General features: G+C 63.9%; 39 protein-coding genes, 1 tRNA gene and 2 rRNA genes (2 of these 42 only partly in view). 15 read left to right on the forward strand and 27 right to left on the reverse strand.

Going from position 1 to position 57,671, the window contains the following annotated elements; translation table 11 throughout:
* From NUH88_RS13635 to NUH88_RS13670, 8 genes are all read left to right on the forward strand, one after another.
* A 23S ribosomal RNA gene (locus NUH88_RS13635) occupies positions 1–2,029 on the forward strand (it extends 714 nt beyond the left edge of the window).
* Between the two features lie 96 nt (positions 2,030–2,125).
* Positions 2,126–2,240, forward strand: a 5S ribosomal RNA gene (rrf, locus tag NUH88_RS13640).
* Positions 2,241–2,293: 53 nt separating this feature from the next.
* Positions 2,294–2,370: transfer RNA gene (locus tag NUH88_RS13645), tRNA-Met, on the forward strand.
* Between the two features lie 182 nt (positions 2,371–2,552).
* Entirely contained in the window at positions 2,553–3,740 is a 1,188-nt protein-coding gene (locus NUH88_RS13650) for an ABC transporter substrate-binding protein (RefSeq protein WP_257766958.1), read from the forward strand.
* Positions 3,741–3,813: 73 nt separating this feature from the next.
* Positions 3,814–4,596 (forward strand): ABC transporter ATP-binding protein, encoded by a 783-nt coding sequence (locus tag NUH88_RS13655; RefSeq protein WP_257766959.1) that lies wholly within the window; start codon positions 3,814–3,816, stop codon positions 4,594–4,596.
* Positions 4,593–5,297, forward strand: coding sequence for an ABC transporter ATP-binding protein (locus NUH88_RS13660; RefSeq protein ID WP_257766960.1), 705 nt, complete (start codon positions 4,593–4,595; stop codon positions 5,295–5,297). The genes NUH88_RS13655 and NUH88_RS13660 overlap by 4 nt, the downstream gene beginning before the upstream one ends.
* A gap of 3 nt (positions 5,298–5,300) precedes the next feature.
* Positions 5,301–6,311: a branched-chain amino acid ABC transporter permease gene (locus NUH88_RS13665; RefSeq protein WP_257766961.1), complete on the forward strand. Its 1,011-nt coding sequence runs from the start codon at positions 5,301–5,303 to the stop codon at positions 6,309–6,311.
* On the forward strand, positions 6,308–7,606 hold the full coding sequence (locus NUH88_RS13670) for a branched-chain amino acid ABC transporter permease (protein WP_257766962.1): 1,299 nt from the start codon (positions 6,308–6,310) through the stop codon (positions 7,604–7,606). The genes NUH88_RS13665 and NUH88_RS13670 overlap by 4 nt, the downstream gene beginning before the upstream one ends.
* A gap of 70 nt (positions 7,607–7,676) precedes the next feature.
* Here NUH88_RS13670 and NUH88_RS13675 read toward each other — a convergent pair whose 3' ends face one another.
* From NUH88_RS13675 to NUH88_RS13725, 11 genes are all read right to left on the reverse strand, one after another.
* Entirely contained in the window at positions 7,677–8,219 is a 543-nt protein-coding gene (locus tag NUH88_RS13675; RefSeq protein ID WP_257766963.1) for a hypothetical protein, read from the reverse strand.
* A gap of 167 nt (positions 8,220–8,386) precedes the next feature.
* Complete coding sequence (locus NUH88_RS13680; RefSeq protein ID WP_257766964.1) at positions 8,387–9,637, reverse strand: prohibitin family protein; 1,251 nt, start codon at positions 9,635–9,637, stop codon at positions 8,387–8,389.
* On the reverse strand, positions 9,630–11,348 hold the full coding sequence (locus tag NUH88_RS13685; RefSeq protein ID WP_257766965.1) for a cyclic peptide export ABC transporter: 1,719 nt from the start codon (positions 11,346–11,348) through the stop codon (positions 9,630–9,632). The genes NUH88_RS13680 and NUH88_RS13685 overlap by 8 nt, the downstream gene beginning before the upstream one ends.
* A 24-nt stretch (positions 11,349–11,372) precedes the next feature.
* Positions 11,373–11,567, reverse strand: a complete 195-nt coding sequence (locus NUH88_RS13690) for a hypothetical protein (RefSeq protein WP_257766966.1) — start codon at positions 11,565–11,567, stop codon at positions 11,373–11,375.
* 97 nt (positions 11,568–11,664) lie between these two features.
* Positions 11,665–12,150: a YcjF family protein gene (locus NUH88_RS13695; protein ID WP_257766967.1), complete on the reverse strand. Its 486-nt coding sequence runs from the start codon at positions 12,148–12,150 to the stop codon at positions 11,665–11,667.
* Between the two features lie 144 nt (positions 12,151–12,294).
* A complete protein-coding gene (locus NUH88_RS13700; protein WP_257766968.1) occupies positions 12,295–14,316 on the reverse strand; it encodes an autotransporter domain-containing protein in 2,022 nt (673 codons plus the stop codon).
* A gap of 17 nt (positions 14,317–14,333) precedes the next feature.
* Positions 14,334–15,611, reverse strand: a complete 1,278-nt coding sequence (locus NUH88_RS13705) for an outer membrane beta-barrel protein (protein WP_257766969.1) — start codon at positions 15,609–15,611, stop codon at positions 14,334–14,336.
* 67 nt (positions 15,612–15,678) lie between these two features.
* Entirely contained in the window at positions 15,679–16,407 is a 729-nt protein-coding gene (locus tag NUH88_RS13710) for a hypothetical protein (protein ID WP_257766970.1), read from the reverse strand.
* On the reverse strand, positions 16,404–17,234 hold the full coding sequence (locus tag NUH88_RS13715) for a thioesterase II family protein (protein WP_257766971.1): 831 nt from the start codon (positions 17,232–17,234) through the stop codon (positions 16,404–16,406). The genes NUH88_RS13710 and NUH88_RS13715 overlap by 4 nt, the downstream gene beginning before the upstream one ends.
* On the reverse strand, positions 17,198–17,404 hold the full coding sequence (locus tag NUH88_RS13720) for an MbtH family protein (protein WP_257766972.1): 207 nt from the start codon (positions 17,402–17,404) through the stop codon (positions 17,198–17,200). Before NUH88_RS13720 ends, NUH88_RS13715 begins: the two co-directional genes overlap by 37 nt.
* A gap of 5 nt (positions 17,405–17,409) precedes the next feature.
* A complete protein-coding gene (locus tag NUH88_RS13725; RefSeq protein ID WP_257766973.1) occupies positions 17,410–17,652 on the reverse strand; it encodes a hypothetical protein in 243 nt (80 codons plus the stop codon).
* A gap of 276 nt (positions 17,653–17,928) precedes the next feature.
* Here NUH88_RS13725 and NUH88_RS13730 point away from each other — a divergent pair, with 276 nt between their 5' ends.
* Genes NUH88_RS13730 through NUH88_RS13745 form a run of 4 tightly spaced genes read left to right on the forward strand, consistent with a single transcriptional unit; the run spans position 17,929 to position 40,668 of the window.
* Positions 17,929–30,669 carry a non-ribosomal peptide synthetase gene (locus NUH88_RS13730; RefSeq protein ID WP_257766974.1) on the forward strand — a complete coding sequence of 4,247 codons (12,741 nt, stop codon included), beginning with the start codon at positions 17,929–17,931 and terminating at the stop codon, positions 30,667–30,669.
* Entirely contained in the window at positions 30,666–37,673 is a 7,008-nt protein-coding gene (locus NUH88_RS13735; RefSeq protein ID WP_257766975.1) for a non-ribosomal peptide synthetase, read from the forward strand. The genes NUH88_RS13730 and NUH88_RS13735 overlap by 4 nt, the downstream gene beginning before the upstream one ends.
* 2 nt (positions 37,674–37,675) lie before the next feature.
* Complete coding sequence (locus tag NUH88_RS13740; RefSeq protein WP_257766976.1) at positions 37,676–38,671, forward strand: TauD/TfdA family dioxygenase; 996 nt, start codon at positions 37,676–37,678, stop codon at positions 38,669–38,671.
* A gap of 29 nt (positions 38,672–38,700) precedes the next feature.
* On the forward strand, positions 38,701–40,668 hold the full coding sequence (locus NUH88_RS13745) for a RiPP maturation radical SAM C-methyltransferase (protein WP_257766977.1): 1,968 nt from the start codon (positions 38,701–38,703) through the stop codon (positions 40,666–40,668).
* 72 nt (positions 40,669–40,740) lie between these two features.
* On the opposite strand, the gene NUH88_RS13750 is transcribed toward NUH88_RS13745, so the two are convergent.
* On the reverse strand, positions 40,741–41,223 hold the full coding sequence (locus tag NUH88_RS13750) for a YcjF family protein (RefSeq protein WP_257766978.1): 483 nt from the start codon (positions 41,221–41,223) through the stop codon (positions 40,741–40,743).
* A gap of 287 nt (positions 41,224–41,510) precedes the next feature.
* Complete coding sequence (locus tag NUH88_RS13755) at positions 41,511–42,179, reverse strand: AAA family ATPase (protein ID WP_257766979.1); 669 nt, start codon at positions 42,177–42,179, stop codon at positions 41,511–41,513.
* A gap of 133 nt (positions 42,180–42,312) precedes the next feature.
* Between NUH88_RS13755 and NUH88_RS13760 the strand changes: the two genes are divergently transcribed.
* The gene (locus NUH88_RS13760) at positions 42,313–43,011 is read left to right on the forward strand and encodes a 4'-phosphopantetheinyl transferase family protein (protein WP_257766980.1); all 699 of its coding nucleotides are present in this window, start codon (positions 42,313–42,315) and stop codon (positions 43,009–43,011) included.
* An 11-nt stretch (positions 43,012–43,022) separates the two neighbouring features.
* On the opposite strand, the gene NUH88_RS13765 is transcribed toward NUH88_RS13760, so the two are convergent.
* The 8 genes from NUH88_RS13765 to NUH88_RS13800 form a co-directional block, all read right to left on the reverse strand.
* Entirely contained in the window at positions 43,023–44,417 is a 1,395-nt protein-coding gene (locus NUH88_RS13765) for a TRAP transporter large permease (RefSeq protein ID WP_257766981.1), read from the reverse strand.
* Positions 44,410–44,904 (reverse strand): TRAP transporter small permease, encoded by a 495-nt coding sequence (locus tag NUH88_RS13770; protein ID WP_257766982.1) that lies wholly within the window; start codon positions 44,902–44,904, stop codon positions 44,410–44,412. Before NUH88_RS13770 ends, NUH88_RS13765 begins: the two co-directional genes overlap by 8 nt.
* Positions 44,905–44,969: 65 nt before the next feature.
* On the reverse strand, positions 44,970–46,001 hold the full coding sequence (locus tag NUH88_RS13775) for a TRAP transporter substrate-binding protein (RefSeq protein ID WP_257766983.1): 1,032 nt from the start codon (positions 45,999–46,001) through the stop codon (positions 44,970–44,972).
* 237 nt (positions 46,002–46,238) lie between these two features.
* Positions 46,239–47,123, reverse strand: coding sequence for an NAD(P)-dependent oxidoreductase (locus tag NUH88_RS13780; RefSeq protein ID WP_257766984.1), 885 nt, complete (start codon positions 47,121–47,123; stop codon positions 46,239–46,241).
* A 34-nt stretch (positions 47,124–47,157) separates the two neighbouring features.
* Positions 47,158–48,213: a 4-oxalomesaconate tautomerase gene (locus NUH88_RS13785; protein WP_257766985.1), complete on the reverse strand. Its 1,056-nt coding sequence runs from the start codon at positions 48,211–48,213 to the stop codon at positions 47,158–47,160.
* Positions 48,206–48,877, reverse strand: coding sequence for a 4-carboxy-4-hydroxy-2-oxoadipate aldolase/oxaloacetate decarboxylase (locus tag NUH88_RS13790; RefSeq protein ID WP_257766986.1), 672 nt, complete (start codon positions 48,875–48,877; stop codon positions 48,206–48,208). The genes NUH88_RS13785 and NUH88_RS13790 overlap by 8 nt, the downstream gene beginning before the upstream one ends.
* The gene (locus NUH88_RS13795) at positions 48,877–49,839 is read right to left on the reverse strand and encodes a catechol 2,3-dioxygenase (protein ID WP_257766987.1); all 963 of its coding nucleotides are present in this window, start codon (positions 49,837–49,839) and stop codon (positions 48,877–48,879) included. The genes NUH88_RS13790 and NUH88_RS13795 overlap by 1 nt, the downstream gene beginning before the upstream one ends.
* A gap of 3 nt (positions 49,840–49,842) precedes the next feature.
* Positions 49,843–50,577, reverse strand: coding sequence for a PIG-L deacetylase family protein (locus NUH88_RS13800; RefSeq protein WP_257766988.1), 735 nt, complete (start codon positions 50,575–50,577; stop codon positions 49,843–49,845).
* Between the two features lie 128 nt (positions 50,578–50,705).
* Here NUH88_RS13800 and NUH88_RS13805 point away from each other — a divergent pair, with 128 nt between their 5' ends.
* Positions 50,706–51,932, forward strand: a complete 1,227-nt coding sequence (locus NUH88_RS13805; protein WP_257766989.1) for a LysR family transcriptional regulator — start codon at positions 50,706–50,708, stop codon at positions 51,930–51,932.
* Between the two features lie 13 nt (positions 51,933–51,945).
* Here NUH88_RS13805 and NUH88_RS13810 read toward each other — a convergent pair whose 3' ends face one another.
* From NUH88_RS13810 to NUH88_RS13820, 3 genes are all read right to left on the reverse strand, one after another.
* A complete protein-coding gene (locus NUH88_RS13810) occupies positions 51,946–52,833 on the reverse strand; it encodes a dienelactone hydrolase family protein (protein ID WP_257766990.1) in 888 nt (295 codons plus the stop codon).
* A 116-nt stretch (positions 52,834–52,949) separates the two neighbouring features.
* Positions 52,950–54,221 carry a three-Cys-motif partner protein TcmP gene (locus NUH88_RS13815; RefSeq protein ID WP_257766991.1) on the reverse strand — a complete coding sequence of 424 codons (1,272 nt, stop codon included), beginning with the start codon at positions 54,219–54,221 and terminating at the stop codon, positions 52,950–52,952.
* Positions 54,222–54,257: 36 nt separating this feature from the next.
* Positions 54,258–55,019 (reverse strand): DUF5131 family protein, encoded by a 762-nt coding sequence (locus tag NUH88_RS13820; RefSeq protein ID WP_257766992.1) that lies wholly within the window; start codon positions 55,017–55,019, stop codon positions 54,258–54,260.
* Between the two features lie 141 nt (positions 55,020–55,160).
* Here NUH88_RS13820 and NUH88_RS13825 point away from each other — a divergent pair, with 141 nt between their 5' ends.
* Positions 55,161–55,598: a type II 3-dehydroquinate dehydratase gene (locus tag NUH88_RS13825; protein WP_257766993.1), complete on the forward strand. Its 438-nt coding sequence runs from the start codon at positions 55,161–55,163 to the stop codon at positions 55,596–55,598.
* A 58-nt stretch (positions 55,599–55,656) separates the two neighbouring features.
* On the opposite strand, the gene NUH88_RS13830 is transcribed toward NUH88_RS13825, so the two are convergent.
* The 3 genes from NUH88_RS13830 to NUH88_RS13840 form a co-directional block, all read right to left on the reverse strand.
* Positions 55,657–56,814: a transporter gene (locus tag NUH88_RS13830; RefSeq protein ID WP_257766994.1), complete on the reverse strand. Its 1,158-nt coding sequence runs from the start codon at positions 56,812–56,814 to the stop codon at positions 55,657–55,659.
* Positions 56,815–56,942: 128 nt separating this feature from the next.
* Entirely contained in the window at positions 56,943–57,365 is a 423-nt protein-coding gene (locus tag NUH88_RS13835) for a DUF2946 family protein (RefSeq protein ID WP_257766995.1), read from the reverse strand.
* A 98-nt stretch (positions 57,366–57,463) separates the two neighbouring features.
* Positions 57,464–57,671, reverse strand: the end of a protein-coding gene (locus tag NUH88_RS13840) for a cation-translocating P-type ATPase (protein ID WP_257766996.1). It continues 2,423 nt past the right edge of the window; 208 of the gene's 2,631 nt are visible here — the last part of the coding sequence; the start codon falls outside the window, past its right edge; its stop codon occupies positions 57,464–57,466.

Consider the following 57,671-nt stretch of genomic DNA (forward strand, 5'->3'; position numbering starts at 1 on the left):
GCCGAACCCACGTCTGTTGAAAAAGACGGGGATGATCTGTGGTTAGGGGTGAAAGGCCAATCAAACTCGGATATAGCTGGTTCTCCGCGAAAACTATTTAGGTAGTGCGTCGTGTGATTACCGCCGGGGGTAGAGCACTGGATGGGCTAGGGGGGCGCGAGCCTTACCAAACCTAACCAAACTCCGAATACCGGTGAGTACAGCACGGCAGACAGACCATGGGTGCTAAGGTCCGTGGTCGAGAGGGAAACAGCCCAGACCTCCAGCTAAGGTCCCCAAGTTGCGGCTAAGTGGGAAAGGATGTGAGGAGGCCAAGACAGCCAGGAGGTTGGCTTAGAAGCAGCCATCCTTTAAAGAAAGCGTAATAGCTCACTGGTCTAGTTAAGCCACCTTGCGCCGAAGATGTACCGGGGCTCAAGCCGTACACCGAAGCTGAGGGCGTGGATTTATCCACGCGGTAGCGGAGCGTTCCGTAGGCCTGCGAAGGGAGACTGTGAGGTCTCCTGGAGGTATCGGAAGTGCGAATGCTGACATGAGTAGCGACAAAGAGTGTGAGAAACACTCTCGCCGAAAGCCCAAGGGTTCCTGCGCAAGGCTAATCCGCGCAGGGTGAGTCGGCCCCTAAGACGAGGGCGAAAGCCGTAGTCGATGGGAATCAGGTTAATATTCCTGAACCTGGCAGGATGTGACGAATATCGGAAGTCGTGCGCGCTTACTGGATTGTGCGTGCGGCCTGGATGTTCCGGGAAATAGCCCTGCCATATAGACCGTACCCCAAACCGACACAGGTGGGCTGGTAGAGCATACCAAGGCGCTTGAGAGAACAACGTTGAAGGAACTCGGCAAAATGCCCCCGTAACTTCGGGAGAAGGGGGACCTCTCATTGGGCAACCAGTGGGGGGTGGCACAGAGTAGGGGGTGGCGACTGTTTACTAAAAACACAGGGCTCTGCGAAGCCGCAAGGCGCGGTATAGGGTCTGACGCCTGCCCGGTGCCGGAAGGTTAAGAGGAGAGGTGAGAGCTTTGAATCGAAGCCCCGGTAAACGGCGGCCGTAACTATAACGGTCCTAAGGTAGCGAAATTCCTTGTCGGGTAAGTTCCGACCTGCACGAATGGCGTAACGACTTCCCCGCTGTCTCCAACGTTGGCTCAGCGAAATTGAATTCTCCGTGAAGATGCGGAGTACCCGCGGTCAGACGGAAAGACCCCGTGCACCTTTACTACAGCTTTGCAGTGGTATCAGGAAATGAATGTGTAGGATAGGCGGGAGGCTTTGAAGCACTGGCGCCAGCCAGGGTGGAGCTACCCTTGAAATACCGCCCTTTTGTTTTTTGATATCTAACCGCGGCCCGTGATCCGGGTCCGGGACCCTGCATGGCGGGTAGTTTGACTGGGGCGGTCGCCTCCCAAAGAGTAACGGAGGCGCGCGAAGGTAGGCTCAAGCTGGACGGAAATCAGCTGACGAGTGCAATGGCATAAGCCTGCCTGACTGCGAGGCCGACAGGCCGAGCAGAGACGAAAGTCGGTCATAGTGATCCGGTGGTCCCGCGTGGAAGGGCCATCGCTCAACGGATAAAAGGTACGCCGGGGATAACAGGCTGATACTCCCCAAGAGTCCACATCGACGGGAGTGTTTGGCACCTCGATGTCGGCTCATCACATCCTGGGGCTGGAGCAGGTCCCAAGGGTTCGGCTGTTCGCCGATTAAAGTGGTACGTGAGCTGGGTTTAGAACGTCGTGAGACAGTTCGGTCCCTATCTGCCGTGGGTGTTCGAGACTTGAGAGGAGCTGTCCCTAGTACGAGAGGACCGGGATGGACGCACCTCTGGTGGACCTGTTGTCGCGCCAGCGGCACAGCAGGGTAGCTAAGTGCGGAAAGGATAACCGCTGAAGGCATCTAAGCGGGAAGCCCCCCTCGAAACCAGGTCTCGCCGAGAACCGTGGAAGACCACCACGTCGATAGGCCGGGTGTGGAAGCGTGGCAACATGTGAAGCTAACCGGTACTAATCGTTCGATCGGCTTGATACATAACTCATACAGAACCAAATACCGGACCGAAGGGCACTGCCCTTCGCCGAAAGCAGACATCCAACACGAACCCCGTTCCATTCTTCGCATCGATGACCTGGTGGTCATGGCGAGGGGCCCGCACCCGATCCCATTCCGAACTCGGCCGTGAAAACCCTCCGCGCCAATGGTACTTCGGCTTAAGCCGCGGGAGAGTAGGTCGCCGCCAGGTCATCTATGCGAAAAATAAAAAAGCTTAACCTCTCACAATCAACACACCCATAACGCGGGGTGGAGCAGCCCGGTAGCTCGTCAGGCTCATAACCTGAAGGTCGCAGGTTCAAATCCTGCCCCCGCAACCAAGAATATCAAGGCCTTAGCGCACAAACCGCTAGGGCCTTTTGCATGTCTGGAAAACGTTCTCAAAAATAGATGCCGGCAAATCTGAGAAACGATCGTTCAGACATCTGAACCCATTGATGACAACCGGCGTCTCTGTATAGTGTGCGGAATCATAAAACCTAAACAAACAGGGGAAGCGACGATGAAACGCTTGCTACCGTTGCTGTGCGCCGCGGTTCTGACCACAACCGCCGCCCAGGCTCAGGATACCGTCAAGATCGGCATGTTGCAGGGCTTCACCGGTCCGACCGAATCTCTCGTCAAGCCAATGGCGCTCGGCGGCGAACTGGCCATCCAGGAAGTCTCCGACAGCGGCCTGTTCCTTGGCGGCAAAAAGGTCGTTTCCGTGCGCGGCGACAGCACCTGCGTCGATGCCGCCGCGGCCACCGCCGCTGCCGACCGTCTGATCACGTCCGAGGGGGTCAACGGCATCGTCGGCGCGACCTGTTCCGGCGCGACCACTGCGGTCCTCAACAATGTGGCCCGGCCGAACGGCATGCTCATGATTTCTCCGTCGGCCACCTCGCCGGCGCTGAGCACGATCGAGGATGACGGCCTGTTCTTCCGCACCGCGCCGTCCGATGCGCGCCAGGGACAGATCATTGGCGATATCCTCGTTGCCAAGGGCATCAAGACCGCCGCGCTGACCTATACCAATAACGACTACGGCAAGGGCCTCGCGGACTCGATCCAGTCCGCCTTCGAAGGCAAGGGCGGCAAGATCACCGCCGTCGCCGCGCATGAAGACGGCAAGGCCGACTACTCCGCCGAAGTCGCGACTCTTGCGGCGGCTGGTGGCGATATCCTGATCGTCGCCGGCTATCTCGACCAGGGCGGCAAGGGCATGATTCAGGCCGCGCTCGATACCGGAGCGTTCGAGAAGTTCGTCCTGCCGGACGGCATGGTCGGTGAGGCGCTGACGGATAATTTCGGCGCCGATCTGGACGGTTCCATCGGCACCAACCCCGGCACCGACAGCCCGGGCGCGGCGATGCTCGCCAAGCTGGCCGAAGGCAAGGGCTTCAAGGGCGACGATCCGTATGTCCCGGAAGCCTACGACGCTTCCGCGATCCTGCTGCTCGCCATGCAGGCCGCGAACAGCACCGACCCGGCCAAGTACAAGGGCATGGTCGAGAAGGTCGCCAATGCCCCTGGCGAGAAGATTTTCCCGGGCGAACTCGCCAAGGCGCTCAAGATTCTTGCCGATGGCGGCGACATCGATTATGTCGGCGGCACCGCGCTCGAGCTGATCGCGCCGGGCGAGTCCGCGGGCAGCTTCCGCGAGACCACCGTCGAAGGCGGTAAGTGGAAGACCGTTGCTTACCACTGATCGGTCGAGCTGAGACATTTACAGGGAAACGGTCGGGCGCGAGCCTGACCGTTTTGCCTATATGGGCTAGTTGATGATCAAAGTAGAAAACGTCACCAAGCGCTTTGGTGGCATCCACGCCGTCAACGGCGTGTCGCTGGAAATCCAGCAAGGCTCCATCACCGGGCTGATCGGCCCGAACGGAGCGGGGAAGACAACGCTCTTTAACATCATCGCCGGCGCCTTTCCGCCGACGTCGGGGAAGATCTATCTCGACGGCGATGACGTGACCGAACTTGAGCCGCATCAGCTCTTTCACAAGGGACTGCTGCGCACTTTCCAGATCGCGCACGAATTTTCCTCCCTGACGGTTCTCGAGAACCTGATGACGGTCCCGGGCGGGCAGCCGGGCGAGGATTTGCGGCATGCCTGGTTCAATTTCGCCGCAGTGCGCGCGCACGAGGAAAAGGTCCGCGAACGCGCCCGCGACGTCATCGAATTCCTGGAAATCCCGCATCTCGAGAACGAACTCGCGGGCAATCTCTCCGGCGGTCAGAAGAAGCTGCTCGAACTCGGCCGGACCATGATGGTGGATGCCAAGATCGTCTTCCTCGACGAGGTCGGGGCCGGGGTCAACCGCACCCTGCTGCAGACCATCGCGACCTCGATCCAGCGTCTGAACAAGGAGCGCGGCTACACCTTCTGCCTGATCGAGCACGACATGGATTTCATCGCCCGGCTCTGCGACCCGGTGATCGTCATGGCCGAGGGCAAGCTGCTGACAGAGGGCACCGTCGACGAGGTGATGAACAACGAGGAGGTCATCGAGGCCTATCTCGGGACCGGCCGCAAACACAAGCGGGTGTCGGAGCAATGAGCTTTCTTTCCGCGACCGGCATGACCGGCGGCTATGGCGGGGCCGATATCCTGACCGACTGCAATCTCAGTGTGGAGCGCGGCGAAGTCGCCGTCGTCGTCGGCCCGAACGGGGCCGGCAAGTCGACGGCGATGAAAGCCGTCTTCGGACTGCTGAACCTGCGCGAGGGCAGCGTTGTTTTCGATGGCGACGACATCACGCGCATGGCCCCGCAGGAGCGGGTGCGCCACGGCATGGGCTTCGTGCCGCAGACCCGCAACGTCTTCGTCTCGCTCACCGTCGAGGAAAATCTCGAGATGGGCGCCTTCATCCGCGACGACGACATCACGGAGTCGAAAGAGCAGGTCTTCTCGCTCTTCCCGATCCTGGCCGAGAAGCGCAACCAGCCGGCGGGCGAGCTCTCCGGCGGCCAGCGCCAGCAGGTCGCGGTCGGGCGGGCGCTGATGACGAAGCCCAAACTGCTGATGCTGGACGAGCCGACGGCCGGGGTCTCGCCGATCGTGATGGACGAGCTGTTCGACAAGATCGTCGAGGTCGCGCGCACCGGCATCGCCATCCTGATGGTCGAGCAGAATGCGCGGCAGGCGCTGGAGATCGCCGATCACGGTTTCGTCCTCGTCCAGGGCTCCAACCGCTTCACCGATACCGGCGAGGCCCTTCTGGCGAACGAGGAAGTTCGCCGTTCCTTCCTCGGGGGCTGAGCCATGGATATCGCCAACGCATTCGCGCTCCTCAGCAATTTCGTCATCGTCCCGGCCATCGCCTACGGCGCGCAGCTCGCGCTCGGCGCACTCGGAGTCACGATCATTTTCGGCATCCTGCGCTTCGCCAATTTCGCGCATGGAGAGCTGATGTCCTTCGGCGCCATGGCGGCGATCCTCGCCACCTGGTTTCTGCAGGCGAGCGGCGTCAGCATCGATCCGCTGCCGACGGCGCTGCTGGCCCTGCCGGTCGGCATTCTCGCCGCCATTGCCATGGCGCTGCTGACAGACCGTTTCGTCTTCCGCTTCTATCGCCGTAAACGGTCCAACCCGATCGTGTTCGCCATCGTTTCGGTCGGCGTGATGTTCCTGCTGGCAGGCCTGATACGGATTATCATCGGTCCGGACGACCAGAGTTTCTCCGACGGCGCGCGCTTCCTTTTCACCGTGCGCGACTTCAAGAAGGCGACCGGCCTCGAGCAGGGGATCGGCGTGAAGCAGACCCAGCTGATCACCGTCGTGGTCGCGCTCGTCGTCGTCGCGGCATTGTTCTGGTTCCTGCAGAAGACGCGCTGGGGCAAGGCGATGCGGGCCTATTCCGACGATGAGGACCTGGCGCTGCTCTCCGGCATCAATCCGGAGAAGATCGTGACGATCGCCTGGGTGATCTCGGCCGCGCTCGCCGCCATCGCGGGCACGCTCTACGGCCTCGACAAGACCTACAAGCCGTTCATCTTCCTGCAGATCCTGCTGCCGATCTTCGCCGCGACGATCCTCGGTGGCATCGGGCAGCCGGTCGGCGCCGTGCTGGGCGGCTTCATCGTCGCCTTCTCGGAGGTGACGGTAACCTACGCCTTCAAGCGCTTCCTCGCCTATCTCGGCCCGCAGGACTGGGCTCCGGAAGGGCTCGTCCAGCTGCTCTCCACCGATTACAAGTTCGCGGTGTCCTTCGTCATCCTGGTCGCGGTGCTGCTGGTGCGGCCGACGGGCATCATTCGAGGTAAGGTCATATGACGAAGAAGGTCCCCCTCTATTACGGGGCGATGGGGCTGATCCTCATCGCCGTCGGCATTTTCCAGAGCTGGACCGTGGCGTTCGGCATTCTCAATCTCTGCCTGATCTCCGCCATCATGGCGCTCGGCGTGAACATGCAATGGGGCTATGCCGGCCTCTTCAATGTCGGGATCATGGGCTTTACCGCGCTCGGCGGGCTTGCCGCCGTGCTGGTTTCCATGGCGCCGGTGCAGGAGGCCTGGTCGGCCGCCGGCGGCGACCTGTTTCTCTCCCTGCTCTGTCTTGCCGGGACGATAGCGGCGATCCTTTATGCCCGCCGTACGGTATCGCCCGCCCTCAAGCGGTATGTGACACTCGCGTTGCTGGTCGCCGGCTATTTCCTGATCTCGCATTTCTTTATTCCGGCGACCGAGCGGATCGAGGCGATCGACCCGGCGCTCAGCGGTTATCTCGGCGGTCTCGGCCTGCCGGTGATTCTGGCCTGGCCGATCGGCGGCCTCGTCGCCGCGGGCGCGGGCTGGCTCATCGGCAAGATCTCCCTCGGGCTGCGCGCCGACTATCTGGCCATCGCCACGCTCGGCATCTCCGAGATCATCATCGCGGTGATTAAATACGAGGAATGGCTTTCCCGCGGGGTGAAGAACGTGACGGGGATTCCACGCCCGGTGCCCTACGAGGTCGATCTCGTGGAAACGGACTGGTTCCTCTCCGCGGTCTCCTCGTTGGGTCTTTCAGACCCGTCCGCTGCGGCGGGCGTGTTCGTGAAGATCTGCTACGCGCTGCTCTTCATCGCGGTCCTGGCGGTTATCATGTGGCTGGCCGAACGGGCCCTGCAGTCGCCGTGGGGACGCATGATGCGGGCGATCCGGGACAACCGGGATGCGGCGGCCGCCATGGGCAAGGACGTGAAGGCGCGCCATCTCCAGGTCTTCGTGCTCGGCTGTGCGGTCTGCGGTGTCGCGGGTGCGATGCTTGCGACACTCGACGGTCAGCTCACCCCGACCAGCTACATCCCGCTGCGCTACACCTTCCTGATATGGGTGATGGTGATCCTCGGCGGGTCCGGCAACAACTGGGGCGCCGTGCTCGGCGGTTTTGTGATCTGGTTTCTCTGGATCCAGGCGGAGCCGCTCGGCGCATGGTTCATGACGGTGATCACGATGCCGCTGCCGGAAGAGTCCGGCCTCGCGCAGCACCTGATGGCCGGATCGGTCTATATGCGCTATCTGCTGATGGGCGCGATCCTGCTACTGGTCATGCGCTTCGCACCGAAGGGGCTGATCCCGGAGCGCTGAACGTAGCGGAAACTGAACGTACGGGAACCGACCCGCGCCTTCGGCCGGGCCGGTGTTCAAAGCTGAAATCTCAGACCCTCTGATTCCGGAGCAGATCGACGATTGCATCGGTCAGGCGGATGACGGCTTTTTGAGCCATGTCGCTCTCGCCGCCTTCGGACGGTTCGATCAATGGCGCGACCGCCATGGCCGATGCGCTCCAGATCGAGACCGGAAGAGACCCGATCCGCTCGAGGGCGGCTTTCTGGCCGTCGGTCAGGCGGGTGAACATCTCTGCGGGAATCCGGGTCTGGAAGGAAAGCGACACATAGATCGCGCAGTGGCTCTTCCTGATCGCGAAGGCTTCGTTGCTGATCAGAAGGACGGCAACGAGGCCGGACTCCTCGCTGTCGTTGATCCCGAGGGAAATCAGTGCAGCATCCAAGTGGTCCTGGAAGTCCTTGAGGCTCTTCTCAAGGTTGCAGGTTTTCTTCGTTTTCGAGTCGAAGACGATTTTCGACTCTTTATAGGCCACCAGTTCCTTCGCAACAGCCTCGACGGCTTCCGCCTTGCCGGAGATTGCGGCAAGCGCCGCCAGCAGAATGCCAGCCAGTATCAGGGTATGCTTCCTCATCGGAGCCACTCCTTGCAGCAGTGATGAAACGTTGCGGAAAACGGCCGCATTTAGCCGTGAACGATCCCTTCCGCTAAACCAATGCTAGCAGAGCGCTATCCGGTTTTGGAAGCGCAGAGACAGCGACAAGTCGTCATACCGGCAGGGTAACGCCGGATCGAATTGGCTTAATTGGATTGAGGCGGAGGCGAGCTTGCCGGAGCGGGCGTTCCGCTTCCGGTCAGTTTGCCGAGCCATTCGCGAAGCGTGTTCTGCGCATTCGGGTCCGCGACCGGGATGCCGCCCACCGTCGGCACCGTCCCGGCATCGGTTCCGCTCGGGCCATGCTCCTCTTGGGGGATGTCGGGCGGTGCCGCCGAGTTTTGGCGCAGTGGCGCCCCCGAAGCCGTAAGAGGCGGCGGACCGGCGAGGGACGGCATCTTGAGCAGATCGCTGCGGGGGCCGAATTGTGTCGGATCGGAGTATCCGGAGGTTTCGCCCCCTGGCGGCCTCTGAGCAGCCCGTTTTTTCTGATCCTCGCCGATCGTCTCCAGGCCGCTTTCGGTATTGAGGATGATCGGGAGGCCGTTTTCGCCGCCGATGATGACGACCTTCGCATTGTTCGACTGCGCGAGCTGCAGGGTCGCCTCGATACCGCGCCAGCGCAGATAGCTCGGCGTGATGCCGGGCGCCACGATTTCCTGGAAACTGCGGATGCCCTCGGCTTCGATACGCTTGCGCTGGCGTTCCTTCTCCTCGAGGCGGAGACGGAAATCGTAGGCTTCGCTCATATGCCGCACGCGCTCTTTCTGTTCGATGGCACTGCGCACGAAGCTCGGCAGGGTGATTTCCTCGATCAGCACGTCTTCCAGGTCGACATAGGCCTCCTCGAACGGCACGTTCGAGGAGATGTTGGCGAGCTTGCTCTGGAAGCGGGTCTGCACGATGGTCTGTACCCGTTCGCGCCGCGTCGAATAGAGGTCCGATGCCTCATTTTCCGAAATGTAGGTCAGGATCAGCGTCCGGAGCTGAGGACGCATCAGGGTCTCTTTGTATTGGGGGCCGAGGCTCTTGTGCAGATAGCCCGCATATTGCCGATTGATCACGAACCGGCTGGATACGTCCACCGTGATCTCCAGCCCGTCGACGCTGAGGCCCTTGACGCTTTCGTTGATGCGCTGGAGACGCGCATCGTACATGTAGATCTTGTCCCACGGGAAGATGAAGTGGATGCCTTCGCGAAGCTCCGTATTGGGCTTCGTCACGGTCCCGCCGAAGAAGCGGTACCACATCACCCCGACCGATCCCGGCGGCACGGTGTAGACGATCAGCGGCCAGAGCACGAGGAGCAGCAGAAGGAAGACCGCACCGGCGGCGAAAAACTCGACCCAGTGCCGGTGCGTCCAGTTAGACAGCCAGCTGAAGAAGCGCCTAATCATGGAAGAACTCCGGATCGTAGGCCGCCATCATTCCGTCTTCCATGTGCATCTGCCTGTCGGCCGCGTCGAAGAACCGGTTGTCGTGGGTGACGGCGATTATAGTGGTACCGCCTGAGCGGAGCATACCCAAAATCTCCCGGTAGAACTTGCGGCGGAACATCGGATCCTGGTCGGCCGCCCATTCGTCGAGCACCAGGATCGGACGTTTCTCCAGCGCCGCGGCCAGCAGGGCGAGGCGCTTGCGCTGTCCGGTCGAGAGATCGACGGTCGAGAATTTCCGGCCGTCGAACTTCACCTTGCCGAGAATTTCCAGCGTGTGGATCCAGTCATGGACTTCCTCCCGCGCTTCGTCGGGAATTCCGTAAAGTTCCGAGAACAGATGGAAGTCGCCGAACACCGCCGAGAAGATCTCGCGGTAATCCTGCAGGTTGGCTTCGGGCAGTTGCTTGCCGTCGATCAGAAGCTGGCCCTCGTGCAGCGGATAGAGCCCGGTGAGTACCCGCAGCAGGGTGGATTTTCCCGATCCGTTGCCGCCGGTGATGAAGAGCACCTCGCCGCGGGTGATCGAGAGGTCGATCGGGCCGATGGAGAAGCTGTCGGTCGGGTCGCCGTTGGGAGGATCGTAGCGGAATACGGCTTTGCGCAGTTCGATGGTCTTGAAGCCGGCGTAGCGTGAGCTGAACCGCTCGCCGGTTTCGGTTATCGGCCGGCCTTCCTCGTCTGTCTCGATCTCGATGCCCGAGAGCTTCTTCAGATGCTTTTCCAGATCCATGATCGCCTCGGCCGCGGCGGAGGCGTTTTCGAAGATCGGGATCGAGCCGATCAGCCCCGAGATCGGGCCGATGATGAAGAGTACGGCCGTCGTCGATTTCTGCACCACGTCGGAATAACCGGATGTCAGGATCGGCACGACGAAGACCATTGTGCCAAGCAGCAGATAGAACGCGGTCTGCGAGAAGACGAAATTCTTCGCCAGAAGGATCTGTGTGTTGCCGCGCATCTCGGAGGCGCGCTCACTGATCTCCTCGATCCGCTGAATGATGGCGCGGGCCTTCGAACGGCTGAGCTTGGCCTCCTTGAATCCGTCGAGCAGGTCGTCGATCGTCGTATAGACGTCGTTGTCCATCTCGAGGGTGCCCCGGAGGTCGGTGCGGACGGAGTAGGATTTCTTCCAATAGACCGTGAGCGCCACGGCCATGAAGGCGACCAGTGCGATGAAGGAGGTCAGCGAGATCCACGCGATGTAGAGCGTGGTGAAAAGTATCAGGATCGCCATCTGCACGGCGATGGTTACCGTCGAGGCCGATTGCGACAGGGTCTGCATATGGCGGGCGATGCCGCTATATATGACGGCCCGGCCGAGTTGCTCGACATCCAGCAGTTCACAATACTGGAGCTGGCTGACGATCCGCATCCGGACCCGGTGGATCATCGCCTCCACCTGTTCGGCTGCCTGGGTCAGGATCCAGCGCTGAGCGACGACATAGAGCAGCATCGCCGCGGCGAAAAAAACCGCATACAGGGGGCGTGACTCGGACTGTTCCGCATGTTCGGCGGCGGTATTGATGATCGCGAGGATCATCGCGTTGCTCAGGCCGGCAACGGCCGCGACCGTCAACGCCCGTCGCGGCGACAGCGTCGCTTCCCGGCGCAGGAACTTGATCAGGCCGTTGGACGCGACCAGATCGGCGGCGGCGGAACCGGTGTCCATTGCGGAACTCCTTCCCGAAGCGGCTTAGCTGTCCGCCGAGGAACCGGAAGACGCCTTCTTCGGGAAAGGTCTGACCAGCGCGAGAATGAGCCCGACAAGCAGCGGCGTGAAGATTACGCAGCACAGGAAGATTCCGAACGCCCCAATCCGGCTTTTCCGTCCGGCATAAGCCAGGATCAGGCAGAGCAGCAGATAGATGCCGATAGGGAGTAATTGCATGAGACCTGTCCGTCAGGGCGTCGGTTCAGCGCAGCATCCGGCCGGACGGATACACCGTCCGGCCGGGCCGGCTGTTCTGTCAGGCGCAGAGCTTGCCTTACGCAGCCGCTTTCGCGTTGCTCTTGCCGGTGGATTTCTTGACGCCTTCCTCGAACTCGGCCTTGAAGTGATCGCGCATCGCGTCGGGATCGAAATCCAGCACGGTCCCGCCGGCTTCGAAATGCTGCACGAAGACCTTGCCGATCGCGTAGGTCGAGGCGCTGGTGAAGACCGGTGCGGTCAGGACGCCAAGCCAGGTGCCGATGCCGGGGACGGCCTTCAGCAGGCTGGAGGCGCCGCGCGCGAGACCGGCTGGTACCAGGCTGCCGAGCAGGCCGGCAATGATTGTCTTCACGACATTTCGGGAGAACGGAACCTGATAAAGGCTGGCGAGGTCGCCCACCATTTTGATCTGAATGACGGTGACCGCGGCCAGATCGACCCACGGGACCGGGATGAAGCTCGCACCGGCGGTCCAGCCCATATAAGTGCTCACAATGCTTGAGGCCTCGGCGCGGCGAGCCGCCAAAACATCTTCAGTCATGATTTCTCTCCAGACGTGATGAAGTCCTGTTTCGCACTAAAATAGTCGGCTGAGCGACCGTTCCGCTTTGGAGTGCGCTCAGTCCATCGCAGGCCTTTTTCAATCATTTCAACCATATCCGACAGGCCCTGCGAGTACAACAGCTCAGAAGGTTTTAGCAATTTTGAGTTGCGGTAGGATGAAACTTTCCTCGCCTCCTGCACCTATGGATGCGGAAAGATTGATTTCGGCCCGAAGACCGTCATCCGCAAGGAAGCGCAGACCGCCGAAGAGATTGAAGACGCTCTTGGCGGCGGCGCGTGAATCCGCCTCGATGGTCTGCCCTGAGGAGAGACGTCCGTCGAGTTCCCGCTTGTCGTCCAGCAGATCGTGCTCGTAGCCGATACCGAGATAGGGCTGCAGGAGCCCGTTTTCGGTCGAAATGTCCGTCCAGGCCGTGATGTCCACACCTGCCTTGAGCTCAGCGACGTCGCTGTCGTCGACCGTGAGATTGAGAAATTCAGCGCCGCTCTCGGTGAAGCCGTCTACAGACGACCAGCCCGCGCCGAGCCGGCCCGCAGCTGCGTAGCCGAAGCGGTGGCCGGAGAAATCGGTATGGCGATCCCAGCGCGCCTCGACTTCGGCCGACGCGCCCCAGCCTTCGGTGTCGCTTCGGGCCGTCGGCATGACCGAGAAGCCGGTGTCCCGTTTCACGTCGTCGAGCGTGTGATAGGAGAGATTGGCCTGTACGCCGACGCTGAACGGACCGTCTCGCCAGTCGCCGAAACCGCCGAGCGTCACGGCATCGTTCTCGAAGGACCCACCGCCTTTGATATCGGAATCGAGATTGGCATAGCCGATATGGGCGCCGAAGACGAAATCTTCCGCCCATTCCGGCGGACGGTACGCAATGCCGACGATGGCCATCCGGTTGTCATAGTCGTAGCCGGAGAAGTCGCCGTCCGAGCCGCGGGTACCGGTCCCGTTCTCGGCGATCAGGAAGACAGTGCTGTTGCCGATCTCTTGGGTCATCGGCTTCGCCGCCTTGTCGGAAAAACCGGGCGTGTCGCGCCAGTCGTTGAACTGGCCGCGCAGGGCCGCGAGGATAGAGCGCTGCTGGACAAGTCCGGAATCCGCGAGACCCACAAGCCGTCCCGCATCCTCGTCGACAGCCTGCAGGGTGGCGGCCACCAGCTCGTAGATATAGCCGTGTGCTGCGGTGGTCGGGTGCTGGCCGTCCCAATAGAGCGTCGCGTTCTCGCTTGCCGTGTCCGGGCACTGGCCGGTAGCGACGTTCGAGCTGATGCATTGCCCGGTCAGGTTTGTGAAACCGTAGAGGCTCGGCCGCGCGTCGATATCGTCGTAGAGCGCGTCCAGGTCGACCAGGACGATCTCCAGCCCGGTGCTGGCGCGGGCATTGGCGAGATAGGTCGGCAGCCCGGCATTATGCAGTGCCGACAGGCGCCCCGACTGTGCGAGCTGGTCGGACGTGAAGGCCGAGATCAGGGTCGGCACCCGGTCGAGATCGAACAGGTTGATCACGACGGCCCGGCGTGCGCCGAGACTTGCGGCCCGCTCAAGCCCGGTCTGGATGAAGCCGAGCGTCTGGTCGACGATGCCCTGCTCGGTAAGCCCGTCGGTGGTGCCGTTGGCATAATTCGTATAGTCATTGCCGCCGGTCAGGATTGCGAAGGTCGCGCCGGAAACATTGGCGATGGTGCCGGCCGAGTTGTAGGCCTCGAGATCGTCGAGAACCGTGATCAGGCCCGGAGCGTTGCTCGGCAGGTCCTCGGTTCCGGCCTTTGCTCCGCCGAACGCGAAGCTGAGGCTGACCCCCTGCTGGGCCCCCGGGTCGGTCGTCGAGCCGCAGAGACTGGAGAGGCCTTTCGAGGCGTTCTCCGTCGCACAGTTCGGCTCGCTGAAATAATAGTCCATGTAATAGAGCTGGGTCGGCGCCAGCCTGTCGGTCCAGTTCAGACCGTTCGAGAAGCGCCCGTTGAAATAGGGAGGGCTCTGCGGCACCACGTTCGACGGGGTGATCAGCGTTGTCGCGATGAAGCTGTTCTGGTTATCGACCAGACTGTCGCCGAGAAAGATGAACCGCTCGTCGGCCACGGCTGCGGTGGAAAGAGCGATAAATCCGCCACATATGGTTGCGGCGCAGAATGCACGAACTGTCGGCTGCATGATGTGTGCCCTCCCGATCAGAAAGTGACGACGACTGAAATCGTCGCGTTGGCTTCGCTGTATTGAAGGTCGGCGAGGAAGGCGTCGTTCACGATCTGGTTGGAGATCGAGGAATTGAATACCAGCTCGACGCGCTCATGCACCTGCCAGGCGGCGGCCATATCGAGGGTGAAGCTTTCGGCCTCGTAGGGCGTGCCCTCGATTTCATAGAACCGATAGGTGGGGCCGGCCTTGATATAGACGTCGCTGCGTGGCTTGTAGAGCGCTGCAATGCCGGCGAGATTCGTGAAGAGACCGCCCGATGTCTCGATATTGGTCTCGTCGAAGGTCCGCTCGATGACGCCGCCGACGCCCCACTCATCGTCGATCTTGTAGGAAAGCTGTGCGGTGCCGACGCCGGAAATCACGTCGCCGATGGTCGGTGCGTTGAAATACTGTGCAAAGCCGATCGCCCGGAACAAGCCGGTCAGGTTGCCTTCCTGATACTGGATGCTGATACCCGCACGGCCGCCCTCGGAATCCCGGTCTTCCGGAAGGATGATCTCGGAACCTGAATATCTGATCCGGATCGGCCCGCCGAATACGGAAGCCTTGCCCCAGCCATAGTGTTTCCCGGCCTCGACAGTGAGGTTGTATTCCTCGCGGTCCTGGGACTGCACGCGGCTGACCACGGTGACGTCGATGTCGGTGTCGTTCGAGATGTCCTGATACCGGCTCAGCACGTTCACGAAATAGGTCTTGTCGTCCCAGCCGAGCGCCGCTTCCAGTGTGTTGGTCTGGGTCGTGCCGTTGAGATTGCCGTTGAACTGCAAGGGGTCGTTCTTGCCGATGATGCTCTCTTCGCTGAGCAGACCGACGCGGAGATTGACCTCGTCGGTGAAGTCGTAGCGGCCGCTGAGCGTGCCCGAGAGCGCGTCGCTCTTCTGGTCACGGATATCAAGCGCCTGCTGAGACACGTAGCCGACGGTTGCGGCGAGCGCATGCTTCTCCCAGCTGGAGCGGGCAACGGCGTTGAGCGCCAGCACGCGCTTCAGGTCGGCTTCTTCGGTTGGATCGAGGCGGATATTGTCCGTCGCCTGAATGCCGGCCTGCGCCCGGGTGAAGAAATCGAAACCGCCGAGTTTAAGGCCGGAGGGTTGCTCGAATCCCTGGACCGGCGGCAGGGGGGCTGTCTGCGCCGATGCCGAAGCGGCATTCCAAAGGCATCCCGCCACGGCGGCACCCGCGAGGATTGACGTGCGCCCGGTCAATGCGAAAAGCCGGCGTCCGGTCTGCGTCGCGTTCCCGTAAGTCATTTTATTCTCCCCCAGTCGCCTGCACGCCGCTCCCCAGTGGCGCAGCAAGCGGTATCCCCCGTTCCCGTCAGTTCGACTTCACCTTGCTGACTGCGGCCTGTTCCTTTCCGACCACGGTCGGGATGGTGCCATAGGCCGACGCGGCCACGACACTGCTGCAGTCGAGGCCGTTTTCAAACTGGCAAAACGGAATGTGAAGTTCGGCCGTAAGACTGTCGCAGGAGTCGAGGAAGAGGGGGCCGGAAAGGAAGTCCCCCTGTTCGCCGTCATCCAGCGGTCCGGCCATGATGCTGGTCGCCGCTTTGACATTGTTTGGACCGGTGAATTGCAGCTCCGCAACGATCCGGAATAGACCGAGGCTGGTGAGATTCCGGACGGTCAGCACCGGAATGCAATTGTCGTTCTTGCTGTGCTGGCTGCGATCTGTGGTGATGGCCCGGGAAACGACGATCTGGATGGGGCCGCCATGCCCGCGGGTATACTCCCACTGCAGGACCGAATCCTTGCTGGCCGGATCCGTCTTGCGCGTCAGAACGACGGTTCGGCCATGATCCGTGACAGCGGTCACCTCGTCGGCGGCATAATAGTCGTCGACTTTCCATGTGCCGTCAGGCAGCAGCAGCACACGTTCGCCGAGCGTCGTCGCGCCCAGGCCGGACGAGGGGAAAGCCTCGTCCTTGAAGACCTCGGTGGTGCGGGATTTCGCGGGCGGGTTGCTCCTGGATTGCGCGGAGACCTGGCCTGCCGCAAGCGTCAGCAACACCGCCAGCGCGGCGCATGCTCTGAAGGTGGTCATGGTTTGTCGCTCCTGCCCGCGTTCTGCGCAGATAGTACCACATCGCGTATGCGCTCGAAGACGCTTTCCGCCCCTTCGTTGATGAAGAAATGTCCGCCCTCGACCCGGATAAGCTGGTGTTTCGCCATCGATCTCGTCGCCCAGTCCGCGTCCCGTCCTTCCGAAGTGGCTGGGTCGGAGGCGCCGGCTATGGTGACGACGGGACATGCGAGGCGCTCCTCCTCGGGCCGGGCGTATCCGTCATTGGCGCGAAAATCGGCTCGTATCGCCGGCAGCATGAGTTCTGCCAGTTCCGGCATCTCTTCAAATTCGGGCGGGAGTCCCCCGAGGCCACGGACATAGTCCAGGAAATCGCCGTCGGGCAAATCGGCGACGGAGGGCTGCGGGGCGCTCTGAGGGGCGGCCCGCGCCATTGCGATCACGCCGGCCACCGCATGGCCCGACCGCTCAAGCTGAAGCGCTGTCTCGAAGGCGAGCAGGGCGCCGAAACTGTAGCCGAGCAAATGAGGCCGGCTCCAGCCCTCCCCGGCGATCGCCAGTGCGATCTGGCGCGCCATTTCGATCGCATTCTCCTGCAGCGCTTCGCCGAAACGCTCTTCGCGTCCCGGCAACTGCACGGGGACGATCCGCAAATCCGGGAGCGAGTCCGCCCAGCCGCGAAAAAATCCGGCGCCGGCACCGGCGGGTGCAAAGCAGACAAGCACCGGCGCCGTGTCCGCTCCCGGGCCGGCGCGTCGCTGCACCGGTAGCCACGGCGTCGGCGCCTCAGGTGTCCGCACACGGATCTGCATCAGCCGCGCACGCTCTTCGGCCGCATGTCGGTCCATACTTCCTCGACATGTGCGGTGCAGGCCTCGTGGGTTCCGCTGAACACGCTCTCCCAGCCGGCGGGGACGGGCTTCCCTGCCGGCCAGACGCAATACTGCTCCTCTTCGTTCACCAGCACCTGATGCGTTGCGGCTGGAGTGTCAGTCTGCCCCGGCGAGGTCTCGGACATGGTCGTCATCCTGTCTTCGTAGTCTGCTGTTTGGCCCTGGCACCAGCACCGGATTCCCGGGCCGTCGGTGTGGAGGTGTCCGTGCGCTCGGTGATGCGGTCTTTTGTCTCGTCTCCGGACTCTTCGTTGTCAGGCAGTATGCCCAGACGGCGCTCCCGCTTTTCATACATATCGACCGTCAACTTGTAGGTCGGGCGCGCCCACAGAACGAAGAGAAGCAACTTCAAAAGTGCGGTGGCGAGAGGCATCACAATACCGTAACCATGAATACGTATTTCGATACGTCACAAGAGCATGGTGCCCGCCCGAAACCGGCGCCCGAACATGTGGGCGTTCTCTTTTCGTAGGCGGCCTAACTATGAGGCGCCGGTAAGGCGTTTGCAATGGATAAATTATTTGTTCACAATGGCTTCCGGACGTCGACGCCGAAACAGGGCGGCGCGACTGAATAGTATAAGCCGACAGAAATTCGCAAATCGGTTTAGTATCGGGCGGCCGGTAGGAAGATGACGTGTGAGTGAATGATGGTTGAGTTGCCTCGATCCGAAACACACACTTTTCCGCTTTCTTTGGCGCAGCAGGAAATCTGGCGTGAACATGCTTTGTTTCCAGGCGCTGCCGTTCACACTGTTTCCGCGCGGAGCATCATTTCAGGCCCGCTCGATCTGCAACTCTTCGAAGAGTCGCTGGTCTGGGTTTGGGAACGCCACCAGGCTCTTCGGCTGACCCCGTGGGTCGTTTCCGACGGGATGGATCCGGTCCTGATCGAGGTGCCGGCACCCGATCAGATATTAAATTTGCATGACGTCAGCACGGATCCGGACCCAGAAGGGGCTGCGGAAGCGCTCGCGGCGGAGCTCGGCCGCCGGGCAATCCCGCTCGATGGCGGGCCGACCTTCCGCTTCGACCTGATCCGCTTCGCGCCCGACCGGCACATCTGGGTGATGAGCTATCACCACATCAACATGGATGCCTGGGCGAACGGCATTCTGGTGCGCGACGTGGCCGCCGCCTACAGCGCCCATGTGAAAGGTGAGGACTCGGACCTGCCGGAAGCGCCGCTCTTCGAGGACGCGGTGGCGAACGATGCCGACTTTCTGGAGAGCAGCCGCTACGCCAAGGCCGGCGAGTATTGGCGCGAGCTCTACCGGACTTTGCCCGACCGTCTGGTCGATGCGGTGCCGAGCGTGCTGGAAGGCAAGCCGCCGCAAGGCACCACGCTCTGCCGGATCGGTGTCGACGGGCCGACGATGGAAAAGCTGCGTGCGCTCGCGGCGGAGAAAGGCGCGAGCACAGCGCAGCTTTTCATTGCCGCCGCGCTGATCCTTTTCCACAAGGAATCCGGTGCGACGGACATGGTCTTCGGCATGCCGGTGCTGAACCGGCCGACGGCGCGCGACAAGGAGACGTTCGGGCTCTTCTCGCTGACGACGGCGCCTCGGGTTCAGCTCGATCCGGAGGACGGTCTAGATGCGTTTCTCGGCGAGCTCAGTCGCGCGATGCGTGGCGCCATGCGCCACCACCGTTTCCCGCTTTCCGGCGTCAACCGTACACTGGGGCTGGCGGCGCAGCGGGTGCTGCAGCTCTTCGATCTCAATATCTCCTATGAGCGTGTCGAGTTCGGCGAATTGCCTTTCGGCGATGCCGTCGCAGGTGTGCCGCGGGTGCTGCTGAACGGGGTCGAGCGCACGCCGGTCGAGATATTCGTGCGGGAATATGGCGACGGCGAGCGGGTCGAGGTGGATCTCGACCTTTCCCTCGGCGCTTTCGATCCGGAGGAAGCAGCGGCCCTCTCGTTGCGTTATTCGCGTGTTTTGTCTTGGTTGGCTTGTGGCGGCTTGGGCCGGTTGTCGTCGGTTCCGTTGGTGGATGATGCGGAGCGAGTTTGGCTTCTTGAGGGTGTGAACGCGACGGGTCGTGATTACGGGGGCTTCGAGCCTGTGATCCGTGGCTTCGAGCGTGTCGCGGCGGAGGCGCCGGAGCGGGCGGCCTTACGCTTCGAGGGCGTGGAGCTCGGCTATGGCGAGCTGAATGCCCGCGCGAATGCGCTGGCGCGGCGCCTGTTGCGGGCGGGTGTCGGTAAGGATGTCAGGGTCGGGGTGGCGCTGGAGCGCTCGGTCGACCTGGTGGTGGCGTTGCTTGCGGTGATGAAGGCGGGCGGAGCCTATGTGCCGCTGGACCCGGAACTGCCGGCGGACCGTCTCGCCTTCATGATCGGCGATGCGGCGGCTCCGGTGGTGGTCACGCGCACGGGGCTGCTCGACAGCCTGCCGGTGCATGAGGGACGGACACTCTGCGTGGATGACGCAGGCAGAAGCAGCAGGCGCGGCGCCGAGGCCGGGAACCCGGATGTGGAGCTCGGGCCGAACGATCTCGCCTACGTGATCTACACCTCGGGCTCGACGGGCCTGCCCAAGGGGGTGATGAACGAACACGGGGGGCTTGCGAACCGCATCCTCTGGATGCAGGAGCGCTTCGATATCGGTGAGGGGGACAAGATCCTCCAGAAGACGCCCTATACCTTCGACGTCTCGGTCTGGGAGTTCTTCTGGCCGCTGATGTGCGGCGCCTGCCTCGTTGTGGCGAAGCCGGGCGGTCACAAGGACCCGGACTATCTGGCGCGGGTGATGGCGGAGGAGGGGATCTCGGTCCTGCACTTCGTGCCCTCGATGCTGCAGGCCTTCCTCGGTCATGGCGGCTCGGCCGCGAGACTGAACCAGTGCGATGCCCTTCGCTATGTGATGTGCAGCGGGGAGGCGCTGTCGCCGGGACTGGTGGAACGGTTCGAGGCGCTGAAGCCACAAAAGGCGGAACTGCATAATCTCTACGGTCCGACGGAAGCGGCGATCGATGTGACGCACTGGCAGTGCGGCGCGCCTGCAAACGACCCGCTGCCGATCGGCCATGCGATCGCCAATACCAGTCTCTATGTGCTGGACAGCGCGCTGGAGCCGGTACCGGTGGGTGTCGCGGGGGATCTCTGGATCGGCGGGGTGCAGGTCTCGCGGGGCTATCTCGGCCGGCAGGGCCTCACCGCAGAGACCTTCATCGCGGACCCGTACTCGAAGACCCCCGGCGCGCGGATGTACCGCACGGGGGACATTGCAAGACGCCGTGCGGACGGGGCTCTCATTTATCTCGGGCGTAGCGACTTCCAGGTGAAGCTCAGGGGCTTCCGGATCGAGCTCGGGGAGATCGAGTCGGCCTTAATGAGCCACGGCTCGATCAGGGAGGCGGCCGTCCTCCTAAGAGAGGACCGTCAGGGGGATCCGCGTCTGGTTGGGTATCTTGTTGCGGAAGGCAACACCATCCCGGCGGATCTGGGTCCGAGCCTCCGTGCACGTCTTCCGGAGCACATGGTCCCCTCCGACTGGGTCACGCTTGAGGCTTTGCCGATCACGGCGAACGGGAAGCTGGACCGCAAGGCGTTGCCTGCGCCGGAGCTGACGGCGGCGGGTCTTGGCGGACGTCCGCGGGGTCCGGAGGAGGAAGTGTGCTGCGCGGTGCTTGCGGGGGTGCTGGGGCGCGAGGAGGTGGGTGCGGAGGACAACTTCTTCGCGCTCGGCGGTCACTCGCTGCTGGCGGTGCAGGTGGTCGGACGTCTCCGCAAGGCGCTCGGCGTCGACCTCCCCGCAAACGCCGTCTTCGCTCACCCAACCGCAAGAGACCTCGCCAAACATGTCAGAGACGCGAAACAGACCGCGAAGGTGACACGCATCCGCCGCGACCCGTTGGCGGCGCGCCCGGCGAGCTCGGCCGAGGCGCGGCTCTGGGTACTGCAGCAGCGCGACCCGGACGATACCGCCTACAACATGACCGGCGCGATCGACATCCATGGCGAACTCGATCCGGATGCCATGGCGCGGGGGCTCGCCGCCGTGCAGCACCGCCATCCGCTATTGCACAGCCTGTTCCGGGAGACGGATGGACGGCTGGAAGTGGTTCCGCATTCGGAGATGGTCGAGAGACCGGCCGTTGAAGCGGTGGCCGGTGACGCGGCCGCGTCACAGATCGAAAAGGCCGAAACCGGGACACCTTTCCATCTCGGTGCGGAGCTGCCGTTCCGCGCGCGGATTCTCGATCTCGGTGGCGACCGCTGGCGCGTGCTGATCGCTTTCCATCACATCGCGGCCGACGCGGAATCCATCGCGCTCTTCGGGCAGGATCTGGAGACAGCCTATCGCGAAGCCAAGGCGGCCCCCGCCCTTGACGCCGCCGCGCTTGCGGAGCGTCTGCCGGCGCCGGGGCTCGATCCGCTGGCTGCCGAGGAAGGTCTCGAATTCGGCCCGGACGGAGAGGGCTCGGCAGCACTGGGCCGCTGGAAAGAGCGCCTCTCGGGACTCTCCGGCGGTCCGGCCCTGCCACGCGCCGCGGCGGCGGCGTCGGACGAACCGGTGCTGGTCGAAAAACTTTTCCTTGAGCCGTCGCTCCAGCGGCGCATCGCCGCCCGGGCCCGTGATGCGGGGCTCACGCCTTTCATGCTGCTGCACACTGCGCTCGCGGTGGCGCTCCACCGCTTCGGCGGCGGCGAGGACGTTGTGATCGGCACCCCGGTCAGCCAGCGGGCGGACGGGGAATTCGCCCGCACGATCGGCATGATGCTGAATTCCGCCCCGCTCCGGCTTTCCCTTGAGGGGGAAGAGACGCTCGCCGCGCTTGCCGCCGCGGCCCGGGACGTGCTGATCGCGGCGCTGGCGGACGGGGGCGTGCCGCTGGACCGGATCGCCGCGGAATGTACGGGAGAGAACGGCGAGGATCTCTTCCAGGTTCTGCTGACCACGCACCCGCCGCATCTGGACACGCTGCAGCTTGGCGCCGCGGAAGTCGGGGTTCGGGTGTTGCCGCAGGCGCGGGCGAAGATGGATTTGGTGGTGCTGGCCGCCGATGACGGCGCCGCGATGGAATTGAGCATCGAGCATGCGGCCGGTCTTTTCCCCAGAGGCGGCGCGGCACGTTTCGCCGAGGCGCTGGAACGGATTCTGGAAACGCTAGCGGACCGGCCTGAAACGCCGGTTGGCCAGGTTGCGCTTTTCGCGCCCGGGTCGTCCGAACGGGCGCGCGAGGTCACGGGCGCGGAGATCGTCGATGCACGGGGGGCGCCGGATGGAACGGTGGTTTCCCGCTTCGCGGAAATGGCTGCGGTTCACGGCAGCCTGCCGGCCCTGGAAGGTCCGGACGGGATTGCGCTTACCTACGCGGAGCTCGACCGCCGGACGGACGAACTCGCCGCCGGCCTCGCGGCGCACGGTGTTGGGCGGGGAACCCCCGTCGGTGTCAGCATGGCGCGCGGCACGGAGCAGATCGCGCTATTCCTCGCCGTGCTGAAAGCGGGCGGAGCTTACGTGCCGCTCGACCCGGAGCAGCCGGGCCCGCGCCTTGCCGATATGGCTGCGGATGCCGGCATCGCGCTTGTGGTGACCGGTGGAACCGAGGCGGATTGGCTGCCGGCAGGAATCGAAGCTGTCGCTTCTGGCGCGCTTGCGATCGAGGGCGGCCGTGCCGGCTGCCCCGCGACGCTCGGCGCGGATGCGGCCTATATCATGTTCACCAGCGGCTCGACCGGACGGCCGAAAGGCATCCGCGTGCCGCACCGCGCCGTGTTACGGCTCGCCATCGAGCCAGGTTTCGCAGCATTCGGCCCCGGCAAGCGGGTGGCGCAGATCGCGACCACGGCCTTCGACGCCGCGACCTACGAGATCTGGTGCGCGCTGCTGAACGGCGCCACCACGGTGGTCGTCGGCCGCGAGGCGACCTACGAGGCCGAGGCTCTGGCCGACGCTTTCGCCACGGCACGGACACACTCGACCTTCCTCACGGCGTCGGTCTTCAACCGTGCGGCCTTTGCGGAGGCCGATGCCTTCTCGGGGTTTGAGGAGGTGATGTTCGGCGGCGAAGCGGCGGACCCGGACGCGGTGTGCGCGGCGGCGAAGCGCTGGCCGGGCGTGCGCTTCGTCAACGGCTACGGGCCGACGGAAACCACGACCTTCGCCGCGACCCACTTCTCGAACGACGAGTCCGACGGCGCGAAGATTATCCCGATCGGCAGCCCCATCCGGGGCACCGCGCTCTACATCCTCGATGCGCATTTGGAGCCGGTGCCGCGCGGCGTCGCAGGCGAACTCTATATCGGCGGCATCGGTCTCGCTGACGGTTATGTCGCGCGCCCGGGACAGACGGCAGAGGTCTTCCTCGCCGATCCGTTCTCGGCAGAGCGGGGCGCGAGGATGTACCGCACGGGCGATCTCGTCCGGCGGCGTGCCGATGGTGCGGTCGAGTATCTCGGCCGCGTCGACCGGCAGATCAAGCTGCGCGGTTTCCGGATCGAGCCGGGCGAGATCGAGGCGGCGCTCCGCGAGGTATCCGGCTCGGAGCAGGCGGTGGCCGATGTGCGTGAGACGGATGGAGACCGGGCGCTTTATGGCTGGGTGGTCGGTCCGGATGGCGAAGAGGCCCGGCGCTGGCGCGAGGCTCTGGCGGAAAGACTGCCGGGCTGGATGGTGCCGCGCCGGATCGCCGTGCTGGAGGCGCTGCCGCTCACCCCGAACGGCAAGCTCGATCGCGGTGCGCTCCCGCTTCCAGAAGGCGGCGATGCGGAGGAGGCGAGACCGGTTTCCTACGCGACGGAAACAGAAGAGGCGCTTGCCGGACTCTGGGCCGACCTGCTCGGCGGCGGCGCGTTCCGCCCGCAGGACGGGTTCTTCTCCGTCGGCGGCCATTCCCTGCTCGGTGTCAGGCTGACGGCACGGATCCGCGCCCGCTTCGGCGCCGACCTGCCGCTGAAGACCGTCTTCGCGAAACCGCGTCTTGCCGACATGGCGGCCGAGATCGAGGCGCTTGCAGGTCAGTCAGGCGATCTGCCGGTGGCGCGGGACTGGACGGACGAGGTTCGCCCCGCCTCCGCCATGCAGCGGCGCCTAGCCCTGATGGACAGCATCGACGGTTCCGGCATCGCCTATACGGTGCCGATCGTCACGCTCTTCGAAGGCGTGCCGGATATCGCGCGGCTGGAGACGGCGCTTCGGAAACTCCTCGAGCGGCACGAGCCGCTGCGCACGGCCGTCCGTATCGGTGAGAGTATCGACGGTGTGCTGCTTCCGGCGGGCGGTCTGGTGCTGAGGCATGAAAAGCTGGCGGCCCTCGATACTGTTGAGGCCCGGGAGTTCGCGGAACAGATGACGCGCGGGCTTGCGCAGGAGCCGTTCGCGCTCGCGACCGACCTGCCGCTGAGGGCCAGCCTGCTCGATTTCGGCGGTGAGCGATCGGCACTGGTTCTGGTCGCCCATCACAATGCGGTCGACGGTCATTCCGTGCCGGCCCTGCTGCGCGATCTGGCGGCGCTTTACGACGGGGACACCGACGCGCTTCCGCCGCTCCCCTTCCGCTACGGCGATTGGGTCACGTGGCGCGAGGGCGGGGATCGGGCAAAGCGCGACGAGGCAGCTCTGGCCCGGGCGAAGGAGATGCTTGCGGGCGCACCGCCGCTGCTCGACCTGCCGACGGATTATCAGCGTCCCGCCGAACGTAGCCATATGGGGGGTGTTTCGTCCTTCGCGATCGCCCCGGCGCTTGAAAATGCGGTGCGGGAAAAGGCAAAGACGCTGTCCACGACGCCGTTCGCGCTGATGGTTGCCGCCTATGCCGTGCTGCTCGCGCGCACCGCGGGAACGGACGATCTCGTGCTCGGCGTTCCGTTCGACGGCCGCGAGATATCGGAGGCGGACGCTCTTGTCGGGTTCTTCGCCGACACGGCGGCGATCCGTGTGACGCTTGATGACGACCCGGACCCGGCGACCCTCATCGCGCGCGTCCAGGCGGAACTCGCCCGCGCGCTTTCCGAGCCCGCCCCGCTCGACCGGCTGATCGAGGCGATGGACCTGAAGCGCGATACCAGCCGGACGCCGCTCTTCCAGGCGATGATCGCCTATAACGAGGAGGCGCAGCCGCGCCTCTCCATTGGCGGACTCGATGCCAGGCCGCTTGCGGTCCATCCCGGCACAGCCAAGTTCGACCTGCAGCTCCAGATCCTCCGCGAGGAAGACGGGCTCACCGGGGCGCTCGAATACGCAAGCGATCTTTTTACCGACGAAACGGCTGAAGCCCTCTCGTTGCGTTATTCGCGTGTTTTGTCTTGGTTGGCTTGTGGCGGCTTGGGCCGGTTGTCGTCGGTTCCGTTGGTGGATGATGCGGAGCGAGTTTGGCTTCTTGAGGGTGTGAACGCGACGGGTCGTGATTACGGGGGCTTCGAGCCTGTGATCCGTGGCTTCGAGCGTGTCGCGGCGGAGGCGCCGGAGCGGGCGGCCTTACGCTTCGAGGGCGTGGAGCTCGGCTATGGCGAGCTGAATGCCCGCGCGAATGCGCTGGCGCGGCGCCTGTTGCGGGCGGGTGTCGGTAAGGATGTCAGGGTCGGGGTGGCGCTGGAGCGCTCGGTCGACCTGGTGGTGGCGTTGCTTGCGGTGATGAAGGCGGGCGGAGCCTATGTGCCGCTGGACCCGGAACTGCCGGCGGACCGTCTCGCCTTCATGATCGGCGATGCGGCGGCTCCGGTGGTGGTCACGCGCACGGGGCTGCTCGACAGCCTGCCGGTGCATGAGGGACGGACACTCTGCGTGGATGACGCAGGCAGAAGCAGCAGGCGCGGCGCCGAGGCCGGGAACCCGGATGTGGAGCTCGGGCCGAACGATCTCGCCTACGTGATCTACACCTCGGGCTCGACGGGCCTGCCCAAGGGGGTGATGAACGAACACGGGGGGCTTGCGAACCGCATCCTCTGGATGCAGGAGCGCTTCGATATCGGGGAGGGGGACAAGATCCTCCAGAAGACGCCCTATACCTTCGACGTCTCGGTCTGGGAGTTCTTCTGGCCGCTGATGTGCGGCGCCTGCCTCGTTGTGGCGAAGCCGGGCGGTCACAAGGACCCGGACTATCTGGCGCGGGTGATGGCGGAGGAGGGGATCTCGGTCCTGCACTTCGTGCCCTCGATGCTGCAGGCCTTCCTCGGTCATGGCGGCTCGGCCGCGAGACTGAACCAGTGCGATGCCCTTCGCTATGTGATGTGCAGCGGGGAGGCGCTGTCGCCGGGACTGGTGGAACGGTTCGAGGCGCTGAAGCCACAAAAGGCGGAACTGCATAATCTCTACGGTCCGACGGAAGCGGCGATCGATGTGACGCACTGGCAGTGCGGCGCGCCTGCAAACGACCCGCTGCCGATCGGCCATGCGATCGCCAATACCAGTCTCTATGTGCTGGACAGCGCGCTGGAGCCGGTACCGGTGGGTGTCGCGGGGGATCTCTGGATCGGCGGGGTGCAGGTCTCGCGGGGCTATCTCGGCCGGCAGGGCCTCACCGCAGAGACCTTCATCGCGGACCCGTACTCGAAGACCCCCGGCGCGCGGATGTACCGCACGGGGGACATTGCAAGACGCCGTGCGGACGGGGCTCTCATTTATCTCGGGCGTAGCGACTTCCAGGTGAAGCTCAGGGGCTTCCGGATCGAGCTCGGGGAGATCGAGTCGGCCTTAATGAGCCACGGCTCGATCAGGGAGGCGGCCGTCCTCCTAAGAGAGGACCGTCAGGGGGATCCGCGTCTGGTTGGGTATCTTGTTGCGGAAGGCAACACCATCCCGGCGGATCTGGGTCCGAGCCTCCGTGCACGTCTTCCGGAGCACATGGTCCCCTCCGACTGGGTCACGCTTGAGGCTTTGCCGATCACGGCGAACGGGAAGCTGGACCGTAAGGCATTGCCTGCGCCGGAGCTGACGGCGGCGGGTCTCGGGGGACGTCCGCGGGGGCCGGAGGAGGAAGTGTGCTGCGCGGTGCTTGCAGGCGTGCTGGGGCGCGAGGAGGTGGGTGCGGAGGACAACTTCTTCGCGCTCGGCGGTCACTCGCTGCTGGCGGTGCAGGTGGTCGGACGTCTCCGCAAGGCGCTCGGCGTCGACCTCCCCGCAAACGCCGTCTTCGCTCACCCAACCGCAAGACTACTCGCTAAACATGTGCGCGAGAAAAAGGGCGCTGACGCGCAGCCGATCGCTAAGACAGATCGCGAGAGCGTGCTGCCGTCGCTCGGTCAGGAGCAGCTCTGGTTCCTTTCCAGCCTTGAGGGCAGCAACGCCTACAACGTGCCGGATGGTTTCGTCATCGACGGGCCGCTCGATCTGGCAGCGCTTTCCGGCGCGGTGAGCGATATCGTCGCCCGGCACGAGGCGCTCCGGACCCTCTTGGTCGAGGAAGAAGGCAGGCTGGTCGCCAAGGTCCTGCCCCCGGCTCCGGTCGCCGTCCCGCTGGAAAAGCTGGAGAGTGGAGACGAGGTCGCGATCCGCGCCTGGTTCGAGGCGAAGGGATTGCAGAGTTTCGATCTCGACTGCGACATTCCGGTCCGCGCCGCGGTCGGCGCCCTGCCGGACGGGAGGCACCTGCTGGCGCTCGTCATGCATCACAGTGCGACCGATGGCGGCTCCGCCCCGGTGGTCTATCGCGATCTCACCATGGCCTATCACGCCCGTTGCCGCGGACGGGCGCTCGCCCTGCCGCCGCTCGCCATCGAGTATTACGACTGGGCGGCCTGGCAGCGCGAGCGGATGTCGACACCGGAGACGGCGGCGAACGTGGAGACGGTTGCCGAGCGCCTCGCCGGTGCGCCGGAGACGCTTGATCTGCCGGAAGATTTCCAGCGCGCGGATCCGCAGGCTTTCGAAGGCTCGATGCTTCATCTGCCGGTGCCGCAGAAGCTTGCCAAGGGGCTGCGCGACAAGGCACGCGACAAGCAGGCGACGCTTTTCATGCTGCTGCTCGCCGGGCTCGGCGTTACCCTGCAGCGGCTCTCTGGCGAGAGCGACATCGTGGTCGGTGCGCCGGCCTCGGGCCGCGACCGGGGCGAGGTGCAGGATCTGGTCGGCTATTTCGTCAATACGGTGCCGCTGCGCCTCCGCCTCGAGGATGCGGGCACGCTCGATGCGGCCATCGAGATCGCCCGGCGCGAGGTTCTGGAAGGGTTCACCTATCAGGATCTGCCGATGGACCGGGTGGTGCAGGCGCTCGGCCCCGACCGGGCGGCGGGACGGACCCCGCTCTTCCGGGTGATGCTGGTGCTGCAGCCGGCCGACCGCATGGCGCTTGCCCTCGACGGCGCGACGGTGACGCCGGTTCATGTCGACGCGGTGAGCGCGCGCTACGATCTGACCTTCGCCTTCGACGATCTCGGCGACGGGCTCGGTCTCGTCGTGCATTACGCGGCCGATCTCTTCAGCGAAGCGACGGCGCGGCGCTTTGCCCGCTATTACGAGAAAGTGCTCGCCGACCTGATCGGGGAGCCGGAGACAGATCTCGCCGCGGTTTCACTTTTTGCCGGCGGTTCGTCCGAACGGCGGGCGGAGATTTCCGGCGCGGAGATCGTCGATGCCCGGGGGGCGCCTGAAGGCACGATCACCTCGCATTTCGCCGCGATGGTGGGGGCGCATGGCGGTCTTGCGGCGCTGGAGGGCCCGGACGGGGTTGCGCTCACATACACGGAGCTCGACCGCCGGACGGACGAACTCGCCGCCGGTCTCGCGGCACGGGGCGTCGGGCGGGGCACGCCGGTCGGTATCAGCATGCCGCGCGGACCGGTACAGATCGCGCTCTTCCTCGCGGTATTGAAGGCGGGCGGGGCTTACGTGCCGCTCGATCCCGACCAGCCGGGTCCGCGCATTACCGAGATGGCGCGCGATGCCGGGGTCAGCCTCGTGGTAACCGACGCGCTCGGCAAGGCGGACTGGCTTCCGGACGGCGTGCAGGAGGTCGATTGCGACACGCTCGCTGTTGAAGGCGGTCGGGTTGACTGTCCGGCGACGCTGGGTGCGGATTCCGCCTATATCATGTTTACCAGCGGCTCGACCGGTCGGCCGAAAGGCATCCGCGTGCCGCATCGCGCCGTGCTGCGGCTCGCCGTCGAGCCGGGCTACGCGGCCTTCGCTCCGGGTAAGCGGGTGGCGCAGATCGCGACCACGGCTTTCGATGCCGCGACATACGAGATCTGGGGCGCGCTGCTGAACGGCGGCACCTGCGCCGTGGTCGGACGGGAGGCGACCTACGACGCAGATGCGCTGGCGCGTGCCCTCAAACAGGCAAAACCGCACTCGATGTTTTTGACGACGGCGGTCTTCAATCGGGCGGCCGCGTCCGACGCGGATGTCTTCGCCGGGGTGGAAGAATTGTTCTTTGGCGGCGAACGGGTGGATCCGGCTGCGGTGCGCACCGCGCTGAAACGCTGGCCGCAACTTCGGATCTCCCATGTCTACGGTCCGACCGAGACCACGACCTTCGCCAGCCATCACCCGCTGAAAGAGGTGCAGGAGGGGGCCGGGAACGTGCCGATCGGCGGACCGATCCGGGACACGGCGCTCTACGTGCTCGACAGAAATCTGGAGCCGGTGCCGCGCGGGGTCGCGGGCGAACTCTATATCGGCGGGACGGGTCTTGCGGACGGCTATGTCGGACACCCGGGGCAGACGGCGGAGGTTTTCCTCGCCGACCCTTACGCGGATGAGCCGGGCGCGCGGATGTACCGCACGGGCGATCTCGTCCGGCGGCGCCCGGACGGCGCAATCGAGTATCTCGGGCGCATCGACCGGCAGATCAAGCTGCGCGGCTTCCGGATCGAACCGGGCGAGATCGAGGCTGCACTGCGTGAGGTTTCCGGCGCCGAGCATGCGGTGGTCGATGTGCGCGAGACGGACGGCGACCGGGCGCTTTTTGGCTGGGTGGCGTCGCCGGACGGCGCGTTTCCGGACAGCACGGCGCAACGGCATTGGCGCGAGGCGTTGGCCGAAAAACTGCCCGGCTGGATGGTCCCGCGCCGGATCGCGTTACTGGAGGCGTTGCCGCTTACCCCGAATGGCAAGATCGACATGCGGGCGCTTACCAATCCCGAAGCGACGGATGCCGAGACCGAGAGTGGGCCGGTGGTATATGCCACCGACACCGAGCGGGAGCTTGCCGCACTTTGGGCGGCACTTCTGGGAGGGGGGAGCTTCCGGCCCGATGACGGTTTCTTCAATGTGGGCGGCCACTCGCTGCTTGGCGTCAGGCTTGTCGCGGGCATCCGCGAGCGCTTCGGTGTCGCCCTGTCGCTGCGGACGGTGTTCGAGCAGCCGGGGCTCCGGGCGATGGCGCGGGCGGTGGATGCGCTGCGCCTTTCGACCGACGATACCGCCGCTGAATCCGCGGAGAGCGGGCCGATCACCCGCCGGGCGCGACGGTCCGGCAAGAGCAGAGGTGTGGAGCTGACATGAGCCCCGACGGCCTCGGAGACAGACTGGAATTCGTTCTCGAACCGGACCTGCCGCTTTCGACAATGCAGCTCGGCATTCTCGCCGAGCAATGGATGGCGCCGGAGAGCACCCGGTACAACGTGCCGGTCGCTTTCCGGGTCCGGAGAAGCATCGATCTTGCGGTCTTGAGGACCGCGCTCGCCTGGCTTGCCGATCGACATGAGGTATTGCGCACGGTCTATCGCGACGGTCCCGACGGCCCGGTGCAGGCGATCGCCGAAACGGTGCCGGAACTCCTGACCGTGAGCTCCGTCGACAGCGCGGACCGGCTTCAGGAAGTGGCGCGGATAGAGGCGGGACATGTTTTCAATCTCAAGACCGATCTGCCGCTGCACGCGGTCTATGTCTCGGCCGGGCAGGAAGACGGCGCGCTGATTCTGGTCTTTCACCATATCGCCGTCGACGGGTGGAGCCTGCGCCTGCTGCTGGATGAGCTTGCCGCTGCCTACCGCGCGTTAGCCGCCGGCGGGGCGCCGGACCTGCCGGAGCCCGAACTGCAATACGCCGATTGGGGTGCCTGGCAGCAGGAGGAGCTTGCAAAGCCCGCGGCCGACGACCTTCGAAAGGCCGCTGTCGCGCGTCTCGCGGCCATTGAAGACGATCTCGGACTGCCGCACCGTCCCGAGGCGAAGGCATCGCCGGACAACGGTGCCGAGATGCTGCCGTTCGAGCTGGACGGTCCGAGCGTGGCCCGGGCCGAGGAAACTGCGCGGCGGCTCGGGGTCAGCCTCTACACAATGCTTGCGGGAGCGTACGCGCTTGTCGTCGGGCGGTTCTGCGATCGGGACCGGCTCGCGCTCGGCATGCCGGTGGCGCTACGCGACCGGAGCGAGGTGCACGGAACGGCGGGCTGTTTCGTCAACACAGTCGCCTTCGCCGCCGAACCCAGATCCGATCTGGAGCGCGACGGTTACCTCATGCGTCTCCGCGACGCGGTGGTCGATGCGCTGGATGCCCGGGAGATTCCCTTCGAGCAGATCATGCGCGGCCTCGCCGAGACGCGCGGGGACACGGCTCCGGCTGTCCGCTGTTTCTTCAATTTCGACGATGCCGGGATCGCGCCGCCGGAACTTCCGGGCCTGACGCTGGAGATCCTCGATTGCGATCGGGGGACAGCGAAGTTCGACCTGATGATGTCCATGGTGCGTACCGGGGACGGTATCCGCGCCGGGTTCGATTACGCGCTCGGTGTGTTGCCGCCGGAAGTCGCCCGTTCGGTCCCGGACAGGTTCCGCAAGGCGCTCGACTGGCTCTGCGCGCCGGAGTCCCGTCCGCTGGCCGCATATTCGCCTGTAACGGCGGACGAGCGCGGGCGTGTCATCGAGCTCGGTAGCGGGGAAAGGCAAAAGGTGGAGCGGACGACGCTGGATGCGGCCGTCTTCGCGAATGCCGAGTGGGAGCCGGACGACATCGCCATAACGGCACCGGACGGATCGCTCAGTTTCGGCGCTTTCGCCGCGGCGGCGGAGATCCTCGCGGAACGGTTGGCGGATAGCGGCATTGAGCGCGGCGACCGAGTCCTGGTTCTGCTGCCGCGCTCGCTGGCCCTGCCTGTGGCGATGCTCGGCGCCCTCCGGGCGGGGGCGGCCTACGTGCCGGTCGATCCCGGTGTCCCGGAACAGCGGCTGAAGGACATCGTCGAGGATGCGAAGCCGGCCGCGCTGATTTCCGCGCCAGCGACGCGGGAGATGGCCGACAGGGTCCTGCCGGAAGCAGCGGCCCTTTTTGAGGCGGTGGGCGCAGACTTTCGCAAGCTGCGCGGAAGCAGCCCGGCTGTTGAGCCGGCGCCTCATGGCCCGGACGATCTCGCCTATATGATCTACACCTCCGGCTCCACCGGAAAGCCGAAGGGCGTGATGGTGCCGCACCGGGGCGTGATGAACTACCTCGCCTGGACGCGCGATGCCTATACGATCGACGAGGGCGACGGCACGGCGGTGCTGACCGCCACCGCCTTCGACGCGACGGTCCTCTCCTTCTGGTTGCCGCTGGTCGCGGGTAAGCCTGTGCATTTGCTGCCCGAGGAAGGCGCGGTCGAGGAGCTGGCGGAGCGGATGGCCGCCGGGGCGGATTACGGCTTCGTCAAGATGACGCCGGCCCATCTCGACCTTCTGGCGGAGCTGAAGCCGGTCGCGGCCCAGAAGGACGGTGCCCGTATGTTCGTTATCGGTGGCGAGGCACTGGCGGCCGCCTCGACGGAACCATGGCGGCGGGACGCACCGGGCATCCGGCTGATGAACGAGTACGGCCCGACCGAGACCGTGGTCGGCTGCACGTTCCATGAGGCAGACGCCAAAGACGGAACGGCCGAGCCGATCGGCCGGGCGATCTGGAACACGAAGCTCTATGTCCTCGACCGTAATCTCGACCCGCTCCCTGCCGGCATGGCGGGGGAACTTTGTGTCGGCGGCGCCGGTGTCTCCTGGGGGTACTGGCGGCGGCCGGGGCTGACCGCGGAGCGTTTCCTCGCCGATCCCTTCGCGGAAGAGCCCGGCGCCCGGATGTATCGCACCGGCGATCTCGTACGCTGGCGTGAAGACGGCGCGCTCGATTATCTCGGCCGTGCGGACGATCAGGTAAAGGTGCGCGGCTTCCGTATCGAGCCGGGCGAGATCGAGGCCGGCCTCAGGTCGCTCCCGGGCGTGCAGAGCGCGGCGGTGGTCACGGCCGGCGCGGGCAGCGAAAAGCGGCTGGTGGCGTTCATCGCCGGCGAGGCCGATCCGGAGAACTGCCGCTCCCGGCTCGCCGCGCTGCTGCCGGCGCATATGGTGCCGGAGCAGATCCAGAAGCATCTCGCCCTGCCGCTGACCGGAAGCGGCAAGATCGACCGCAAGCGCCTCGCCGCGCTGGCGGCGGAGGCGCCGGTTGCCGCCGGCGCCAACCCGCAAGAGGGACCGGAACCCGAGCAATGCGCGGCGTTGGTCGAGCTCTGGCGGACCTTGCTGAAGAACCAGGACGCGGATGCGGATACCGATTTCTTCCAGAGCGGCGGCACCTCGCTGGCGGCGATCCGGCTGATCGCCCGGCTGAAGCGGAATTTCGGCGTGGAGCCGGTCTTCGCCGATCTCGCCGCCGCGCCGACCCCGCGCACGCTTGCGGCGAGACTGTTCGGGATTGCCGGCGCGTCGGAACCCGCGCGGCTCGCGGATGTGCTGGACGTCGTCCGCACCGTTTTGAAGCAGCCGGATCTTGCGCCGGATACGGATTTTTTCGCCGCTGGTGGAACCTCCCTCGCCGCGATCCGGATCGTCGCGCGGCTGAGACGCTCGCTCGGCTGCGAGGTGGCGAACGACGTGGTGCATCGCGGCCTGACCCCGCGTGGCATCGCCGCGCTGCTGGACGGAACGGAAATGCCCGTCGAAGATCGCGGTCCCGAGAAAGTCTTGCCAGCGGGCGAGATGCCGGTCGCCTCTCCCGGCGAGGCACAGCTCTGGCTCGAGCATACGCTCGGCGGTGAGGCGAGCGCCTATGTCATGCAGGCGGCTTTCCGTGTCGCACTCGGCGACGCGCCCGAGGCAGAGCTTGCCGCGGCCTTCGATCATCTCGCGGCGCGGCATCCCGTGCTGCGCACGCGGTACCGTGGATCCGCCGATGGCGCGGCGGTGACGGTCGCGGAGGGCGCCAATGCCACAATCCGTCTCGTCGATGCGAGTGGAGACGATCTCGAGCTGGCCGTTCGGTCGGCGGCCCGCGTGGATGCCGAGCGCGCCTTTGCGATCGAGAAGGGCGAGACGGCGCGCCTGACCTTTGTCCCCGGAACCGGGACGGATGGCGTCCTCATATTTTCGTTACATCACATCGTCTCCGACGGGACCACGCTGGGCTTGCTGCTACGGGACCTGACGTCGCTGCTGAATGGCGAGGCGCTTCCGGGCGACGCGATCGCCGATTATCGCGCCTACGCAAAATGGCGCGCCGGCCGGGTCCGGGAGACGGAGCAGACCGAGACCGATTACTGGCGCCGCAAACTCGTGAACTTGCCGGGTGCGCTGGCCTTACCGGCGGACTGGCCGAGAGGCCCGGGCCACCGCCCGCGTGGTGCGTCGGCGGTGCTGCGGATCGACCCGGCCCTGACCCGTCGCGCCGAGATACTCGCGCGGGAGCAGGGCGGTACGCTCCAGGGACTGATTGTTTCCGCCTACGCCCTGTTCTTGCATCGCCTGACAGGTGCGGACGACCTCGTTGTCGGCATCCCGGTCAGCGACCGGCCGGAGGGGTTCGAGGAGGTTGCCGGCCTCTTCCTCAACACGCTTCCGCTCCGGCTGAGCGTGGATGGCGCGGAGACCGGCGATGCCTTGCTCGGACAGGTCCGCGAGGGCATGACCGAACTTCTCAGCCATTCGGGCCTTCCGCTCGCCCGGATCGTCGAGGCGGTCAATCCGGCGCGCGAGGCCGGGCGCACGCCGTTGCTGCAGACCGTGCTCGACTGGCGGGAGGCCGCGACCGGCGACGGGCTCGCGGCGGAGGCAGTCGCGCTGCCGGTGGCGACGGCGCCGTTCGACCTCGCCGCCAGTCTCGCGCGGGATGCCGGGGGCGGAATTACCGGCGGCTTCATCTATGACGAGACATTGCTCGACGAGGCGACTGTCGAGGCCTGGACCCGGTCTTTCGTGTGTCTCTTCCAAGGTCTTGTGCATTGCCTCGGAGAGGCAACCGGATCGCTCTCCGCGGTGGCTGACGATGATCTTCCGCGCGCGGTCCTGCGTGGGGCGGAACCGGGCGCGGTTCCTGAACTCGGCGATCTGCTGGCGCGAAGCCTTGCCGATCATGCGGAGCGTCCGGCGCTGGAGCTGAATGGCGAAACGGTGAGTTATGGCGCACTTGCCGAACGCGCCCGGTCCGTGACGCCGGGGCCGGACGGCATCGCGCTCGTGGAAACGGACGATCCCGTCGAACGGGTCGTTCAGGCGCTCGCGGCCTTGCTCTCGGGCAAGGTTCTGGCGCTCGTCGATCCGGCGCTTCCCGATGCGCGAAAGGAACAGATGTGCCGGACTCTGGTGGAGGTGCACTCGGACAGCGGTGGTGCTTACGCCCAGTTCACAAGCGGCTCGACCGGGGTGCCGAAAGCGGCGCTTTTGACCCGTCCGGGGCTCGCCAATCTCGTCCGGACGATCGGCCGGGATCTCGGAATCGAACCCGGCAGCCGCGTTCTGCAGCTCGCGGCGCCTGCTTTCGATGCGTGGGTCTGGGAGGTTTTCACGACGCTCGGTTCCGGTGGAACGCTGGTGTTGGCAGAGCGCGAGGACCTGCAGGCCGGCGCGCCGCTCGTCGCCACCCTGAAAACGTCCCGCATCAGCCATGTCACCATCACGCCTTCGGCCCTTGCAGCGCTCGGAACCAAAGCTTTTCCGGATCTCGTGACGGTGGTTGCAGCGGGCGAGCCTCTGACGGCTGACCTTGCGGATCGCTGGGCGCCCGGGCGGCGCCTGTTCAATGCCTACGGGCCATGTGAGACAACGGTCTGCGCGACGCATGGACTCTGCCTGCCCGGAAGCGCACCGGATATCGGCACGCCGATCGACGGTATGTCGGTGACCGTAGCGGACCGATACGGTCATCCTTCCATCTCCGGCGCTGTGGGCGAGATCGTCATCGGCGGAATCGGTGTCGGGAGTGGATATATCGGCGATGCTGAGGCCTCGGCGGAGCGCTTTGTCACCGGCCCCGACGGGGCCCGCTGCTACCGCACGGGCGATATGGCGCGGGTGACCGCCGCCGGCCGGATCCAATTTGTCGGACGCGAAGACCGGCAGGTAAAAATCCGCGGCGTCAGGATAGAGATGGATGAGGTCGAGCAGGCGCTACGTGCCGTTCCCGGTGTGGAGCAGGTTGCGGTGCGTACAGTGGCGGATGCGGACGGACGCATGGCCCTCGCCGCCTGGATCACCGGCCCGCTTCCGGGTGCTGCGGGCGCGGTTCGCAAGGCGCTCGGCGAACGGCTTCCGGAGACCATGCTACCGGCCTTCCTCACAGTTCTCGAGAGCATGCCGATGACCGTCACCGGCAAGATCGACCGCAAGGCGCTCGCCCTGCCGGAGATCGCCGGGGCCGAGGAGAGCGAGGCGCCGCGCTCGGAACTGGAAGCCGAGATCCTCGATATTTTCCGGGAAGTTCTGTCGCTGTCCGAGCGGCCGGGCCGGACGCGGAACTTCTTCACCCTTGGCGGACATTCGCTGCTGGCAGTGCGTCTCGCGGCGCGGCTTGGAGAGAAGCTTGATTGCAAGCTGCCTCTGCCGCTGGTCTTCGCCAACCCGACGGCGGCAGGCCTCGCCTGGCTTGTTACCGACCGGTCAGGGCACATGCAGCCTTGCCTGTTGAGGACGCTTCGGGACGGTACGGAACCCGCTGCTTTCCTTGTCCATCCGGTCGACGGTTCAGGCGCTGTCTATCAGAGCCTCGCCGACGGTTGGGAGCCGGGACGCCGTATCGCCGCAGTCGAACAGGGATCCGGGTTCGAGACATTCGAGGTCCAGATCGACGCCTATGCGGAAGCGATATCGAGAACTGCCGAAGCGGATGCGGTGATCCGTCTCGCGGGCTGGTCCCTCGGAGCGCTGATCGCGGCCGGAATTGCGGAAAGGTTGCGTGCGGCCGGGAGGGATGTGAGGCTGGTGCTCTTGGATGCCGCCGTACCCGAGGGGGAAAGTGCCGGGATCGACGCCGTGGAAATCGAAGCGGCCGCGGCGGAAGCCGGTGCCGATGCGGAGATTGTCCGCCGCGCCCGGGACAATGTTCGCATCGCCGGAACGCACCGGTTCGAGCGGATCGCGGGACCTGCGGCACTTGTCAGGGCGACCGGTACGGAACGTCCCGGGAAAGATGCGGGGCTCGGTTGGGCGACGGTTTTCGAACGCCTCACCGTTAGAGAGATTGAGGGGACACACCAGAATTTGCTGCGCGAAGGAGACCTCGCGGCGCTGGCGCATTTGATCGAATTGCTTTGGCACGAGCAAGGGGAGCACTAGGGATGGCAACGCTGGACGGAACTGTCAGGAAATTGTTCGAGGGCGAGGATTTCGCCGTCATCGTCGAAGCGGACGGAAGCAGTAACAGCGCGGCCGCGTGGGTCTCGGCCAATCTCGCCGGGATCGAGGAGCTCGCGCATCAACACCCGGTGGTCGTGCTGCGCAATATCGGTCTCTCCGACGAAACCGGCTTCCCACCGGTCCGCGACCTGCTGGTCGGCCGGCCGGCGAATTACGTCTACCGCTCGACACCGCGTACCGAGGTGCTGGAAGGCGTGCTGACCGCGACCGAGTATCCGGCGAGCGAAGAAATCCTGATGCATTGCGAGAATGCCTATCAGCGTGATTGGCCGCTGAGGCTTATTTTCTGCTGCACCAAGCCGGCCGAGACCGGCGGGCAGACACCGGTGGCGGACGTGCGTAAGGTGACTCGGACGCTCGGCGAGGAGATCCTCGACAAGGTCGAGCAGCGCGGTATCCGCTACATTCGGAACTATCACGAGGGCTTCGATCTCGACTGGAGGACCGTGTTCCAGACCGAGGACAAGGGCGAGGTCGAGCGCTTCTGCCGGGAGAACGATATTGCGTTTGAATGGACCCCGGACGGGCATTTGAAAACCGCGCAGACCTGCCAGGGAACGGCGCGCCATCCGGTGACCGGCGAGCGGCTCTGGTTCAACCAGGCGCATCTCTTCCATGCCTCCGCGCTCGGCGAGGACGTGCTGGAGGACCTGACGGATATCTTCGGCGAGGACGGCCTGCCGCGCGACGCCCGGTACGGCGACGGCACGCCGATCGAGCCGGAGGTACTGGAGAAGGTCCGCGCGGCCTTTCAGAACGAGGCCCGGCAATTCGACTGGCAGGCGGGCGACGTCATGCTGGTCGACAATATGCTCGCCTCTCATGCGCGCCGGCCCTTCACTGGCTCGCGCCGGGTACTGGTCAGCATGGGGCGGATGCATTCCGAGCTGGAGCAGGTCGCCGGCGCGGCCGAGTAATCCGACTAGAGAAGCCGGGGAGGTCATCCATGCGCATCGCGCTCGTCAACATGCCGTTCTCGTCGCTGCAGATCCCGTCGATCGCGCTGCATCAGCTCGAAACCGTGGTCCGGGAGAAATTCGCCGACGCCGAAACCAGTGTGCATTACCTGAACCACGATTTCGGCGCGCTGGTCGGTCCGGACCTCTATGCCTGGATCTCGGAGAGCCTCGCCGGCCATACCTGCGGTTTCGGCGAGTGGCTGTTCCGCCATGCCGCCTTCCCCGAGCACGGCGACAATACCGAGGCCTATTTCGCCCGCTACCTGCATCATTTCGGCGAGGCGCAGGTCGAGCGCTACCACCGCGAGCTGGCGCCGGTGAGGGCCGACCTTCCGCGCATCCTGGACGAGATGATCGAGACCCACGGCCTGGCGGATGCGGACATCGTCGGCCTGACCTCGATGTTCTTCCAGAACATGCCGAGCTTCGCCTTGGCGCGGCAGCTGAAAGAAACAGGCTCAAAGGCGTTGGTCTTGATGGGCGGCGCCAATTGCGAAGGCAACATGGGCATCGAGATCGTCAATAACGTGCCCTGGCTCGACTATGTCTTCTCCGGCCACGCGCTGGTGAACTTTCCGAAGTTCCTGACCGCTTTCCGCACCGGAGAGACCGAGGCGATGTCGAAGATCGACGGCATCTTCAGCCGCGCCAATAGCCGTTCCATCACGGCGCTCGCCCCGGCGGTGAAAGCCAGTCGCCCGAGCGACGCCAAGGCGGAGCTGCAAGTCGACGGCATCAAGGTGGACGGGCCGGAGCGCTCGCTCAACAGTGACGTGCCGCTCGATTACGAGGTCTATCTCGAGTCCTACCAGCGTCATTTCGGCGACCATCGGGCGGACGAGGTGGAGCTCCTGTTCGAGACCTCGCGCGGCTGCTGGTGGGGCGAGAAGGCGCATTGCACCTTCTGCGGGCTCAACGGTGCGACCATGAAGTTCCGAGAGATGGGGGTCGATCTCGCGCGCAAGACGATTCAGGAGATGGTCGATAAATACGCCGACCGGGTGACCCGCTTCGCCAGCGTCGACAACATCATCCCGAAATCCTACACCGACGACCTGTTGCCGGAACTGGATGTGCCGGGCCACGTGACCCTGTTCTACGAGGTGAAGGCGGACCTGTCGCGTGAGCAGCTGAAGACCTTGGCGAAAGCGCGGGTGGTCGAAGTGCAGCCGGGCGTCGAGTCCATCGCGACGGAAACCTTGAAGCTGATGCGCAAGGGGACGACCGCCTTCAACAATATCCGATTCCTGTCGGACTGCGCGGCGGAGGGCGTGAAGCCGGTCTGGAACCTGCTAGTCGGGTTCCCCGGAGAATCTGCCGAAACCTTCGAAATGTACCGTGCGAACCTGCCGCGTCTGACCCACTTGCCGCCGCCCTCCGGAGTCTTTCCGGTGCGGTTCGACCGTTTCAGCCCCTATTTCACCCAGGCGGATTCGTTCGGCCTCGATCTCGAGCCGCTGGACTACCATGAGCTGAACTATCCCTTCCCGGAAGAGGTGGTCTGGAACATGGCCTACTATTTCCGCGACCGGAACATAGATGCGCCCTATCAGGTCGACCTCGCCGAGCATCTGGCGCATCTGCGAGACGCGGTGACGAAGTGGCGTGCCCGCTGGGAGTCGGAGGCTGGCGCGCCGCGTCTGCGCCTGATCGAGGACGATTACGGCTGGCTGGTCGAAGACCAGCGCACCGGACACAAGGTCGAGCACGAGTTGGACGATCCGGACGTTGAATTGCTGCGGGCGCTGGAAACGCCGCAATCGCTCGCCAAAATGCGGGAGACGAATGCGGACAGTCTCGGTTATTTGCAGGAACTGGGGCTCCTGTTCGAGGAGCGGGGGCGGGTGATGTCGCTCGTTATGGAGGGCACGCGGCACGGCCTCGATGCCGGGCTTCACACATTCGCGGGCTCCAAGGGACGGGCGGAGAATGCGGCGCTCGGCCTGACCTTCTGAGGCCGCTAATCCCGGATATGAAAAAGCCGCGGCATTTCAGCCGCGGCTTTTCCTTTGAGCTGGAGCGAAGTCTCAGCTCTTTTTCTTCATCTCTTCGGAAAGCGACTCTTTCATCGCATCCGTGTCGACATCTTCCAGCGATCCGCCGGCTTCGAAATGCTCGATGAAGAGTTTCCCGATGGTCCGGGTCGCAATGTTGGAAAGTCCGGCCATCCCGACGAAGCCGACACCGAGACCCCAGCCCGGAACGGACTTGAGGAAGGTGGTGACGACGCCGCTGGTCACCGCCCACGGCGCGACGCCGCCGACGATGGCGCCGAGAATGGTGCGAACCCAGCTCTTTGAGAAAGGCACGCCGTAGTGCTTGCAGAGCGCAACCACCATGGCGACCTGGGTTCCGGAGATGCCGGCAATATCGGCGAACGGGATCGGAAGCACGCCGAAGGCCGAGGACCAGGCGGCGTATTTGGCAACGATGTCCTTGGCCTGCTCGCGGCGAAGCGAGACGTTGGCAACGGCCGGTTCGGACGCGACGGCTTCAGTTTCTGCAGTCATGGCAACACCTGCTGTGGTTGTTTGCGATGTGGTTGACGAAGTGGCTGCGGCCTTTTCCGGCTGCTTATCGGTTTTCCTGTTCGGAGCGCGCGTGCTGCGCTTCGCGGCCGAGCTGCTGGCAGCGGCCTTGGTGCCGGCCGTGCGAGCCGGTTTCTTTGCCGCAGTTGAACGGGATGCGGTTTTGGCAGTCGCTTTCGCGGCGGTCGTGGTTTTGGCCGTGGTGCCGGACGCGGATCTCGACGCCGTGCTAGGTCGTTGGGTCCGGCGCAGTTCCGGGAGTTTCTTGCTCATACCGCCTTGCCCGCTTTTCTCGCTTTCGTGCGTCGCCGGGACAGCAGTTTGACCGTCTCGGCTGCGAATTCCGCGATTTCCGCAGCGGCCGCGCCGCGCGGTTGATAATAGCTCGGTGTCGTTCCCGCCAATGCGGCTTCACCATAAGCTACCCGGGCCGGAAATTCCACCGCCATGGGTTGAAGTCCGGCCGCTTCCATCTGAGCCCGCATATGGCGGGCGATGACGCTGCCGCGGGTCGTCTGATTGAGGACGAAGCGCACCGGCGCGTCGCTCAGACGGGCGACATGCTCGGCCGTATCGGCCGCCACTTGATAGTCGATCGGAGACGGGCGCATGGGGATGAGCAGCAGGTCGGCCTGCCGGATCGCGGCATCCGTCGCGTCGGACTGGAAGCCGGGTGTATCGATGATGATGAAATCTGCGCCGGTTTTCCGGGATGCGTCGATCTGCTTCTCGACCGTGCCGGGACCGGCGGTCGCTGCGGACAATTGTGCCAGATCCTCGCCCGCCTCGATCCAGCGCACGAGGGTACCGGCCGGGTCGGCGTCGATCAGGGCGACCTTCTTTCCGGCCTTGTGCCAATAGGCGCCGAGGCACATCGCGGACGTGCTCTTCCCGCTGCCGCCCTTCATGGTGACGAAGGAAATGATCTTCGCTGCCAAACCGCCCCCTTCGGGATGCGCGCGTATCCCTGAAGTTACCCGGCGCAAAACCCAAGAATTGCAGAAGTTTAGCAGGCGATGCGTTAGGTTGTTAGAATAAATTTATGACGATGCAAGAGAGGCTCCACCGGCCGTGACCCGCACGCAGAGGTTCGAGAGTTCCTGGCCTTTTCCGGACATGGGCATCCCGGCGGCGATGGTGGAAAGCCGCTTCGAAAGCGATGTCTCGACGCCCGCCGACTTCGCCGCCATGGACGTGCCTTTGCCGGACGATCTTGCGGAAGCGGTGCCGATGCGCCGCGCCGCGCATCTGGCCGGCCGGATCTGTGCGCGCGAGGCGCTCCGGCAATGCGGTTCTGCGGAAATGCCCGTCGGCCGCTCTCCGTCGGGTGCGCCGCTCTGGCCGAAGGGATGCAAGGGCTCCATCACCCATGCGGGCCGGATGGCCGGTGCCGTCGCGGTTGCATCCGCCGCGTGCCGCGGCATTGGGCTCGATTTCGAGGCGCCGATGACGGAGGCTGCGGCGGCAGAGATCTCCGATCTCGTCCTCTGTTCGCTCGACCGCGAGACCATGGGCTCGATGCCAGCCCTCTCTTTTGCTGAAAGCGTGACGCTCGTGTTTTCGTTGAAGGAAAGCCTCTACAAGGCGATCTCACCCCTGCTCGGCGCATTCACCGGTTTTGAGGATGCCGAGATCGACGATCTCGAAGGCGGCCGCGCGAGGCTCAGGCTGCGGCGAAAACTGTCGGACGATCTGCCGCAAGGGCTCGAGATCGAGGGGGCTTACGCGCTCTCCCCCGATCTCGTCCGGACGCTCGTCGTTCTCCGCTGAGGACCGCTGCGTCAGCCTGCCAGCAGATGTGGCAGAAAGAGGCAGAGACCGGGCAGCAGCAGAAGCAGCGCGATGCGGATGATCTCGATGCCGAAGAACGGCATTACGCCCGCGAAGACCTCGCCCATCCGTATCCCGCGCGACATGGCGGAAATGATGAAGACGTTCAGTCCCACCGGTGGCGTGATCAGTCCAAGTTCGACGACGACAAGTGCGACGATGCCGAACCAGATCTTCAGGTCCTCAAGACCGAGGCCGTAGGCGGCGGTGGCCGCCGTTGCGTAGTCGCCGCCATTGATTTCCACCAGTGCCGGCCAGAAGAACGGCACCACGACGAGGATCATCGCGAGCGAGTCCATGAAGCAGCCGAGCACGATCAGCATCAGCAGCAGAAGGATGAGCAGTATCCACGGATCGACGCCGCTCTCCGAGGCCCAGGTCGCCATCGCGGCTGGCAGCCCGGCGCGGGCAAAGAAGCCTTTCAGGACTTCGGCGCCGAAGAGAATGAAATAGATCATGCCGCTGGTCACCGCCGTGTCGAGCACGGAGGATTTGATGCCGGAGGCTGAGAGTCCGGCTTCCGGGTTCAGAAAGCGCAGGAACAGACCGTAGAGCAGGATCGCGGTGGCGCCGATCGCGGCGGCCGGGGTCGGTGTGAAGAGACCGACGCCGAGACCGAGAATGATGGCGCCGAAAATGACCACGACCGGGATCAGACGTAGATACGCCTGACGTTTTTCCGAAGCGGTCATGACGGCCGTTTCCGGCGCGAGTTCGGGCTTCAGGCGAACCAGCAGCGCGATCACGGCGATGAAGAAGGCGACCGCCAGAAGCCCCGGGATGATTGCCGCCTGGAACATCTGGATGATCGAAGCCTCGACGATGATCGCGTAGATCACCAGAGCGACCGACGGTGGGATCAGAATGCCGAGCGTGCCGCCCGCCGCCAGTGTCCCGGTGGCGAGTTTCGGCGCGTAGCGCAGCCGGTCGAGTTCGGGCAGGGCGACCTTGCCCATGGTCGAGGCGGTGGCGAGCGAAGAGCCGCAGACCGCGCCGAAACCGGCGCAGGCACCGATCGCGGCCATCGCCACGCCGCCGCGAAAATGACCGACAAGCGCGTTGAATCCCTGGAACAGATCCCGGCTGAGCCGCGAATGGCTGGCGAGGAAGCCCATCAGGATAAAGAGCGGAACGACCGACAGGCTGTAATTGGCGACCGTGCCCCAAAGCAGGGTTTTGAACTGCGCGAGGTAAGGCTCGAAGCGCAGATAGGGTGCGATGATCGAAAGCGCGAAATTGCCGCCGACCCCGACCATGATCATGGCGAGGCCGACCGGAACCCGGAGGATCAGGAGCACGAAAAGGATGGCGAACCCGATGAGGCCGATCGTCTCGCGATCAAACATGATGATCTCCCCTCACGGCCTGGCCGGCGGCGACGGCCGCCCACAGAAAAAGGGAGAGGATGCCCGGTACGTAGAACGGCCATTCGGCCCAGCCGAGGACCGGCGAGAGCGCCGAGTCCTCATAAGTTTCGATCATTCCGAGGACCATCCAGTAAAGCAGGAAAACGGCCAGCGACAGGATCGTGAGCAACCAGACGCGGTCGAGCAGCCGGACAAGCCAGAGCGGAAAGGACGAGGCGAAGAGGTCGACAACCACATGGCCCCGTTTCACCTGGCAATAGGGGAAGAACATCAAGGCGGTGCAGGATATCGCGAGCCGGACGAAATCCTCATAGCCCGGAAGGGCCGACACATTGGCGCCGAAAAGGCGGGCGACCCGGTCCATCCCGAAGGCCGCGATATTGACCGAGGTGACGATCATGATCGCGAGCAGAAGGATGCCGCCGAGAAGGGCCCATTGCGAGGCGAGCCGTTCGACCAGTTTCACCGCTGATCCCTCCCAGAATGCGGCGGGACGCCGAAGCGTCCCGCCTTATCGGTATGTTTTGTCGCTTATTTGGTATGCTTGGCAACCGCGGCTTTCGCGGCTGTCACGAGCGCCTTGGCATCGATACCGGCCGCGGTGGCTTCCTCGACCCACTTCGCGGTGACCTGGTCGGTCAGCGCGGAGAAGCCGTCGGTTGCCGCCTGGTCCAGCATCTTGACCGGTGACCCGGTTTTTTCCTGCAATTTCTGGCCCGGCGTTTCAATGGCGTCCCAGAGCTTGCCGGCTTCGCCGGCGATCGCGGTACCGGAATTGGCGTCGATGATCGCCTTCAGGTCGGCCGGAAGGCTCTCGTAACGGTCCTTGTTCATCGCGAAAAGGAACACGGACGTGCCGAAACGGCTGCCGTTGGCACCGACGATCGAGCATTTGGTCAGCTCATGCACCTTGAAGGGCGGCACGATCTCGAACGGGATCAGGGCACCGTCGACGACACCTTTGGAGAGCGCCTGCGGCAGCGCCGGAACCGGCATGCCGACGGGCTCGGCGCCCCAGCTGGAAATCATCCAGCCGCCGGTCCGCGACGGAGTCCGGAGCTTCATGCCCTTCAGGCCCGCGACGCCATCGACGCAACCATTTACCAGATGAATAGCCTGGCCGGCATGGACGTGAACGAGGAGCGGCTTGATGTCCTTGAAGTCCTCTGCGATTAGGGCGAATTCGTCCTGGATCGCAAGGCTGGTCGCCTCGGCGGACCCCTGGTGCACGCCCGGAAGCTCGAACACTTCGGTCCGCGGGAACACGCCCGGGGTATAGCCGGTCAGGGTCCAGACGATGTCGGCCGCACCATCACGCAGCTGGCGATACAGCTCCGGCGGCTTGCCGCCGAGGGTCATGGACGGGAAGATCTCGATCTTGATCCGGCCACCGGATTCGGCCTCGATCTTCTTGGCCCAGGGCTCGAGGAATTTGGCGTGCGGCGGCGCTTTCGGGCTGAGGAAATGCGCCATCGTCAGGGTCACATCGGCAGCCTGTGCGACCGTCGAGATTGAGAGCATTGCGCCCGCCATTATGACGGATTTCACGATATTGAGTTTCATTGTCACCTCCCTACTGGCTAGGCGATATGGCCCGCTTCAATTGAGCCAAGTCAAGTAAACCGACCGGTCCAAGACGAAGTTTTTATAATTCTTCTAAATTTCGGCCAAACTGTTTCACTATTCGGCCATCCCGCACGGGTATGCAGGCGCATGATCTGAATATCAGCCACCCACGCGGGGCTGAAATCGATTTGCCGACGGTCCTATTGAAAAATTGAATATGCCTGCAAGGCGCATTCAATTTCCGGCCATCATGCGCTGCGTGATCTTCGCCGCGATCTCCCGGTAATCGAGCTCCTCGCTGACCTCGGCCCCGAGGCCGAGCCCGCCCATCCGGTCCTGCCATTCCACCGTGGCGCTCGCCATGTCCGGTGCGAAACCGAGGTCGGACACCGTCTTCACGACCTCGCGCATCTCGGCGGCGCGGCGGATGCCGTGCTGGAGCGAGCGCTCGAAATTGTAGGAGGAACGGGCCTTCCAGTCGATTTCGGGATTGCTTGCCTGCAGCGAGGCGAGCACCTCTTCGTCCACCCCTGCGCGAACGGCGGCAAGCACGCATTCGGCCGTCAGCGCCTCCATGCCCTTCATCATGATGGAACGGATCATCTTGATCGAGGAGGCCGATCCGACCGGTCCTTCGACGACGCGCGGCGACATGGGAAGGGCTTCCAGCAACGGCTTTACGGTCTCGGCATGCGGACCAGCGAGCAGCAACGGCACCATGTTGCGTTTCGGATAGACCGGCGCCATGACCGCGACATCGACATAGCGCGCGCCCGCCGCCTCGACGGTCTCGGCGGCGCTCTTCTTCGTCGACGGGGCACAGGAATTGAGGTCGAGCCAGAGCGCGCCTGGTTTCATATGCGGCGCACAGTTTCCGGCTGCGATCGCCGCCTGGTCCGCGGTGACGGTGCAGAAAACCAGATCCGCGTTCTGCACGGCTTCGGCCGCGCTCATGCGTCCGGCGACGCCGAACTCCTGGTAGCGCGACAGCATGGCGGGCCGCTGCGCCTCATAGTCGGTCTTGATGTCGAAGACGCGGATATCCGGTACGTCTTTCCAGCCGCTCACGACCGCGCTGCCGGCTTCGCCGAAGCCGATGAAGGCAATTCTCTGGTCCATGGTTTCCGTCCCTCGGGATTTTGCCTGCATTCTGTCAGCCGAAGACCGTTCCGTCGAACAGCTTGCGGGCGGTCCGAAGAATGGCGGCACTCTCGACGGCGCCTGCGCCGTCCAGTTCCGCGATGATCGTGGTCTCGCCGATCGGATGCTCGATCGGCAGCGTCTTGTGGGCTCCGTCCGGGATCACCGCCAGCTCTGACCCGACTGCGCCTTCGATCAGGCAGGCGGTGGCGACCGTCACCGCGCCGAGCACGCCGATGGAGGCGTGGCAGCGGTGCGGAATGAAGGTCCGGGTCGAGATCGCGCCGCCGTTCCGGGGCGCCGAGAGCATGGTCATCTTCGGCACGGACTTCTCCGCCACGTCGCCGAGATTCATCAGCGGACCTGCTTTGAGGCGTATGGCTTCGAGCCGCGCCCGCAGCGTCTCGTTCGCCTCCAGCTCCTCGCGGGTCTCCGTGCCGGCAATGCCGAGATCGGCGGCGCGCAGGATGACACAGGGCATGCCGTTGTCGATCAGAGTCGCCTCGACGCCCTCGACCTGGTCGACCACGTTACCGCTCGGGAGCAGCGCGCCGCAGGTGCTTCCCGCGGTATCGCGGAAGGCGATCGGGACCGGAGCGGAGGTGCCCGGCACGCCGTCGATGCGCGCCTCGCCATCGTAGCTTACCTTGCCGCCGGGCGTGCGGACCGTTGCCGTCGCAATCTGATCGGTGTTTTCCATGAAGATCGAGACCTCGGTCTCGCCGTCCTGCGCTTCTACCAGGCCGCGCTCGATGGCGAAGGGGCCGACCCCGGCGAGGATGTTGCCGCAATTCTGCGCATCGGTGACGATGGCCTGATCGACGAAGACCTGGAGGAAGAGATAATCGACGTCGATGCCGTGGCGCTCCGACCGTTTTACGACCGCGATCTTCGATGTCAGCGGATCGGCGCCGCCGAGCCCATCGATCTGGCGCGGGTCGGGCGAGCCCATGACGCGGAGCAGGAAGGCGTCCCGCTCCGCGATGTCTGCCGGCAGGTCGGAGGCGAGGAAATAGCCGCCTTTCGAAGTCCCGCCGCGCATCCACATGGCGGGCACGCCGTCAGACATATTTAAGGCCCTTTTCAGCCAGCTTGCCGCGCATGTCGTACATGTCGAGGCCGAGCACGCCGCTTGCCAGCTTGGCCCGCTTCTCGCCCTCGTTGTCGATCCGGGCGCGGGTCTTCTCCAGCACCTCGGCGGCCTCTTCGCGGCGCACCACGCAGACCCCGTCATCGTCGGCGACGATGATGTCGCCCGGGTCGACGGCGGCACCGGCGCAGACCACGGGCACGTTCACCGAGCCGAGAGTCTCCTTCACCGTGCCCTGGGCGCAGATCGCCTTGGACCAGACGGGGAAACCCATCTCGGTCAGGTCCTTCACGTCTCGGCAGCCCGCGTCCAGAACCATGCCGACGCAGCCGCGCGCCTTGGCGGAGGTTGCCAGCAGGTCGCCGAAATAGCCGGCGTCGGACGGCGAGGTGGTCGCCATGACCATGATGTCGCCCGCCTTCAGCTGCTCGATCGCGACATGGATCATCCAGTTGTCGCAGGGCGGGGCGAGGATGGTGACGGCCGAGCCGGCGATGGCGGCACCGGAATAGATCGGCCGCATGTAGGAGGCGAGCAGTCCCTTGCGGCCCTGCGCCTCGTGCACCGCCGCGACGCCGCATTCGCCGAGCGCTTTGATGATTGCGGGATCGGCCCGCTCGATATTCTGGACGACGACGGACATCAGTGTGCTCCTCCCTCGACGGGCGGCGTTCCGTGGGTGTGGAACGACTCGATGGTCTTGAGGCCCCAGGCCTGGCCCTTCTTGCGGTCGGTCTCTGTCCAGGTGACGGTCTCCCAGTCCGGCGCGAGGATCAGGCGGGCGCCGGCATTGGCGACCTCGACCCGGTTGCCGGCGGGCTCCCAGACATAGAGGAAGAAGGTGCCCTGGACGGCGTGCTTGTGCGGTCCGGTCTCGATGAACACCCCGTTCTCGAGGAAGATGTCCGCCGCCCGCAGAATCTCCTCGCGCTGGTCGACCGCGTAGGTGACGTGGTGGAAGCGGCCCTTCACCCCGGTCATGTCCTTGGTATAGGCGATGTCGTATGTCTTGTTGTTCACCGTGAACCAGCAGCCCGCCAGTGTTCCGCTGTCGAGCACGATCTGCTCGGTCACGCGGGAGCCGAGGGCTTGTCGCATGAAGTCGCGGATCGCCTCGACGTCGGTGGCGAGCAGGTTCAGATGGTCCAGCCGCCGCACGCCGACGCCGCGTCCGTGGAAGCGCTGGGCGATGTTCTTCAGCGCAGGTTTTTCCTCCGGCGGAGCGATGTATTTGTTCGTGTCGTAATAGAGTTCGAAGACATGCCCGTCCGGATCTGTGAAGCGGTAGGCGCGGCCGTGGCCCATATCGCCGTCGACCCAGCCGATGCCGCAGCCCATCTCCTCGATCACCTTGACCCGGCGCTCCAGCGCCTCGGGCGAGCTGGCGCGGTAGGCGACATGACCGACGCCGGTGGTGTCGGAACGGGTCAGTTTCAGGCTGTGATATTCGTAATCGTCGAAGGCCCGGAGATAGGCGGAGGTCTCGTCCCGTCCGCTTTCGGTCAGGCCGTAGACATTCACGAAGAAATTCAGGCTCTCCTCGAACTTGTCGGTCAACAGTTCGACATGGGCGAGATGGGCGACGTCAAAGCAGGGTTCGGTCATGGCTCAAAGCTCGTCGACGGTGCGCGGGAAGACGGACTGGAAACCCTCGGCGTAACGCGCGTTCCGCCCGCCGGACTGGCCGCCCGAATTGCGCCGGAAATGGTTGCCGCGGTTCTCCGCTACGTTGGTGTAATAGGCCCAGAGATGCTCCTGGCCTTCCATGCACTCGATGGCGGCGCGCTTCTTGTCCCAGACGTCGGTGATGTCGAGGAAGGTATCCGGCTTCCAGCCCATCTGCTCGGTCTGGTGCGGCTCGAAGAGGTAGAGCTGCGGCGCGCCCAGAACTTTTTCGCCCGGATTGTGTCCCCAGGCCTGCGCGATCATCCGTGCCTCGAGCGCGATCGAGGTCGTGTACATGTGGTCGGTGTTGTAGGGATCGTAGTTCGAGTGGGACATCATGAAGCGCGGCTGTACTTCGCGGATGATGTCGACCAGCTTGTACTTGTCCTCGCGCTCCAGGATCAGCGGATAGTCCCCCAGATCCATGAAACGGATATCGGAGACTCCGAGCGCGGCGGCGGCATTCTCCGCCTCGGTACGGCGCGCGGCCTTCACCCTGTCGAGCGTCATGCCGCTTTCCTTCCAGAGCTTGGCGGACTCGCCGCGCTCGCCGTAGGAAAGACAGACCACGGTCACGTCATAGCCGAGGCTCTGGTGTTTCGCGATGGCTCCTCCGGCGCGCCAGACGAAGTCGGCGGCGTGCGCGCTGATCACCAGCGCTGTTTTTTTCTCGGACATTTTCGCCTCTGGGTTCGGTGTCTGCCGCGACTATGCGCCGCGATGCGGAAAGGAACCAATTTCAAAGGTCGATATTCCTTATAAGAAAATTGCATAATGCTGTTTCCAACCCTCGGGGAAGGCCCGCCATGGAGCCGGATCGTCTCAATCTTCGTCACTTGCGCGCTTTTTGCGAGGCGGCTGCGCTGGGCAGCATCAGCCGGGCGGCGGAAGAGGTGCATCTCTCGCAGCCGGCCGTCACACAGGCGATCGCCAAGCTCGAGACGCTGCTCGACACGGTGTTGTTCGACCGTACGGCCGACGGCCTGCATCTGACGGAAACCGGGAAACTGTTTCTGCTGCGTGCCAAGCGGGCGCTCGGTCACATCGCGGACGGGGCACGGCCGACCGCTCGGCGTGGCGCCGGACCGGCGGCGAATTTCGAGCGGCGCGTCACCGCGGCCCAGCTGCGCGCGCTTCTCGCGGTCTCCAAGACCGGTAATTTCTCCATCGCGGCGCGCTCCCTCGGCATGTCCCAATCGGCGCTCTACCGGACCGCGCGGAGCCTGGAGAAGGATGCCGGCGTGCCGCTTTTCGAGGTGGTCTCCCAGGGCGTGGTGCTGACCCGGGCGGCGGACCGGCTTGCCCGCCATGCGGGACTTGCCTTCGGAGAGCTGGCGCAGGGGCTCGAGGATGTCGCCGCCTATAACGGGAGGGACACGGCGCGGATCACGCTCGGCACGCTGCCGCTCGCCCGGACCTATGTCCTGCCGCGTGCCATCACCGCCTTTCTGGAGGAGCGGCCCGACGCCTATATCAGCGTTGTCGACGGTCCTTACGAGTCATTGCTGCAAGCGCTCCGGCACGGCGAGATCGATATGCTGATCGGCGCCTTGCGGGAGCCGGACGTGATCGCCGATGTCGAGCAGCGTGCCCTGTTCGAGGACAGGCTGGAACTGGTTGCCCGCCCGGACCATCCTCTCGCCGGACGCTGGGATCTCACCCTTGAGGCCCTGTCCGACTATACATGGATCGTGCCGCGGCCGGGTGCGCCGACGCGGGACAAGTTCGACGAGATGTTCGACGGCCGGGGCGATCTCCGGCCGACCCATATCGTCGAGGCGAGTTCCCTGATCCTGATCCGCGGCGTGCTGACGGAAAGCGATGCCGTCGCTCTCATCTCGGCGCATCAGGTGCGGCACGAGGTCTCCCTCGACATCCTTACCCGGCTGAATTTCCGCGTGCCGTCCGCGCCGCGCCGGATCGGCCTGTCGCTGCGCCGCGGGTGGCGCCCGACGGCCTCGCAAAAGCGCATGATCGAGCTTCTGGTCGAGGCCGGTACCGAGGTCGCGGTACGCTATCCGGGAGCGCATTGACGCCGGTCGTGGATTACCCCGCGAGATGTTCTCTGAAATGCGCCACCGTGCGCTCCCAGGCGATTTTCGCCTGCGTCTCGTCGTAGCGCGGCGTCGAGTTGTTATGAAAGCCGTGCTTGGTGCCGGGATAGACGAACATCCGGTAATCGACACCGTTCGCCTTCAGCGCGGCTTCGTATTCATCCTTGCCGGCATTGATGCGCGGGTCCTCCTCGGCATACTGGACCATCATCGCCGCCTTGATGTTGGGGACATCCGCCGCCTCCGGTGAGCGCCCGTAGAACGGCACCCCGGCGGCGAGATCCGCCCCCATCTCGGTCGCGAGCCAGTTCGTCACGCCGCCGCCGAAACAGAACCCGGTGGCGCCCAGCTTCCCATTCGAAAGCGGATGGTCCTTCAGGAACTTCGCGCCGTTCAGCAGATCGACCATCAGCTTGTCCCGGTCGAGACTGCGCTGCATGACCTTGCCGTCATCGTCGTTGCCCGGATAGCCGCCGAGCGGCCAGAGCCCGTCCGGCGCGAAGGCGAGGAAGCCCTCGACGGCCGCGCGCCGCGCCACGTCCTCGATATGCGGGTTCAGCCCGCGGTTTTCATGGATCACCAGCACGGCAGGGAACGGCCCCGAGCCGGCCGGCTGGACAAGGTAGCCGCGCATCTCCTCCTCGCCGTTGCCGCCCGGAGAGTCGTAAAGCTCGTAGGTCGCCTTGATGCGCGGGTCGGTGAAGGAGACGGTCTGGGCCGCCGCATAGTCCGGCAGCAGGGCCTGCGCCATCGCAAGGCCGGAGCCCCCGACCACAGCCATGGCCGCCGCCCGCCTCAGGAACTCGCGCCGCTCCATCCCGGAATGGCAATACTCGTCGTAAAGCGCGTAGATCTTCGGATCGATTTTCTGCTCGTCCATTTCCCTGCCTCCCTCCGGCCGGTTGTGCTTGTTGGAGGGAAATAGCGTGCGGCGGCACACTGGAAAGGGTGGGCTCTTGCACCCATCTGGCTGCTGGAGACGTCCATGCCAATTCTTTAATTTTCTGTTTTTATTTGAAATCCTGGAAATATTAATTGGCGGGAAAGTTGAATTCTATCCGTTGGTTTTAATTTGGCAGCATTCCTTTTTAGTTTTCCTGATGGCGTTATGATCTCAATCGCGTTCTCGCGGTGGAGAAACATCAGGGATTCGGCAATTTGATCGAGGCGAGCTGCGGTGTCGTTCGCGATAAGAGTCTGAAAAGTCTCAAATGTTATGGGTCCGTGGCTGTCCTGTGACTCCACTTTTTCAGGTATTTCATTTATCAGAGCTGTCTCCATGCTCATTTCTGCATTGTGATCAAATTCGAAATCAAAAGGCAGGCTGTCTTCCCAGTGCGGGTCAAAACCGAGCATTCGCAGCCCTGCTTTGCCTTGATGGAGAGAGGCGTTCTGCAGAGCCCAATGGCTTGAAGTCATGACATTTCTAGCTGTTGGGTGTTTTGAAAGATGAATAAGCCAGAGATCTCTGCCTGCCTGCGCAGATCGAATGAAGAATGGTGTGAAAAATGGTGCGCGTGTAACTGCTCGAATATGCTGTATCATTAATCTCTGTACTAAGTACCTATGTTCGCGAATGCCTTTTGTTTTTAAGAATTTTATTATTTGAAATTCTGTGAGTTCAATCGGTGCAACGGCCTTTAGGAAGGATGCGTTATTCGACATGTAGTCGATCAACCAGTCTATGGCGAAAGTAAGAATGATCTCTGAGCGCGGTAATTGATCTAGTATTTTTCTGCAAATAGTGAGCGGTACGTCCTTGTATCCGTATTGGTCTAGTAGAAAGATAGTTCTTCCGGCTCTAGATCGACTTGATATATCTGATAATATTTGTTCGTAGTGCTGGGAAAAATCGCCATTTATCAAATGAATTTTTTTGTTTAATTGATGTATTTGATCAGAGTTGTTGATCTCATTTTTGAGATAGGCGATTGCGTTTTCCGATTTGTCGATGAAATAAAAATTTGCGTCGATATGAAGCTTTTTTATACGGTTGCGGTTTATTTCCTTTTCAGCCGCAGAGATAGAACCAAGCATAATCATCGGAGTGCCTGGCACCTGAGATCCGTCAGGTGATTGGAAGGCTCCTCCGCCACAAAATCCGTCGACCAAGGAGATTTGGAGCCGTTCGGTGCGGGGATCTCTGACCACCGCTCTAAAATATTCAGCTAGATAATGACTTAGAAGATTTAGCTTGGCCGCACTATGTGACTGTAGAGGTGGTGGCTTGTTGCCGACGACCCACTCAAAGTTGTCAATCTCTTTCATTCTTCTGCCATAGCGAATATGACAGCTCAGATCAAGTCAGGATCGTGCGAACATTTCGGACATGGGTTTTTTCATTCGGTGAACCGGAAAGCCGTCCCAGATCTCTCCATCAAGGGTTCTGCCGCCAGATTTAGGGCGTGGACCGCCCCACTGCTTGAAGAAGAAGGAGACGTCTTGCCTTAAGCATTGATCTCGCAGTTCTCTAGCCCATTTCGGATCCATCGGGCGTGCTTTGGGGCCGCTTTCACCTCCTACAATTGCCCAAGCAATCCCGCCTAAATTGACTTTGCCGATAGGCCCAAGCAATGGTTCGAAAGATACGAAACGAATAGATGCGTTTGCTTGTTTCAAATGCTCGATGCGACTTGAGTGTTCTCGATCTTCAACAGATACCCCAAGCCATATGTGATCCGGTGCGACTGATTCTTGATATCTCTGATTTATGTATTTCCGAAGTAGTGAGCTGCGTTTTGTAAGAACTTGGAATACGTGCTGATCGGCAGATTCCATAGTCTCAAATACGGAGTTGATATATGAAACCGGTACATCTTTATGAAATAGATCGCTCATTGAATTCACAAAAATGAGCCTTGGCTTCTTCCAGCGCAGGGGCTGCTCTAACCTATCTGGCCATAAGCGCAGATCGAAGCCCTGTTCATATGGATGCCCGTCAATTCCGCGCCATCGCTCAGCGAACCGTGACGCATAACAATTGTCGCAACCCGGACCGATTTTCGTGCAACCGGTTACCGGATTCCAAGTGGCGTCTGTCCATTCAATCTCTGATGCTTGAGCCATAGAATCACCTTGAGTGTGTTCTAGTTTTGTTCGTGTTGTGCGTCAATATGATTTCTGTGTCTCTATCAACAATTGCACTGATCCCAAATGCAATTAGTGTCGAGCTCCGGCGATAAAGCTCTGTACCCGCGAGGAAACAGCATGGCCCATACAATCCACATCCTGAACGGCCCGAACCTGAACAAGCTCGGGAAGCGGGAGCCGGCGATCTACGGCTCGATCACGCTGGAGACCATCGAGGGCTGGTGCCGGGAGGCCGCGAAGGGGCCGCTGGAGTTCAAGCAGAGCAATCACGAGGGCACGCTGGTCGACATGATCCAACAGGCCGAGGACGAGGCGGACGGGCTGATCATCAATCCGGCGGGCCTCAGCTTCCAGTCGGTGCCGTTGTTCGATGCGCTGAAGATCTTCGCGGGGCCGAAGATCGAGCTGCATATCTCCAACATCCATGCCCGCGACGAGTTGCACCGGCACTCGATCATGTCCTCGGCGGTGACCGGCGTGATCTGCGGCCTCGGCGCGCGCGGCTACGTGACGGCGCTCGCGGCGATGTACGATTTGCTGGAAGCGAAGGACTAGATAGCGGCGGACCGCCCCTCCCGTTGTTCCTGAAGGGGCGGCGTTCGAGGCCAGAGGCCTAGAACATGTAGGTCACGCCGAGACGGGCGCTCCAGCTCGCGCCGAGGCGGGTGCCGTTGACCCGCTCATAGAGCGGCAGGCCGGCTTCCGCGCCGACGCGCAGGCCGTTGCCCGGAGTGATGTTGAAGCCGAGCAGGCCGCCGATCCGCTCGCTGCCGTAATTGTCCGGATTGGCGCCGATGGCAGCCCCGCTGATGTTCGGGTCCTGGCCGTGCACCACGTCCTCGGTGCGGGCAACGAGCCGACCGGTCGCCTGGAACCAGTCGGTGACGCGGTAGCCGAGCCAGCCGGTCACGTGGTGGATGTTGCCGAGCCGGTAATCCTCCGAGTTCTCCGACTGCATCCGCAGCACCGCCTTGTACTGGGCGCCCCAGGAGAGTTTGCCGGACGCGCCGGTATAGGTGAGGCCCGGCAGGAAATCGACGGTGCCGGAACCGAGTTGCATGCCGTAAGGCAGCCGGCGGGTCATATACATGCCGTTCGCCATCAGCATGCGGCCGGTCTCCTCGATGCTCCCCGTCGGCAGGCTGACGGCACCGACGGCGATGATCCGATGACCTCCGCTGCGATAGAGTGTGTAGGTCCCGCCGACTTTCACGTCGCCGAGGCCGGAGCTGTCGGCGCTGTTCTCGCCGAGCCGTGTGCTGCCGGACATGCCGGAGAAGGTGACCATGGTCATCTCCTTCTCGACATAGGGCACCATCGCCATCACACCGAAATCGTCGGTGACGCCGTACATTGCGCTCACCATGGCCATCCGCGTGGTCATCTCGGTGGGCACCATGCGGACGGTTGCGGGCGGGGCGAAGGGATTGGCGACGGAGGTCGCGGCTTCCTCCGGCGAGATCCCGTCGCTGCCCCGGAGCAGCTCGTCCATCTTCATTTCCATTACCCGGGCGCCGAGCATGAAGCGGCCTTTCATCGGCGAGCGGGCGCCCATGACGCCGATCGGGAGCGGATGCCCGTGGCTGTCCATGGCCATGCCGTGACCGTGGTTCATCGTGCCGTCGCCGGAGGCTTCGTGCATGTGTCCGGTCGTCTGGTGATTGTGCGTGCCGTGGCCGCTCTGCTGAGCGCCGGCCAGATGGACGGAGCCTGCGATCACGGCCGCAGCGGCGCCTGCCCGCAGGAGAGAGAGTCTGAGAATCTTTGCCATGGTTTCCTCTCATGGTCGGATTGGTCGAACGGACAGACTTCGGCGCCCGGCGCTGCTGCGCGGGCGGTCCGGGACTGTCGCGGGATGTCTGAGAGGGGGCGTGAGGGCGGCTCGGGGGCCGCGTCAGGTCACGCCGTCAGGTTCGGCGGGGCGCGGGCCCTGAGGCTGCTGGCAAAATGCGGAGTGCGCGGGCGTTCGGGTTCGGTAAACCGGACGAGCGGCAGAGCCGTTGCCGTCAGCTCTGCAACGGGAAGGAGATTTTGCGGTGCGAGGACCCCGCCTGCGAGGCTGCAATAGATGCAGTCGGGACGTGCGGCGGAGGTCGGTGCCTCGTCGCCCTCCGTGACGATGTTCCCGTTCTCGTCGAGCGAGATCTGCACGAGGCCTTTCGGCGTGCAGATTATCGCCGTGCGGAACGGGTCTCCCGCAGCCTCGACGCTCCCGGCCACCTGGTACGAGGCGAAAAGCGTCGGGACCAGGAGCTGGAGCGTCAGGCAGAGAACGAGGAGCCGTGCCAGGACGGTGCGGCTATGGGCACTCACGCAACGCATGGCGACCCCTTACGGGAAGTATGTCTTTGTAACAAGGAGCAGCTTGTCGCAGCCGGGTCCGGACAGGGAAGTTGTGCCGGTGCGGAGACCCCCGCGAATTATTTCGCTGCCCGAACCCCTCGCCGGCGGCGGTGTGAGAATTTATGCGCCTCCTCGATCACAAGTAGCAGCAGCGACACGCCCAGCAGCATCAGCCACTCGGAGACAGCGACCGGATGCAGCGACAGCACGTCCGAGAGCCACGGCACATGCGTCGCGCCGATATGGACCGCCTGCGCGACGGGGACAGCGAGCACCAGGAAGGGA

Origin of the sequence: Nisaea acidiphila (assembly GCF_024662015.1) — a bacterium.
In the GTDB taxonomy this organism is placed as follows: Bacteria; Pseudomonadota; Alphaproteobacteria; order Thalassobaculales; family Thalassobaculaceae; genus Nisaea; species Nisaea acidiphila.

Coding starts and splice junctions, on each gene's coding strand:
- NUH88_RS13650 (WP_257766958.1), top strand. CDS start 2,553: ATGAAACGCTTGCTACCGTTGCTGTGCGCCGCGGTTCTGACCACAACC.
- NUH88_RS13655 (WP_257766959.1), top strand. CDS start 3,814: ATGATCAAAGTAGAAAACGTCACCAAGCGCTTTGGTGGCATCCACGCC.
- NUH88_RS13660 (WP_257766960.1), top strand. CDS start 4,593: ATGAGCTTTCTTTCCGCGACCGGCATGACCGGCGGCTATGGCGGGGCC.
- NUH88_RS13665 (WP_257766961.1), top strand. CDS start 5,301: ATGGATATCGCCAACGCATTCGCGCTCCTCAGCAATTTCGTCATCGTC.
- NUH88_RS13670 (WP_257766962.1), top strand. CDS start 6,308: ATGACGAAGAAGGTCCCCCTCTATTACGGGGCGATGGGGCTGATCCTC.
- NUH88_RS13675 (WP_257766963.1), bottom strand. CDS start 8,219: ATGAGGAAGCATACCCTGATACTGGCTGGCATTCTGCTGGCGGCGCTT.
- NUH88_RS13680 (WP_257766964.1), bottom strand. CDS start 9,637: ATGATTAGGCGCTTCTTCAGCTGGCTGTCTAACTGGACGCACCGGCAC.
- NUH88_RS13685 (WP_257766965.1), bottom strand. CDS start 11,348: ATGGACACCGGTTCCGCCGCCGCCGATCTGGTCGCGTCCAACGGCCTG.
- NUH88_RS13690 (WP_257766966.1), bottom strand. CDS start 11,567: ATGCAATTACTCCCTATCGGCATCTATCTGCTGCTCTGCCTGATCCTG.
- NUH88_RS13695 (WP_257766967.1), bottom strand. CDS start 12,150: ATGACTGAAGATGTTTTGGCGGCTCGCCGCGCCGAGGCCTCAAGCATT.
- NUH88_RS13700 (WP_257766968.1), bottom strand. CDS start 14,316: ATGCAGCCGACAGTTCGTGCATTCTGCGCCGCAACCATATGTGGCGGA.
- NUH88_RS13705 (WP_257766969.1), bottom strand. CDS start 15,611: ATGACTTACGGGAACGCGACGCAGACCGGACGCCGGCTTTTCGCATTG.
- NUH88_RS13710 (WP_257766970.1), bottom strand. CDS start 16,407: ATGACCACCTTCAGAGCATGCGCCGCGCTGGCGGTGTTGCTGACGCTT.
- NUH88_RS13715 (WP_257766971.1), bottom strand. CDS start 17,234: ATGGACCGACATGCGGCCGAAGAGCGTGCGCGGCTGATGCAGATCCGT.
- NUH88_RS13720 (WP_257766972.1), bottom strand. CDS start 17,404: ATGTCCGAGACCTCGCCGGGGCAGACTGACACTCCAGCCGCAACGCAT.
- NUH88_RS13725 (WP_257766973.1), bottom strand. CDS start 17,652: ATGCCTCTCGCCACCGCACTTTTGAAGTTGCTTCTCTTCGTTCTGTGG.
- NUH88_RS13730 (WP_257766974.1), top strand. CDS start 17,929: ATGGTTGAGTTGCCTCGATCCGAAACACACACTTTTCCGCTTTCTTTG.
- NUH88_RS13735 (WP_257766975.1), top strand. CDS start 30,666: ATGAGCCCCGACGGCCTCGGAGACAGACTGGAATTCGTTCTCGAACCG.
- NUH88_RS13740 (WP_257766976.1), top strand. CDS start 37,676: ATGGCAACGCTGGACGGAACTGTCAGGAAATTGTTCGAGGGCGAGGAT.
- NUH88_RS13745 (WP_257766977.1), top strand. CDS start 38,701: ATGCGCATCGCGCTCGTCAACATGCCGTTCTCGTCGCTGCAGATCCCG.
- NUH88_RS13750 (WP_257766978.1), bottom strand. CDS start 41,223: ATGACTGCAGAAACTGAAGCCGTCGCGTCCGAACCGGCCGTTGCCAAC.
- NUH88_RS13765 (WP_257766981.1), bottom strand. CDS start 44,417: ATGTTTGATCGCGAGACGATCGGCCTCATCGGGTTCGCCATCCTTTTC.
- NUH88_RS13775 (WP_257766983.1), bottom strand. CDS start 46,001: ATGAAACTCAATATCGTGAAATCCGTCATAATGGCGGGCGCAATGCTC.
- NUH88_RS13780 (WP_257766984.1), bottom strand. CDS start 47,123: ATGGACCAGAGAATTGCCTTCATCGGCTTCGGCGAAGCCGGCAGCGCG.
- NUH88_RS13785 (WP_257766985.1), bottom strand. CDS start 48,213: ATGTCTGACGGCGTGCCCGCCATGTGGATGCGCGGCGGGACTTCGAAA.
- NUH88_RS13790 (WP_257766986.1), bottom strand. CDS start 48,877: ATGTCCGTCGTCGTCCAGAATATCGAGCGGGCCGATCCCGCAATCATC.
- NUH88_RS13795 (WP_257766987.1), bottom strand. CDS start 49,839: ATGACCGAACCCTGCTTTGACGTCGCCCATCTCGCCCATGTCGAACTG.
- NUH88_RS13800 (WP_257766988.1), bottom strand. CDS start 50,577: ATGTCCGAGAAAAAAACAGCGCTGGTGATCAGCGCGCACGCCGCCGAC.
- NUH88_RS13805 (WP_257766989.1), top strand. CDS start 50,706: ATGGAGCCGGATCGTCTCAATCTTCGTCACTTGCGCGCTTTTTGCGAG.
- NUH88_RS13810 (WP_257766990.1), bottom strand. CDS start 52,833: ATGGACGAGCAGAAAATCGATCCGAAGATCTACGCGCTTTACGACGAG.
- NUH88_RS13815 (WP_257766991.1), bottom strand. CDS start 54,221: ATGAAAGAGATTGACAACTTTGAGTGGGTCGTCGGCAACAAGCCACCA.
- NUH88_RS13820 (WP_257766992.1), bottom strand. CDS start 55,019: ATGGCTCAAGCATCAGAGATTGAATGGACAGACGCCACTTGGAATCCG.
- NUH88_RS13825 (WP_257766993.1), top strand. CDS start 55,161: ATGGCCCATACAATCCACATCCTGAACGGCCCGAACCTGAACAAGCTC.
- NUH88_RS13830 (WP_257766994.1), bottom strand. CDS start 56,814: ATGGCAAAGATTCTCAGACTCTCTCTCCTGCGGGCAGGCGCCGCTGCG.
- NUH88_RS13835 (WP_257766995.1), bottom strand. CDS start 57,365: ATGCGTTGCGTGAGTGCCCATAGCCGCACCGTCCTGGCACGGCTCCTC.